This is a genomic window from Clostridium sp. YIM B02506, assembly GCF_022324845.1.
Lineage (GTDB): Bacteria > Bacillota > Clostridia > Clostridiales > Clostridiaceae > Clostridium_T > Clostridium_T intestinale.
In genome coordinates this window covers 1-57,671 of the sequence record NZ_JAKGTG010000026.1, presented here as the reverse complement: position 1 = coordinate 57,671, position 57,671 = coordinate 1, and the positions used below count along the sequence as shown (strand labels likewise).

68 protein-coding genes, 1 tRNA gene and 1 riboswitch (1 of these 70 running past the window's edge) are annotated in these 57,671 nt (G+C 30.9%); of the genes, 61 read left to right on the top strand and 8 right to left on the bottom strand.

Annotated elements, in window-relative coordinates:
- The 23 genes from L1S49_RS17285 to L1S49_RS17175 form a co-directional block, all read left to right on the top strand.
- Positions 1–118: the 3' portion of a phage antirepressor KilAC domain-containing protein gene (locus L1S49_RS17285; RefSeq protein ID WP_238906660.1), read on the top strand. It extends 617 nt beyond the left edge of the window; only the last 118 of its 735 coding nucleotides appear in the window; its start codon lies beyond the left edge, outside the window; its stop codon occupies positions 116–118.
- A 336-nt stretch (positions 119–454) separates the two neighbouring features.
- On the top strand, positions 455–739 hold the full coding sequence (locus tag L1S49_RS17280) for a hypothetical protein (RefSeq protein ID WP_238906659.1): 285 nt from the start codon (positions 455–457) through the stop codon (positions 737–739).
- Positions 740–2,686, top strand: coding sequence for an ATP-binding protein (locus tag L1S49_RS17275; protein WP_238906658.1), 1,947 nt, complete (start codon positions 740–742; stop codon positions 2,684–2,686). It begins immediately after the preceding gene.
- A gap of 2 nt (positions 2,687–2,688) precedes the next feature.
- Positions 2,689–3,597, top strand: a complete 909-nt coding sequence (locus L1S49_RS17270) for a RecT family recombinase (protein ID WP_238906657.1) — start codon at positions 2,689–2,691, stop codon at positions 3,595–3,597.
- A 1-nt stretch (position 3,598) separates the two neighbouring features.
- Positions 3,599–4,348 carry an MBL fold metallo-hydrolase gene (locus tag L1S49_RS17265; RefSeq protein ID WP_238906656.1) on the top strand — a complete coding sequence of 250 codons (750 nt, stop codon included), beginning with the start codon at positions 3,599–3,601 and terminating at the stop codon, positions 4,346–4,348.
- Between the two features lies 1 nt (position 4,349).
- Positions 4,350–5,081 (top strand): DnaA N-terminal domain-containing protein, encoded by a 732-nt coding sequence (locus tag L1S49_RS17260; protein WP_238906655.1) that lies wholly within the window; start codon positions 4,350–4,352, stop codon positions 5,079–5,081.
- Positions 5,082–5,375: a hypothetical protein gene (locus tag L1S49_RS17255; protein ID WP_238906654.1), complete on the top strand. Its 294-nt coding sequence runs from the start codon at positions 5,082–5,084 to the stop codon at positions 5,373–5,375.
- A 94-nt stretch (positions 5,376–5,469) separates the two neighbouring features.
- A complete protein-coding gene (locus tag L1S49_RS17250) occupies positions 5,470–5,865 on the top strand; it encodes a replication terminator protein (protein ID WP_238906653.1) in 396 nt (131 codons plus the stop codon).
- Between the two features lie 68 nt (positions 5,866–5,933).
- On the top strand, positions 5,934–6,647 hold the full coding sequence (locus tag L1S49_RS17245; RefSeq protein ID WP_238906652.1) for a hypothetical protein: 714 nt from the start codon (positions 5,934–5,936) through the stop codon (positions 6,645–6,647).
- A 47-nt stretch (positions 6,648–6,694) separates the two neighbouring features.
- Positions 6,695–7,117 carry a DUF1064 domain-containing protein gene (locus L1S49_RS17240; protein WP_238906651.1) on the top strand — a complete coding sequence of 141 codons (423 nt, stop codon included), beginning with the start codon at positions 6,695–6,697 and terminating at the stop codon, positions 7,115–7,117.
- A 111-nt stretch (positions 7,118–7,228) separates the two neighbouring features.
- Positions 7,229–7,450 (top strand): hypothetical protein, encoded by a 222-nt coding sequence (locus L1S49_RS17235; RefSeq protein WP_238906650.1) that lies wholly within the window; start codon positions 7,229–7,231, stop codon positions 7,448–7,450.
- A 90-nt stretch (positions 7,451–7,540) separates the two neighbouring features.
- The gene (locus L1S49_RS17230) at positions 7,541–8,107 is read left to right on the top strand and encodes a helix-turn-helix domain-containing protein (protein WP_238906649.1); all 567 of its coding nucleotides are present in this window, start codon (positions 7,541–7,543) and stop codon (positions 8,105–8,107) included.
- A 123-nt stretch (positions 8,108–8,230) separates the two neighbouring features.
- Positions 8,231–9,154, top strand: coding sequence for a hypothetical protein (locus L1S49_RS17225; RefSeq protein WP_238906648.1), 924 nt, complete (start codon positions 8,231–8,233; stop codon positions 9,152–9,154).
- A gap of 210 nt (positions 9,155–9,364) precedes the next feature.
- On the top strand, positions 9,365–9,646 hold the full coding sequence (locus L1S49_RS17220) for a hypothetical protein (RefSeq protein WP_238906647.1): 282 nt from the start codon (positions 9,365–9,367) through the stop codon (positions 9,644–9,646).
- Positions 9,647–9,707: 61 nt separating this feature from the next.
- Entirely contained in the window at positions 9,708–9,944 is a 237-nt protein-coding gene (locus L1S49_RS17215) for a hypothetical protein (RefSeq protein WP_238906646.1), read from the top strand.
- Positions 9,945–10,046: 102 nt separating this feature from the next.
- Entirely contained in the window at positions 10,047–10,250 is a 204-nt protein-coding gene (locus L1S49_RS17210; protein WP_238906645.1) for a hypothetical protein, read from the top strand.
- A 125-nt stretch (positions 10,251–10,375) separates the two neighbouring features.
- Positions 10,376–10,612 carry a hypothetical protein gene (locus L1S49_RS17205; RefSeq protein ID WP_238906644.1) on the top strand — a complete coding sequence of 79 codons (237 nt, stop codon included), beginning with the start codon at positions 10,376–10,378 and terminating at the stop codon, positions 10,610–10,612.
- A gap of 66 nt (positions 10,613–10,678) precedes the next feature.
- The gene (locus tag L1S49_RS17200) at positions 10,679–11,353 is read left to right on the top strand and encodes a hypothetical protein (RefSeq protein WP_238906643.1); all 675 of its coding nucleotides are present in this window, start codon (positions 10,679–10,681) and stop codon (positions 11,351–11,353) included.
- Between the two features lie 72 nt (positions 11,354–11,425).
- Positions 11,426–11,947, top strand: coding sequence for a terminase small subunit (locus tag L1S49_RS17195; RefSeq protein WP_238906642.1), 522 nt, complete (start codon positions 11,426–11,428; stop codon positions 11,945–11,947).
- Positions 11,940–13,289 carry a terminase gene (locus L1S49_RS17190; protein ID WP_238906641.1) on the top strand — a complete coding sequence of 450 codons (1,350 nt, stop codon included), beginning with the start codon at positions 11,940–11,942 and terminating at the stop codon, positions 13,287–13,289. The genes L1S49_RS17195 and L1S49_RS17190 overlap by 8 nt, the downstream gene beginning before the upstream one ends.
- A gap of 3 nt (positions 13,290–13,292) precedes the next feature.
- Entirely contained in the window at positions 13,293–14,813 is a 1,521-nt protein-coding gene (locus L1S49_RS17185; protein ID WP_238906640.1) for a capsid protein, read from the top strand.
- Positions 14,797–16,443: a phage minor capsid protein gene (locus tag L1S49_RS17180; protein ID WP_238906639.1), complete on the top strand. Its 1,647-nt coding sequence runs from the start codon at positions 14,797–14,799 to the stop codon at positions 16,441–16,443. The genes L1S49_RS17185 and L1S49_RS17180 overlap by 17 nt, the downstream gene beginning before the upstream one ends.
- 4 nt (positions 16,444–16,447) lie before the next feature.
- Positions 16,448–16,615: a CPCC family cysteine-rich protein gene (locus L1S49_RS17175; protein ID WP_238906638.1), complete on the top strand. Its 168-nt coding sequence runs from the start codon at positions 16,448–16,450 to the stop codon at positions 16,613–16,615.
- Positions 16,616–16,676: 61 nt separating this feature from the next.
- On the opposite strand, the gene L1S49_RS17170 is transcribed toward L1S49_RS17175, so the two are convergent.
- Entirely contained in the window at positions 16,677–17,000 is a 324-nt protein-coding gene (locus L1S49_RS17170) for a hypothetical protein (RefSeq protein WP_238906637.1), read from the bottom strand.
- A 157-nt stretch (positions 17,001–17,157) separates the two neighbouring features.
- On the opposite strand from L1S49_RS17170, the gene L1S49_RS17165 reads away from it, so the two are divergent.
- From L1S49_RS17165 to L1S49_RS17005, 33 genes are all read left to right on the top strand, one after another.
- Positions 17,158–17,751, top strand: coding sequence for a hypothetical protein (locus tag L1S49_RS17165; RefSeq protein WP_238906636.1), 594 nt, complete (start codon positions 17,158–17,160; stop codon positions 17,749–17,751).
- A gap of 23 nt (positions 17,752–17,774) precedes the next feature.
- Positions 17,775–18,659, top strand: a complete 885-nt coding sequence (locus tag L1S49_RS17160; protein WP_238906635.1) for a capsid protein — start codon at positions 17,775–17,777, stop codon at positions 18,657–18,659.
- A 12-nt stretch (positions 18,660–18,671) separates the two neighbouring features.
- Positions 18,672–18,905: a hypothetical protein gene (locus L1S49_RS17155; protein ID WP_181601402.1), complete on the top strand. Its 234-nt coding sequence runs from the start codon at positions 18,672–18,674 to the stop codon at positions 18,903–18,905.
- 34 nt (positions 18,906–18,939) lie between these two features.
- A complete protein-coding gene (locus L1S49_RS17150) occupies positions 18,940–19,290 on the top strand; it encodes a hypothetical protein (RefSeq protein WP_238906634.1) in 351 nt (116 codons plus the stop codon).
- 2 nt (positions 19,291–19,292) lie between these two features.
- The gene (locus L1S49_RS17145; RefSeq protein WP_238906633.1) at positions 19,293–19,619 is read left to right on the top strand and encodes a hypothetical protein; all 327 of its coding nucleotides are present in this window, start codon (positions 19,293–19,295) and stop codon (positions 19,617–19,619) included.
- A complete protein-coding gene (locus L1S49_RS17140) occupies positions 19,616–19,999 on the top strand; it encodes a minor capsid protein (RefSeq protein ID WP_238906632.1) in 384 nt (127 codons plus the stop codon). The genes L1S49_RS17145 and L1S49_RS17140 overlap by 4 nt, the downstream gene beginning before the upstream one ends.
- Complete coding sequence (locus L1S49_RS17135; RefSeq protein WP_238906631.1) at positions 19,999–20,385, top strand: minor capsid protein; 387 nt, start codon at positions 19,999–20,001, stop codon at positions 20,383–20,385. Before L1S49_RS17140 ends, L1S49_RS17135 begins: the two co-directional genes overlap by 1 nt.
- Before the next feature lie 10 nt (positions 20,386–20,395).
- On the top strand, positions 20,396–20,851 hold the full coding sequence (locus tag L1S49_RS17130) for a hypothetical protein (protein WP_238906630.1): 456 nt from the start codon (positions 20,396–20,398) through the stop codon (positions 20,849–20,851).
- A 13-nt stretch (positions 20,852–20,864) separates the two neighbouring features.
- On the top strand, positions 20,865–21,227 hold the full coding sequence (locus L1S49_RS17125; RefSeq protein WP_238906629.1) for a hypothetical protein: 363 nt from the start codon (positions 20,865–20,867) through the stop codon (positions 21,225–21,227).
- Between the two features lie 10 nt (positions 21,228–21,237).
- Positions 21,238–21,546 carry a Gp15 family bacteriophage protein gene (locus L1S49_RS17120; RefSeq protein ID WP_238906669.1) on the top strand — a complete coding sequence of 103 codons (309 nt, stop codon included), beginning with the start codon at positions 21,238–21,240 and terminating at the stop codon, positions 21,544–21,546.
- 52 nt (positions 21,547–21,598) lie between these two features.
- A complete protein-coding gene (locus L1S49_RS17115) occupies positions 21,599–24,421 on the top strand; it encodes a hypothetical protein (RefSeq protein WP_238906628.1) in 2,823 nt (940 codons plus the stop codon).
- 10 nt (positions 24,422–24,431) lie between these two features.
- On the top strand, positions 24,432–24,782 hold the full coding sequence (locus tag L1S49_RS17110; protein WP_021801072.1) for a DUF6711 family protein: 351 nt from the start codon (positions 24,432–24,434) through the stop codon (positions 24,780–24,782).
- Positions 24,783–24,796: 14 nt separating this feature from the next.
- On the top strand, positions 24,797–25,039 hold the full coding sequence (locus tag L1S49_RS17105) for a hypothetical protein (RefSeq protein ID WP_238906627.1): 243 nt from the start codon (positions 24,797–24,799) through the stop codon (positions 25,037–25,039).
- Positions 25,032–25,421 (top strand): hypothetical protein, encoded by a 390-nt coding sequence (locus tag L1S49_RS17100; protein WP_238906626.1) that lies wholly within the window; start codon positions 25,032–25,034, stop codon positions 25,419–25,421. Before L1S49_RS17105 ends, L1S49_RS17100 begins: the two co-directional genes overlap by 8 nt.
- Positions 25,422–25,452: 31 nt before the next feature.
- Positions 25,453–29,544 carry a hypothetical protein gene (locus L1S49_RS17095; protein WP_238906625.1) on the top strand — a complete coding sequence of 1,364 codons (4,092 nt, stop codon included), beginning with the start codon at positions 25,453–25,455 and terminating at the stop codon, positions 29,542–29,544.
- Between the two features lie 2 nt (positions 29,545–29,546).
- A complete protein-coding gene (locus tag L1S49_RS17090) occupies positions 29,547–29,747 on the top strand; it encodes a hypothetical protein (protein ID WP_238906624.1) in 201 nt (66 codons plus the stop codon).
- 172 nt (positions 29,748–29,919) lie between these two features.
- A complete protein-coding gene (locus L1S49_RS17085; protein WP_238906623.1) occupies positions 29,920–30,183 on the top strand; it encodes a hypothetical protein in 264 nt (87 codons plus the stop codon).
- 61 nt (positions 30,184–30,244) lie between these two features.
- A complete protein-coding gene (locus tag L1S49_RS17080; RefSeq protein WP_181600500.1) occupies positions 30,245–30,448 on the top strand; it encodes a BhlA/UviB family holin-like peptide in 204 nt (67 codons plus the stop codon).
- Positions 30,449–30,465: 17 nt separating this feature from the next.
- Complete coding sequence (locus L1S49_RS17075) at positions 30,466–30,798, top strand: hypothetical protein (protein WP_238906622.1); 333 nt, start codon at positions 30,466–30,468, stop codon at positions 30,796–30,798.
- A 59-nt stretch (positions 30,799–30,857) separates the two neighbouring features.
- The gene (locus tag L1S49_RS17070) at positions 30,858–31,781 is read left to right on the top strand and encodes a GH25 family lysozyme (protein WP_238906621.1); all 924 of its coding nucleotides are present in this window, start codon (positions 30,858–30,860) and stop codon (positions 31,779–31,781) included.
- Between the two features lie 151 nt (positions 31,782–31,932).
- A complete protein-coding gene (locus L1S49_RS17065; RefSeq protein ID WP_238906620.1) occupies positions 31,933–32,532 on the top strand; it encodes a hypothetical protein in 600 nt (199 codons plus the stop codon).
- A 16-nt stretch (positions 32,533–32,548) separates the two neighbouring features.
- A complete protein-coding gene (locus tag L1S49_RS17060; RefSeq protein WP_238906619.1) occupies positions 32,549–32,725 on the top strand; it encodes a hypothetical protein in 177 nt (58 codons plus the stop codon).
- Complete coding sequence (locus L1S49_RS17055; protein ID WP_238906618.1) at positions 32,722–33,384, top strand: PIN domain-containing protein; 663 nt, start codon at positions 32,722–32,724, stop codon at positions 33,382–33,384. Before L1S49_RS17060 ends, L1S49_RS17055 begins: the two co-directional genes overlap by 4 nt.
- 228 nt (positions 33,385–33,612) lie before the next feature.
- Positions 33,613–34,188 carry an SHOCT domain-containing protein gene (locus tag L1S49_RS17050; protein WP_238906617.1) on the top strand — a complete coding sequence of 192 codons (576 nt, stop codon included), beginning with the start codon at positions 33,613–33,615 and terminating at the stop codon, positions 34,186–34,188.
- 566 nt (positions 34,189–34,754) lie between these two features.
- A complete protein-coding gene (gene raiA, locus L1S49_RS17045; RefSeq protein WP_238906616.1) occupies positions 34,755–35,297 on the top strand; it encodes a ribosome-associated translation inhibitor RaiA in 543 nt (180 codons plus the stop codon).
- A 125-nt stretch (positions 35,298–35,422) separates the two neighbouring features.
- Positions 35,423–36,271: a DegV family protein gene (locus L1S49_RS17040; RefSeq protein ID WP_238906615.1), complete on the top strand. Its 849-nt coding sequence runs from the start codon at positions 35,423–35,425 to the stop codon at positions 36,269–36,271.
- A 156-nt stretch (positions 36,272–36,427) separates the two neighbouring features.
- Positions 36,428–38,944: a preprotein translocase subunit SecA gene (secA, locus tag L1S49_RS17035; RefSeq protein ID WP_238906614.1), complete on the top strand. Its 2,517-nt coding sequence runs from the start codon at positions 36,428–36,430 to the stop codon at positions 38,942–38,944.
- An 82-nt stretch (positions 38,945–39,026) separates the two neighbouring features.
- Positions 39,027–40,134 (top strand): peptide chain release factor 2 gene (prfB, locus tag L1S49_RS17030; protein ID WP_238906613.1). Its coding sequence is split into 2 segments (ribosomal slippage): positions 39,027–39,098 and positions 39,100–40,134, totalling 1,107 coding nucleotides; the frame shifts between segments, so codons are not numbered across the junction.
- A 98-nt stretch (positions 40,135–40,232) separates the two neighbouring features.
- On the top strand, positions 40,233–40,919 hold the full coding sequence (locus L1S49_RS17025; RefSeq protein ID WP_238906612.1) for a FadR/GntR family transcriptional regulator: 687 nt from the start codon (positions 40,233–40,235) through the stop codon (positions 40,917–40,919).
- 245 nt (positions 40,920–41,164) lie between these two features.
- On the top strand, positions 41,165–42,688 hold the full coding sequence (locus L1S49_RS17020) for an L-lactate permease (RefSeq protein WP_238906611.1): 1,524 nt from the start codon (positions 41,165–41,167) through the stop codon (positions 42,686–42,688).
- Between the two features lie 53 nt (positions 42,689–42,741).
- The gene (locus tag L1S49_RS17015; protein ID WP_238906610.1) at positions 42,742–43,530 is read left to right on the top strand and encodes an electron transfer flavoprotein subunit beta/FixA family protein; all 789 of its coding nucleotides are present in this window, start codon (positions 42,742–42,744) and stop codon (positions 43,528–43,530) included.
- Positions 43,531–43,543: 13 nt separating this feature from the next.
- Complete coding sequence (locus L1S49_RS17010) at positions 43,544–44,737, top strand: electron transfer flavoprotein subunit alpha/FixB family protein (RefSeq protein ID WP_238906609.1); 1,194 nt, start codon at positions 43,544–43,546, stop codon at positions 44,735–44,737.
- Between the two features lie 4 nt (positions 44,738–44,741).
- A complete protein-coding gene (locus L1S49_RS17005; protein WP_073022612.1) occupies positions 44,742–46,139 on the top strand; it encodes an FAD-binding oxidoreductase in 1,398 nt (465 codons plus the stop codon).
- A gap of 193 nt (positions 46,140–46,332) precedes the next feature.
- Here the strand turns inward: L1S49_RS17005 and L1S49_RS17000 are convergent, their stop codons facing one another.
- The gene (locus L1S49_RS17000) at positions 46,333–47,415 is read right to left on the bottom strand and encodes an IS1 family transposase (RefSeq protein WP_238906608.1); all 1,083 of its coding nucleotides are present in this window, start codon (positions 47,413–47,415) and stop codon (positions 46,333–46,335) included.
- 253 nt (positions 47,416–47,668) lie between these two features.
- Positions 47,669–49,039: a M28 family metallopeptidase gene (locus tag L1S49_RS16995; protein WP_238906607.1), complete on the bottom strand. Its 1,371-nt coding sequence runs from the start codon at positions 49,037–49,039 to the stop codon at positions 47,669–47,671.
- A gap of 129 nt (positions 49,040–49,168) precedes the next feature.
- On the opposite strand from L1S49_RS16995, the gene L1S49_RS16990 reads away from it, so the two are divergent.
- The gene (locus L1S49_RS16990) at positions 49,169–51,337 is read left to right on the top strand and encodes a Tex family protein (RefSeq protein ID WP_238906606.1); all 2,169 of its coding nucleotides are present in this window, start codon (positions 49,169–49,171) and stop codon (positions 51,335–51,337) included.
- Between the two features lie 59 nt (positions 51,338–51,396).
- A riboswitch (FMN riboswitch) is annotated at positions 51,397–51,516 on the top strand.
- Between the two features lie 110 nt (positions 51,517–51,626).
- Positions 51,627–52,202 carry an ECF transporter S component gene (locus tag L1S49_RS16985; RefSeq protein ID WP_073022608.1) on the top strand — a complete coding sequence of 192 codons (576 nt, stop codon included), beginning with the start codon at positions 51,627–51,629 and terminating at the stop codon, positions 52,200–52,202.
- Positions 52,203–52,295: 93 nt separating this feature from the next.
- On the opposite strand, the gene rimI is transcribed toward L1S49_RS16985, so the two are convergent.
- Genes rimI through tsaE form a run of 3 tightly spaced genes read right to left on the bottom strand, consistent with a single transcriptional unit; the run spans position 52,296 to position 53,913 of the window.
- On the bottom strand, positions 52,296–52,751 hold the full coding sequence (gene rimI, locus L1S49_RS16980; RefSeq protein WP_238906605.1) for a ribosomal protein S18-alanine N-acetyltransferase: 456 nt from the start codon (positions 52,749–52,751) through the stop codon (positions 52,296–52,298).
- Complete coding sequence (gene tsaB / locus L1S49_RS16975) at positions 52,751–53,455, bottom strand: tRNA (adenosine(37)-N6)-threonylcarbamoyltransferase complex dimerization subunit type 1 TsaB (protein ID WP_238906604.1); 705 nt, start codon at positions 53,453–53,455, stop codon at positions 52,751–52,753. The genes rimI and tsaB overlap by 1 nt, the downstream gene beginning before the upstream one ends.
- A complete protein-coding gene (tsaE, locus tag L1S49_RS16970; protein WP_238906603.1) occupies positions 53,452–53,913 on the bottom strand; it encodes a tRNA (adenosine(37)-N6)-threonylcarbamoyltransferase complex ATPase subunit type 1 TsaE in 462 nt (153 codons plus the stop codon). Before tsaE ends, tsaB begins: the two co-directional genes overlap by 4 nt.
- A gap of 176 nt (positions 53,914–54,089) precedes the next feature.
- Here tsaE and L1S49_RS16965 point away from each other — a divergent pair, with 176 nt between their 5' ends.
- Together L1S49_RS16965 and L1S49_RS16960 are read left to right on the top strand one after the other, a co-directional pair.
- Positions 54,090–54,983, top strand: coding sequence for a zinc ABC transporter substrate-binding protein (locus L1S49_RS16965; protein WP_238906602.1), 894 nt, complete (start codon positions 54,090–54,092; stop codon positions 54,981–54,983).
- A 63-nt stretch (positions 54,984–55,046) separates the two neighbouring features.
- Positions 55,047–55,121 (top strand) — tRNA-Trp (locus tag L1S49_RS16960).
- A 107-nt stretch (positions 55,122–55,228) separates the two neighbouring features.
- Here L1S49_RS16960 and L1S49_RS16955 read toward each other — a convergent pair.
- Both L1S49_RS16955 and L1S49_RS16950 read right to left on the bottom strand, forming a co-directional pair.
- Complete coding sequence (locus tag L1S49_RS16955; protein WP_021800516.1) at positions 55,229–55,414, bottom strand: Spo0E family sporulation regulatory protein-aspartic acid phosphatase; 186 nt, start codon at positions 55,412–55,414, stop codon at positions 55,229–55,231.
- Between the two features lie 29 nt (positions 55,415–55,443).
- Positions 55,444–55,851, bottom strand: a complete 408-nt coding sequence (locus L1S49_RS16950) for a hypothetical protein (RefSeq protein WP_238906601.1) — start codon at positions 55,849–55,851, stop codon at positions 55,444–55,446.
- 177 nt (positions 55,852–56,028) lie between these two features.
- Here L1S49_RS16950 and L1S49_RS16945 point away from each other — a divergent pair, with 177 nt between their 5' ends.
- Positions 56,029–57,513 carry a diguanylate cyclase gene (locus L1S49_RS16945; RefSeq protein ID WP_238906600.1) on the top strand — a complete coding sequence of 495 codons (1,485 nt, stop codon included), beginning with the start codon at positions 56,029–56,031 and terminating at the stop codon, positions 57,511–57,513.
- The last annotated feature ends 158 nt before the right edge of the window (positions 57,514–57,671 follow it).

Sequence of the window (57,671 nt, the reverse complement as noted above, 5' to 3'; positions counted from 1 at the left end):
AATAAATCATAGCGATGGACATATAAGCATATCCAAGACACCTAAAGTAACAGGTAAAGGGCAAATATACTTTATTAATAAGTTTAAAGTGAGCTTGGTAGGTGAGAAAACTGTATGAAGGAGTTAAAAGAAAAGTTAAACGAATATGAATTAAGTATGGACCATTAGATTCAAGAACATTAGAAGTAAGTGAGCAGGTTGATATTTTAGTGGTACAAGCTATGAAGGGAGAAAAAGATGAAGTACAAGACAACTAATGCCGATTTCTTTATATGTTTTGCAGCTATATTACTAATGTTCTATTTCTTTTATGAAGTAACTATAAGGTAGGAGTTGAGACAATGCCAGTACAAATTCTAAATGAGTATATAATGCAATGTCAAAAATACAGTATTAAACCAAGCTTTAAAGGATTAAAGATTTTTAATAATTTTCATAAGGTTAGGAGGGAGTTATGGGTAATATTCTAAGACTATATTTAGAGGTTGCTAAAGAAGCAGCAAGATTAAAGCTAGAAGGTATGGAAAAAGAAGAAGCTTTAGAAAAAGCTAAAGAGATTTTTGGCATAAAAAAAGAAGTTGCCGAAGCAACAACAAATAAATCATTCAATAACAATATAACAGATATAGAGAAAAGTTTCAAATATAACATTCAAGATGGACAAGTTTATAAACAAGCTACTGGAGAAAATATAGAGATAGATCCAGAGCTAATAAGAGATAAATTGGAGGAAATATAGATGATTATAGTTTTAAAGAGTCTTAAATTAAAGAACTTTAAAGGAATAACAGCCTTAAGTATAAACTTCTCAAAGGTTACTAATATCTTTGGAGAAAATGCTACAGGAAAGACTACTATTTTTGATAGCTTCACATGGTTACTTTTTGATAAAGATAGCCAAGATAGAAGTAAGTTTGATATTCAGCCTTTAGATGAAGATAACAACGTGGTTCACATGCTAGAAACAGAAGTGGAAGCTCTATTAAGTATAGATGGTAGAGAAATAAAGCTAAATAAGCTTTTAAAAGAGAAGTGGGTAAAGCAACGTGGTGATATAGAAAGTGAGCTCAAGGGGACAGTTACAAATTACTACATTGATGAAGTACCTACTAAGATGGGTGAATATAAGAAGAAAATCAATGAAATCATAGATGAAAACATCTTTAAATTAATAACTAATCCTTTGTACTTTAGTACTAATATGAAGTGGCAAGATAGGCGTGGAATTATTCTCAAAATTGTAGGTGATATAACCAATGAGAGAATAATTGCATCAAAGGCTGAATTAGCAGGACTTAAGAATTTCTCAAATTCAGATAATATAGATGAACTTAAGAAAGTTACTGCAGCTAAAAAGAAAAAGTTAGTTGAAGATAAAAAATCAATCCCTTATAGAGTAGATGAACTTAATAACTCTATATCAGAACATGATTTTGAAGCTTTAGAGTTTCAAAAAAGAAGTGTATCAAGTGCAATTAACTCTATTGAAAATAAGCTTATGGATGGAAGTAAAGTGAATGAAGAAAAGCTTCAACACCAAGACAAGCTATATAAATTAAAGACAAAACTTAAGGATATTGAGTTTTCTGAAAAGAGAAAAGCTGAGAAACCTAAATTAGACTTACACAATAAATTAGAGTGGGAAGTTAAGAGCAACCTTATAAATCTTGAAAGAGACTTAGATACAGCTAAGAGAGAACTTGAGAACAATACTCTTATTTCAGATAGGATAGGAAAAGAATTAAATGAGTTAAGAGAAAAGTTTGTTAATGTTCAAAATACTCCTTTTGAAATTGATGAAAGTAAATTTGTATGTCCAACATGTAAAAGACCATTAGATCCTGAAAATATAGAAGCACTAAGTCAAGAACTTGCAGAAAATCATAATCAAAATATATCAAGGCAGTTAGCTAGCATTAATCTTGAAGGTAAAAGGAAGAAAGAAGAACTGGAAAAATATCAAGAAAGAGTGGTTAAGAATAATAACTTAATCAAAGCTATTGAAAAAGATATAGAAGAAAATAAAGCTTTAAAACTTGAACTTGAAGAACAACTCAGCAACTTCTCTATAGTTATAGATTTAGATCTTAATGAAGAGTATCAAGAGATAATAAAAGAGATTCAGGAACTAGAAAATAAGATCAGTGAACCTACAGAAGTTAATCAAGATATTCATGAACTTAAGAATAAAAAGATATCATTACAGGCTGATTTAGAGAAAATAAATAAGGAATTAGCAGCTAAAGAAAGCAATGAAAAAATAAAAACTAGAATAGCAGAGCTTTTGGGTGAAGAAAAGAAACTAGCTCAACTGATAGCAGATTTAGAGAAAACAGAGTATTTATGTGAGGAATTTATAAAGACTAAAGTTAATCTTCTTGAAAGTAGTATTAATGAAAAATTTAAGTATGTGAAGTTTAAGCTATTTGAAACTCAAGTTAATGGAGGAATCAATGAGTGCTGTGAAGCTCTTATAGATGGAGTACCTTTCAGTAATGCAAATACAGCAAGTCAATATAATGCAGGACTAGATATAATAAACGCTTTATCAAGTTTCTATGATGTACAAGCTCCTATATTCATTGATAATAGAGAGTCTGTAAATAACCTTATAGATACTGATAGTCAGATTGTCAATCTTATTGTAAGTACAGATAAGCCATTACGAATTGAAAGTGAGGTATAAATATGTCAGATAAAAATACAGCTGCAGTAGCTGTCCAAGAGAAGAATGTAACTGATGAAGTCTTAGCAAGAGTACAAGATTTAAATAAGAAAGGTGATTTAGTAATACCACCTGGATATAGTGCAGAAAATGCTATTAAAAGTGCATGGTTAATATTACAGGAAACAGTAGATAGAGAAAAGAAACCTGCATTACAAGTTTGCACTAAGACAAGCATAGCAAATTCATTATTGGATATGGTTATTCAAGGCTTAAGCCCCTCTAAAAAACAATGTTACTTTGTAGTATACGGAAATAAGCTACAGCTTATGAAAAGCTATATGGGAACTGTAGCAGTTACTAAAAGGCTTAAGGATGTAAAAGATGTTAAAGCTTATTGCATCTATGAGGGTGATGAATTTGAACAAGAATTTAACTTGGATACTGCAACACTTAAAATAACTAAGTTTAATCCTAAGTTTGAAAATATAGATATCAATAAAATTAAAGGTGCTTTTGCAATAGTGTTAGGTGAAGATGGTCCGATTCACACTGAGGTTATGAATATAAATCAAATTAAAAATTCATGGAACCAAGGATATGCTAAAGGCAAATCAGGAGCTCATAGTAACTTCACTGATGAAATGGCAAAGAAAACAGTAATTAATAGAGCTTGTAAGATGTTTGTTAATACCTCAGATGATAGTGATATCTTAGTTGAAGCATTTAACAATACAGATAAAGAACCATATGAGGAAAAAGACATAGTAAGTGTTGATTATGAAGTTAAGCAAGAAATTACTGAAAAAGCTAACACAAAAGAAATTGATATTAAAGATAATGAAGAAAAGGTTATTGATGTAGATCCTACACCTGCAGATAAAGAAAAGGAACAACCTCAACAAGTCAAATTACAAGGTCCAGGATTCTAACATGAAACTTACGGTACTAGGGAGTGGTAGTAGTGGTAACTGCTACTTACTCCAAAATGAAAATGAAGCATTGATTATAGAGTGTGGACTACCATATAAAACTATTCTAAAAGGCTTGGATTTTAAGTTGGAGAATGTAGTTGGATGTTTAGTCTCACATGAGCATAAAGATCACTCTAAAGCTATAAGAGAATTATTAAAGAACGGAATAGATGTTTATTCAAGTGTAGGGACATGTAGAGCTTTAGCTGATGAATCAAGTTATATTGAAACCTATTATAGATTGACTTTCATTGAATCTGAGAAACAACTTAAAGTTGGTAATTTTACAATACTACCTTTTGCAGCTGAACATGATGCAACAGAACCACTAGGATTTTTAATACAGCATAAGGACATAGGAAAGCTTTTGTTTATAACAGATAGCTACTACTGCAAATACAAGTTTAAAGGTGTAAATCACATTATGATTGAGTGTAACTATAGTGAGGATATTCTAAGAGAAAACCTAGAGAATGAAGTTATTCATCCAGTACTAAGAGATAGATTAATTAAATCTCACTTTAGTTTGGAGAATGTAAAAGAATTTCTAAAAGCTAATGATTTAAGCAAAGTTAGAAATTTAATGCTTATACATTTATCTAGTAGCAATAGTAATGCTAATGAATTCAAAAGTCAGATTGAAAGATTAACAGGTAAACCAGTATATATTGCAAGCAAAGGATTGGAGATAGAATTGGAGGGATTATAGAATGGAAGGCTTTATAGGATTGTATAGATCTTTATTAGATAAACCAATATGGAAACAATCCACTCCCGAGCAAAAAACAATCTTAATTACAATTCTATTAATGGTTAACCATAAAGAAGCAGAGTGGGAGTGGAAAGGTCAAAAATTTAGTGTAAAACCTGGTCAAACAGTAACAAGTTTAGAAAATATAGTTTTGAATTGTGGCAAAGGTGTAACCACACAGAATGTTAGAACTGCTTTAAAGCGTTTTGAAAAACTCGGATTTTTAACAAATGAATCAACAAAGACAGGAAGGCTTTTAAGTGTTGTGAATTGGGAGGTTTACCAAGTTGAACAAAAGCAACCTAACAAAGATATCAACAAAGACCTAACAAAGAGCCAACAAAGGACTAACAAAGACCTAACAAACGACCAACAAAGACCTAACAAAGACCTAACACCTAACAAAAATGATAATAATAATAACAATGATAATAATGATAAAAAGAAAGAAGAAGAACCTCCAATTCTTCCACCCCTATCTAATCTAACTCAATTTGAAGAAGTGTTTTTAAAACAATATGGAGAAACATCATATAGAACTTGGTTAGAGCCATGTGAGGTTAAAGATACAGTCAAAGAAGTTCTTATAGTAGCTCCAAGTGATTTTACTAAATCCATATTAGAGAGCAGATACAAGGATGGTATGGAGCTTTTATGTAAGAAGAAAATTGAAATAAAGGGAAGTGCATAGATGGACATTACACAGGATATAAAGCTATGCAAGGAGATAGTTGAACAATATAACAACTTAACCTCTGAGGATTGCGTAGGAGCCTTTAGACTAAGCAAGATAGCATTGATAATGTATGACAGGTTAAGTGAGTTGAGGTTATATGCAGATAAGATAGAACTTCAAGGATTAAATAAAACTGAGAAAAAAGAGTTTTTAAGAGCAAAGATGAAAGTTATGGACTATATTCATGTATCAAGCAGAGTTATTTTTACAGCTGCTAATAATGATGGTAATAAGTTTAAGAGAGTGTAGGAGGGGTATAACCTCTAGTTCACGTATAGTTATACCATTGTATTATCATTTGATAGTCAATTAATAATAAATTTAAAGTGAAAGGATGAGGAAAATGGAAAACATGATAAACCTAGAACAATTCGCAGATGGAGCATTTGCGGAAAAAGTAAATATAGGATTAAAGGAGGTTTTAGCAAACATAACAGATCCTAATACAGACTGGAAGAAGAAAAGAAAGTTAACTATTGAGCTTACGTTTTCAGCTAGAGAAGATAGAGAGTTAACAGCAGTAGATATAATTGCAAAACCTAAGTTAGAGCCTGCAAAACCATTAAGCACAACTATAGTTATGGGTACAGATGGCAAGGGTGGAATTATGGCAAGTGAATTTAAGAAGCAGATACCTGGACAATCTGTTATGAGGGTTGATGAAGAAACAGGAGAAGTTTTAACCACAGCAGAAGAAAGAGAACCAATAAACTTAGAAGGTATTAAGTTAGTTAAATAATTAAAAAGTTAATATAGCCATGGCAAGGGGCTTAAACCTTGCACATTAAATAAAAGGTGGAATTTAAAATGGAAAACAGAGAAGCTTTAGAGTATTTAGTAGGATTAGGAGAAAAGAAAGAACCAATAATTGAATTAGAACAAGGTACATTTTCAAAGGTTAGCTTAACAAGAGTTACGGATCCAGTAGCATCAAAATTAACGGTATCAACATTAACTGGTTTAGTGGATTATATTAAAACAAACGTAGATGAGTTAGAAGGAAAGCTATTAATTCAAGTTAAGTCGCCAAGTGAAGTTGCTTTATATAGCCCTCTAAATGTGGATAAAGACAGAGAAAAGTATGTATCAGCAGAAGCTATACTTCCTAACAATGTGGTATATGAGAGATTCTTAGATACAGAAAGGTTTAATATTATGCTGCAGAGTTCCTTTGTAGATGCACATGATAAGAAAGTGTTGCTTAAATACACTGGTCTAGTTCAAGATGATGCGGTTAAAAGTATTGGTGATAATGGAGTAAGCCAAGCTGTAACAATTAAAACTGGCGTTGCAAGTTTAGGACAAGCAGAAGTACCAAACCCTGTAACATTAGCACCATTTAGAACATTCCCTGAGATAGAGCAGCCTGAAAGTAAGTTTATTTTCAGAATGAAAGAAGGTCCAAGTGCTGCATTGTTTGAAGCTGATGGTGGAGCTTGGAGAAATAAAGCAATCTTAGGTATCAAGGAATACTTGAAAGAAGCTTTAAAAGAAAATGAGAATATCGAAATAATTGCATAAGAAAGTGGAGGGGTAAAACCCTCCATGTAAAAAAAGAAGGTGGATCCATGAGTAAGTATTTAAGTCATAAAACTGTAGTAGATGGAATTACATTTGATTCTAAAGATGAATCTAAATACTATGAAGCACTAAAGATAAGGAAATATCGTGGTGAAATAATTAATTTTGAGTTACAACCTAAGTTTGTACTAAGAGAAGGATTTAAGAAGTTTGGTAAGACTTATAGGCCTTTAACATATACACCTGATTTTACTGTATATCACAATGATGGAAGTGTGGAGTATGTAGATGTGAAAGGGCAATCTACCCAACAAGGCGAAATGAGAATAAAGCTATTTAATGATTTCTATAGAGAATTGAAACTAACCATAGTCGCTAGAAATATAACACATGGTGATGAATATGGATTTATAGATTTTTATGAACTAAAGAAGATTAGGAGTAAAAATAGAAGAAATAAAGCTAAATAAGCCCCTTACCCACAGAGCAAATAAAAAATAATAATAAAAAGGAAGGTGTAGAAAACCTTCGGTACACTTAATCTTGTAGCTCTGTGGGATTTTTTATAAGGATGTGAAAATATGAAAATAGGTTTGAATCTAGATGATCTAGAAAAATATATAGGGAGAAAGGCAACTGTAGTAACTCTAAAAGGCGAGAAGAAAATTAAATCTAGAGTACAGGTGGTAGAAGTTATTAACGATAGACAGTTTCTTTGTAATGTGTTAGGCAATAACAATAAAGTTAGATATAAAGAATGTTTCTTTGTAGAAGATCTAATAGATAAATTAGAGGTGAATTAAATGAAATAGTACTAGCTGTTATTGCGATTATAGGGATTCTATTGACGTTAGGGTTATGCAAGGCAGCAGGAAAGAATAGGAGGTATTAAGATGAGTAAGGCGAAGATAAACATTGATGAGATGATACTTGAAGAAGTAGTTAAAAAGGTGCTTAATGAAAGTGAAAAGCAGCAAAAGGAACGTGCTAAGAAAAAGAGGGATAGAAGATTAAGAAATACAGATTTATTACTTAGGAACTATGATAATTTAATTACTCATATAGATTATGCTGTGGAAGATGAAAAGAAACTTGAGGAAGAAGATCCAGAGGAAGTATTAGATGAAATTGAGGAGGAAATAGATTTAGATAATGATGATGAATATGAAGGCATATATATTAATGCTATAAAGAGAACTAGGACAAGAACTAAGATTATAGTAAAACATATTGAGGTTGCTATTGAATTTTATAAGCAGAAGGTTAAGATATCAAATAATTACAATGATAAAAGGAGATATGAAGTAATATATAAATACTATTTTGAGAAAAAGAAGATTCCAGTTATTGCAGAAGAATTAGGGTGTAGTGATAAAACGATTAGTAGAGATAAAAAAAGAGCTGTTGAGGAATTAAGCGTTTTATTTTTCGGGATTGATGGGATGAAATTTAGTTTATAATATCGAAAATTAAATAATTGATAACTTGGAGAATATGTTTTTGCTTAAACTGTGATATAATAAAAGAAGATTTGTATAACTAAAATTTTACACAATTAAATGGTTTTAAGGAGGCATATTTATATGTCAAAAGTAGTAAGAGATTCTTTAATAAGTGCACTTATGGTAGCGATTGTTTCAGGATTAATTAATATCTTAGTAGCATTTTGGACTAGTGAACAAGGAATAGTAAGAGTTAACGATACTATGAAAATTGAAGATAATAAATATCAATTGAATATAGATATAGTAAGTTTGGGAGATTATGATTTAAACAAATTAAGAATAAGCATACCTAAAAAAATAGATTTAAAAGAAGTAAAAGTAAATCAACCAGTAAGATTAACGCCAATAACTACAAATATTAATGGAAATTATGGAGATATATTAGAAGTAGACAAAGTAGCTGCAAAACAGAGGATACATATTATTTTTTCACTTAATGAATATGTAAATTTACATGATATAGTAATAGATAAAAATGATAATAAAGTAAAAGTAGAATATGCAGATGAAATTGGAAATACTTTTAATATTAAAATAGTACAAATACTAATTCAGTCACTTATGTTTGGTATTTTAATATTTATAATAGGATATATGTTTGAAAGAAGGCGCTTAAGATACTTAGAAGATGCACAAGAAAAGGTAGATGAGCAATCAAAGCAAATAAATGATCTTAAAGAAAATGTTAAAAGACAAAGTGAAAACATAGATAAAGTGGATGATAGATATGAAAAAATAGTTGAGAAATATAATAAATATGAAGCTGATTCAAAAAAGAAACAAATAATATTGCTATCTAGGTTAAATGAATATAAGAAAGAGTTAAGTTTCTGGAGAGATACCATACGTAAAATTTTATATAGAAATGGTGTAAATAAAGAAAATACTGAAGATATAATAGATTCTATAACAACTAATTTAAAAACATATCAGACTAATTCCAAAAACGAAATTGATTTTGATACAGTAAACCACTTAGCTAAAATGTTAAATAAAGAATAAGTAAAAGTAGATTAAAATGTCCTTTTTATGTCCTTGTAAGTACTTTATTAAAGATTTAAAATGATAGTAGGTAAAATTATATTTAGCAGTAGTTAGGGACTTACAAACGTGGTTACTGTGGGAAGACACTCGAAAGGGTGTCTTTTTAAATTATTATTAGAGGAACTTCTTCCTTTTTATAGAAATTAATCTATGAAAGGAGAGGATAATATGAGTTTAGAAGAATTAATAAATAAAGAAGATTTTACCATAAAAGATTTTACTGATTATATAAACGAATGTGGAGGGGTTGGTAAATTAAAGAAAACTGATTTAGATAAAATATTAAAGAAGCATGATTATATTTTGATTAGTAATGAGTTTTTCTTTAGTATATATAAAATGGTATCAGAAAATGATTATGGGAAAACTATTAAAGTATGGACATGGATTGTTGGTATATCAACGATTGCAAGTACAATATATACTATAATTAGTTTTTATGTTAAGTAGTGATAAATAAAGGAATTACTCACCTTTTATAGAAATATCTATTTAAGGGGAGGTGAAGGGTATGAGAATAGGTGGAGAACACACATGCAAGGTATGCAAAAGGGGTTTTGAATGGTATTATGTAGTTCCGCAAAGAATAAATTCAAATAAATTTGATGTAGAAACCATTACTAAAGATAAGATGAGACTTTATGAAGTTTATGAGAGCGTTGAAAGAGACGGATATAAATTTCCTAAGAAAGCATCAGTTTACTGTAAGTTCTGTGATAATTTAAATCATATAGAAATAGAAGAATAAGAGCTCTTAATAGAGCTCTTTTTAATACCTAAAATTAAGGAGCATTAAGTTAAAAGGAAATATCACTAAAATGTTGAATTAATAGACATTGAGGTGATTTTTTTGTTTAAAGAAAGGTTAATTAAGTTTCACTATAAAAGGACGCTAAAGGCTTATAATAAGCTTATTGTAAGCGATTTTGGAGAGAGTGCAAAGTTTAATACTAATAATATTGATAAAAGTAAATTCGAAGAGCAACTTTACAACAATATTTGTGAAAAGTACAAGAAGATATTAAATAACAAAGAAGATTTTGAAAAAAAATAATAATCCTTGAAGCAAATCTATATGGAAGCGAAAAAAGAAATTATAATTTTACAATCCCAATTACGTTATCTATATTTTCATTAATGAGTGCATTCTATAGTTCGCAAATAAAAATATATGAAAATATGGAAAGTGTATTTATATTTATAACGGTTGTAGTTTGGATATATATGTATTTTATGAGGATGGAGCATAGAATTTATTGTAATATTGTTGCTTATTATAAGTTAAGTCTAGAGATCGTTAAAAAGCTTTATAGTGAATATAATGAAAGAGTAGATAAAGAAAAAGAACTAACTAAAATTGAAAACAAAGAAACTGGATTAATAAAAAGAATTTTGGGATTTAAAAGTAAATGGTAATAATTTAGTATACATATTAGAGGATTTCTATCTTAAATAAGGAATTATCTTATTGAGGTGATAGATTTGTTTGGAAAGAAAAAGAAAAGTGAAGAAAATAAAGAAAGCGCAATTGAAGAATGCGAAAGACTTTTTGATGAAGAAATAAAAAGTGATAAAAACGAATATAATGAAGTGAAAAAAGATATTGAGCAAACAAGAAAACTATATGAGAATATCAAAAACTATTATTATAAGAAAATAAAAAGTGACTATAGATACCTTGTGTTTGAAAAGATAAGATTAGAAAGAAAATTAGGTAAATACAATCATAAAATTATTGAGTTCAGTGTTAACTATTTCATTGGTATATTCTCAGCAGTATTTGCTTTGTTCTTACAAAGTGTAAATCTGTTTGATGTTATAAAAATAACTGTATTTTCTAATGATATAAATTCAATCTTAAACAATATGGTTAAAATGATAACTTTTTTTATATTGCTGTTTGGATTTATGAGAATGTTTGATGATAAAGGATCTAAAGAACAACAGTATATCAATGTGTTAAATAATATTAAATTAAAGGTAATAGAGGAAATTGAAAAAGAAATAGAAGAAGGCAAAAAATTGAAAGAGGTTGAAATTCAAAACCAAAATAGAAACAATGATCTCTTAAAGGAGATTGTTATAGCTGTGGGGAATGGTTTTGCTTCAGGTATTCTCGGTAGTGGAATAATAGGAAAGATATTTAAGAAAAAATAGAATGTATAGAAGATTTAAAGATGTGAGTTTGTCACATCTTTTTTATTTACTAAAATTAAGGAGGTGGCATTAATGGCTAAACTAACACCGAAACAACAAAGATTTGTAGAAGAATACTTAGTGGACTTAAATGCCACTCAAGCAGCAATTAGAGCAGGATATAGCGCTAAGACAGCAAAAGAAATAGGATGTGAGAACTTAACGAAACCTAATATTCGCGCGTGCGTAGATGAAGCACTAGCAGAGAGATCTAGGAGAACTGGTATTAATGCAGATAGAGTATTAATGGAGTTAGCTAGATTAGGATTTGTTAATGCTATAGATGTTATAAATATGAATGAGGCTACTGTAAGAGAAGAAGCAAGTAGAGATGATACTGCAGCAATTGCTTCTGTGAAGGTCAAGACTATTCCAACTGAGGATGGTGGAGAGATAACTGAAAGAGAAATTAAACTTTACGATAAGACAAAGAACTTAGAGCTCTTAGGAAAGCACTTAGGATTATTCACAGATAAGCTTGAGGTAAAGGCAAGTATAAATTCAACGGCTAAGTTAGATTCTTTACTTAATGAATTAGGTGAAGATAATGAGTAATGAATATAAGCTATCTAAGAAGTACAAAGACTTTCTCAAACATAATGCACCAGTAGAGTTCTTAGAAGGGACTACAGCAGCGGGAAAGACTACAGTTGGTATTGTTAAGTTCATACTAAAGGTTGCAAAGTCTAAAAAGAAGATGCATGTTATAGCAGGTAAGACTACAGGGGTTGTAGAAAAGAACATCATTCAAAAAGAGTATGGACTTTTAGATGTGTTTGGGGATCTAGTAGAGTATAAAGGGAATGGAGATAAGAATAATAAGATACCTCACATAATCCTCCATACGGCCACTGAGGACAAGATTATTTATATCTTAGGGTATGATAATGTAAGTAAGTGGGAAATGGTTCTAGGTTCTCAATTCGGATGCGTTTTGATTGATGAAATTAACACTGCATCAATTGATTTTGTAAGAGAGGTTAGTACAAGAAATGATTATCTTATGGCAACACTTAATCCAGATGATCCTAACTTGCCTATCTACTCGGAATTTATAAACTGCAGTAGACCACTAGAAAAATACAAGAAGGATGTACCTAAAGAAATATTAAAGCAATTAACCAGTGAAGCCAAGAAAGATTGGACTTACTGGTTTTTTAGTTTTTATGATAATGCATCCTTGACTGATGAAGATATAGAGAAAAAGAAACTAGCAGCTCCTAAGGGTACTAAACTATACAAGAATAAAATCTTGGGGTTAAGGGGTAGAGCAACAGGATTGATATTCCCTAACTTTGAAAGAAAGCACAATGTAATAAGCAAAGATAAAGCTAAGAAAATGAAGTTTATACAGTTCACAGCAGGGCTTGATACTTCCTATAGCCAAGAAAGCCCTGATACTTTTGCATTTATATTTCAAGGCATTACAGCTAATAAAGAATGTGTGGTCCTGGATGAAGAAATTTATAATAACAAAGATTTAACTATACCGTTAGCTCCAAGTGATATAGCTCCTAAATATGTAAAGTTTTTAGAGAAGAATAGAAAAGAATGGGGTTTTGCTAGAGATGTATTTATAGATTCAGCAGACCAGGCTACAATCATGGAGCTTAAGAAGTATAAGAGAACTAATCCAAACATGTATAACTTTATTAATGCCTATAAGAAGATAACTATTATAGACAGAATACACCTAATGCTTGGATGGATTAATACAAATAATAAAATCTATTACTATGTCATGGACACGTGCATAAATCACATTAGAGAGTTAGAAGTTTATTCATGGAAGGATGATAAGTACGAGCCTGAGGACGCTAATGACCATACAATTAACTCAAGTCAATATGCATGGATACCATTTAAAAAGATGATAGGAGACTATAAGGAGGAATAGAGAATGGGGTTGATAGGAGGGATAAAGAATATGCTAACTAAAGCAGCTTTAAAATATTTGAATGTGCAGCCAGCTATGCAGATGCAAGTTACAATACAGGAGCCTTACACATTTGAAAGTAATTTAATGAGAAATAGATTATGGTATAGAGGCGAGCCATATGAACTAGACCAATTCTTCAAGAATATATCAAGTGATCCAGTAAATAAAGCTAGGTTTTGGTGTGCGGTGCCAAGTGCAGATTTAAGTATAAGAAAGATTCATAGCGGATTACCTGGAATAATAGTTGATAGGCTAACAGATATAGTATTATATGACCTTGATAAGCTAGAGGTTGCAGGAAAAGAAGATAATACAGTATGGGAAGAAATAAGTGATGATAATAAATTCAATAGCATTATTCAAGATGCAATAACAGATACATTAGTTGAAGGTGATGGAGCTTTCAAAATATCAATAGATAGCGAAATATCTGAGTATCCAATAATAGAGTTTTATGATGCTGAGAAAGTTGATTATGTATACACTAGGGGCAGATTAAAAGAAATAAAGTTTGCTAACTTCTATGATAAAGATAGAAAGACATATAAGCTAATTGAAACTTATGGAATAGGCTATGTTAAATATAATTTGTATGATGATTATGGCAAAGAAGTTTCTTTGGATACTCTAGACGAAGCAAGAGAACTTGAAGATGTTGTTTTTAATGGCGATTTCATAATGGGGTTGCCATTAATGTTTTTTAAATCTCCTAAGTTTGAGGGCAGGGGGAAAAGTATATTTGATAATAAATCAGATTCCTTTGATGCATTAGACGAAGTAATAAGCCAATGGATAGATGCAATTCGTACTGGTAGAGTAATGAAATATATACCTGAGGATTTAATACCTCAAGATATAAATACAGGACAGTTAATGAAACCTAATCCTTTTGATAATCAGTTTATAAAGGTTGGATCAAGCCTTGCCGAAGAGGCTAAAAATCAAATTGATATGAAGCAGGCTGATATTAAATACCAGGCATATGTAGAAAGTTATTCCAATGCTTTAGACATGTGCCTACAGGGAATTATTAGCCCTAGTACGTTAGGTATTGATTTAAAGAAAACAGATAACGCCACTGCTCAAAGAGAGAAGGAGAAAACAACTTTATATACTAGAGGTAAACTTGTTGATGTTCTTACAGAGACTATACCAGAGCTTATAAGTTTAGTTCTAAAAACAAATGATGTATTAAGCAAGAAAACTCCTAAAGATTATGAGGTCACTATAAGTTTTGGTGAGTATGCAAGTCCAAGTTTTGACACTGTAGTTGAGACTGTAGGAAAAGCTAAGAGTTATGGCATCATGAGTATAGAAAAAGTTGTTAATGAGCTATATGGTGATACCATGACAGATGATGAAAAGAAGGAAGAAGTCCAAAGGATTAAGGAACAAAATGGATATTTAGAAGCTGATGAACCTAAGGTACCTGATGATGAAGAAATAGATCCAGGAGCTGATGCAGATGGCGAAGAAGAATAAACCTTCAAAGATAGGAGATGTACTTAAGAATATTAATAAGCAAACAATTAAAGATGCATCAGAAAAAGAGAGACAGAAGTCTTATGATATTAGAGAGATATTTCAGCAAATGGAGCTTGATTTAATTACTAGTATGCGTAAGGCTTTTTATTTTCATAAAAGAGAAGAAGCAAAGGAAGGGTTCTCATGGGAACAATGGCAGCTAAGTAAGTTAAGGGCTATCGAAGAGTATAGGAAAAGGAACAGAGGTATTGTAGATTCATATAGTAAGCCTATACAAAAAGCTATTAATGAAGAATTAAAGGGTAATTTCAGAAAAGGTGAAAATAGATTTGTTGCTTTCAGTAAGAGATTGCTTGAAAAAGTAAAAAGATTATTTGGGATTAAAGAAGATATAAAGTTAGATGCAGAATTGGGATTGCCAAACGATATAGCAAAACATCAAATGACTGTAAGTTATATAGATAAAGTGCTAGGTAGAGAAAGAAAGCCTCCTGCGGATAATGACTTTTTTGGAGTTAATGAAAAGAAGCTTGAGGCACTTCAAAAGGTAGTAGAACAGGACCTACAGAAAGCTCAATACTCTGTACTTAGAAAAATGGATGATGCATATAGGCAAACAATATACAAAAGTCAAGTCTATATGCAGGGTGGAGTTAAGAGTTTAGATAATGCTATTGATATGGCTACTAAGGACTTCTTAGACAAAGGAATTAATAGTATTACTTATAAAGATGGTAAGAAAGTAAATATAGTCTCATATGCAGAGATGTGCTTAAGAACTGCATCACAAAGAGCGACATTTTTAGGTGAATCTAAAAAGAGAGATGAGTGGGGAATATATCTAGTAGTTGTTTCTGCACATGCTAATACATGTAAGATGTGTATGCCATGGCAAGGGAAAGTGCTAATTGATGATATATTTAGTCATCCAAGCAAAGAATTTATAGAAGCAAATGAACAGTATGCATTACTTAGCGAAGCTATAAAAGCAGGATTGCTTCATCCTAACTGCAGACATAGTTTAATAACTTATTTTCCAGGTGTAACTCAAATTCCTACAATTCCTGATGGAGAGAAAGCCGTAGAGTTATATGAAATTGAACAAGAACAAAGGAGCTTAGAAAGGCAACTTAGAAAGTGGAAAAGGGTTGAAGCTGGTTCAGTTGATGCAAAGAATGTTAATGATGCAGCTAAGAGAATTAAATTATTAGAAGGAAAATTAAAAGAGCTCCTAGATAAAAATAGACAGTTAAGAAGAGCTCCAGAAAGAGAAGTCGATAGAACTATTATTGAAAATACTGGTAGAAGTGATATACTTAGTAATAGGAAGTGGTTAAAAGCTAGCTTCTCAACTCAAAAGAAGTTTGATAAACATATAGAGAAACATATTAATGAGTATGGAAATATAGCAGCAGAAGAATATCTTAATATATCTAGAAATTTATTAGCAGCTCCATTAAGTAAAGATGTAGAAGGATTTGTTAGTAAAGAAGGTTTTATATTTAAATATAGAAACAGTACTAATGATTTCGCTATAGGCAGATTAGATGGGAAGATTTCAACCTTGTATAAGCCTAAAGAAGGCTATGAGTATTGGTTGGGACAAATAAGAGATTATAAGGAGTGATAGCATGAAATGTCCAGTATGTGGTGAAGAAGTTGAGTCATTTGAGATTTGTGACAAATGCGATTGGGAAAATAGTGGTCCAAAAGAAGATGAAAATAGTCTACAAGGACCTAATAAAATGACATTGAAACAGGCAAGAGAGGCATATAAAAAAGGTGAAAAGGTAATGTAAAAGCACTTACTATGATTAAATAGTAGGTGCTTTTTTATGTCCATTAACAAGAATATTCGTTTTAAAGTCCTAACTTCTTTGTTATATAAATTTCGGTGGCCTTGCTAAACATGTCCTCCCACTTAGAGAAATGAGTAGAAGCCTTAACATGAATATCCATATCTTCGTCTGGAATAGCATCAAAATCAGATTGTGAATTTACTTGAAAGTTTCCTGATTCTAGGAATTCATCAAAAGATTTAAATTTAGTATAGCGAGCCATAAATGAACCGTTAAATAAGTCAGTTAGTGGTACAGAATTATTTTTTTCTAACTGTTGAGCAGATTTAGCCATCTTGTCAAGGTCTTTTTGAAGTTTGTCCAATCCTTTTACTTTGAAACCCATACATACACCTCCTTTCACTATAATTTTACCATATATGAGGAAAATAGAAAAATATTTACTTAAATACTTACTTTCTTAAAAGATGTCCAAAACGTGCTTATGACTTTAAAAGATGCATGGAATTAACAGCCGACAGGCTATAAATGGAGGTATATTTATGTATTTAATGAATCTAAGAAGAAACCTATTAAAAGGAAAAATGCGTGAAGCAGACAATGGTGGTTCTGGCGGAAATGGAGGTGGAACAGAAGAAACAAAAGAAGGTGAAGAAGATAAAGGCGAGGAAGAAGTAAAAACTTTTACGCAGGATGAAGTTGATAAGCTTATTAAAGATAGGGTTGCGAGAGAAAAGAAAGGTCAATTATCTAAAGAAGAATTACAGGCTTATCAAACTTGGAAAGATAGTCAAAAAACAGATGCTGAAAAGAAAGATGAAGCAGTAACTAATGCCGATAAAGCGAGAATTGCAGCAGAAGAAAGAGCAACAGCCCTTGAAGCAAAGGTTACATGTTTATCTAAAGGAGTTAAGAGTGATTTTACAGATGATGTTGTTATTTTAGCTAAAGCTATGGTTTCAGATGAAGTTACTATGGAACAAGCTATAGAGAATGTATTAAAGAAATATCCTCACTTTACTGGATCCAGTGAAGGTGAAGAAGAAACCAATGGATTTAAAAAAGTTGGTGGAGGAAAAGGTGAACAAAAAAAGAGTTCTGAAGAAGTTTTAAAGGCTGCATTTGGAATAAAATAAACAAAAATTAAGGAGATGATAAAATGGCAGTATATAATTACGCTGAACAATTCACAAGAATATTACAACAAAAGTACTCAACAGAATTAAAGTCATACGCTTTAACTCAATCTAATCCAGGAATAAAGTTTTTAAACGCTCAAACAATTAAGCTACCTACATTAACATTAAGTGGTTATAAAGACCATACAAGAACTAGAGGATTTAATGCAGGCTCAGCTGCTAATGATTGGATACCTAAGAAACTAGAACACGATAGAGATATAGAATTTTGGTTTGACCCAATGGACATTGATGAAACTAATTTAGTTCTAGAAGCTGCTAATGTAACTAATACCTTTGAAGATGAACATGCTATACCTGAAAAGGATAGTTATAGATTTTCGAAACTATTTTCTGAGGTAAATACCTTTAGTGGAGTAGTAGATCATACAGTACTAGATGCAGCTAACTTCTTAGAAATATTTGATGAGCATATGGCTAAAATGGATGATGCAGGAGTACCAGAAGAAGGTAGAATAATGTATATTACACCTTCAACAAAGAAAATAGTCAAGGTTGCAGAAGGAATAGAAAGATCTATAATTGTTTCTACTCCAAACACTATCAATAGAAAGGTTCATAGCTTGGATGATGTAACATTTATTACAGTACCAGCAGCAAGAATGAAAACATTATATGATTTTACAGATGGTTGTGTTGCGGATCCTACAGCAAAGCAAATTAATTTCATATTAATTCATCCTTCATGTGTAGTATGTCGTGATAAGTATGAGTATATCAAGTGGTACACTCCAGGACATGATTCATATGTTGGGGATGGTCACTTATACCAAAATAGAAACTATGGTGATATCTTCTTACTAGAAAAGAAAATAGAGGGTATAACAATAAACGCACAAGCTTAGGAGGTGTGATAATTGAAAGCAGTAAAAGGTAATAAAATTTATACAATAGATGAAACTCAAAAGAACTTTTATATTAAGAGTGGTTTTGATATAAAAGATGACGATGGAAAGATAATCAATTATGGAGCTGGTAAAACAATATCCTATGATAAGTTCAAAGAGATTGAAGATAAAAATTCAAAATTAGAGAAAGAAAACAAAAAGTTAAAAGAAGAATTGAAAAAAGTTACAGAGAAGGGTGCTTAATAGGTATCCTTCTTTAATTTAAGGATGTGATCTAATGTATGTAGATGAAGCATATTACACTGATTTTAGTGGACAAATAGAAGAAAAGCTTAATAGCAAATTAGAGAGAGCATCAGATCAAATAGATGCTCTTACTTTTAATAGGATAGTTGGAATAGGGTTTGATAATCTAACAGAATTTCAAAAGGATAAGGTTAAGAAAGCAGTATGTTTACATGCTAATTTCATGGATCAGTATGGGGAGTATATTGATATGCCTTTAAGTGGTTTTGCTGCAGGAAGTACCTCGGTTAGTTTCAATGCTAATAAGGTTAATGGAGTTACAACTACGCAAGAAGTACTTAACTATCTTAAACAAACTGGATTAACTTGTAGGAGGTTATAGTTATGGGACTTAAATTACCATTTCCAAAGTTCTTGGCCAAGACTCCTGTAAAAGTATTTGACACTGAGATTAATGAAGATGGAGAGCCGGAAGAAACAATACTTTTTGATGGGAAATGTATCTATACAGATAAATCTAAAACAATTGTAGATGCAGAAAAAAGGCTTATAACTCTTACTGGTAAAGTGACTATTGAAGGTGACATTAATCCAGGTGAAATAATTAAAGGGCATGTGAAAATAGGTAATAATAAAAAGATTATCTATAGTTCAGAAAGACCACTTAATCCTGATGGAACAGTATTCTCAACAGAGATTAATCTAACATGAGTGTAAAAGTAACTATTAAGCTAGATAAAACTAAGATTAGTAATCTAGAAAAGGCAAGTCAAAGAGCTTTTGAAATGACAGTAGAAGCGGTACTCAGTGATATTAAAACAAGCGCTGTAGTTCCTAAGGATACTGGAGAATTAGAACGTTCAGGATTTGTAGATACTTCTCAGATTAAGAATATGATTGCATCTATAGTATTTGATACTCCTTATGCACGTAGGCTTTATTGGCATCCTGAATTTAATTTTAGGACAGATAAAAATATAAATGCACAAGGTAAATGGATGCAAATGTATCTTGATGGAGATAAGCAGAAATTCATAAAAGAAACTTATATGTATTTTCTAAAAATGCTTAGTAAGGGGTTGATTAAGTAATGCTACTAAGTGAAGTTAGAGACTTCTTAAAGACTAAAATAGACTGTCCTCAATGGTATAGTGGGAAGATTGATGCATCTAAAGAACAATGTATAGGGCTATATAGTGTACAAGGTCCAAAACCTAATATAGCTTTAGGAGGGTTAGCTAATACAAGCTACTCAACGAAGGTTATCTCTATTTTAGTACATTGGGGAAACAACTCTAATATAGCAGAACAAAAGGCACAGGAAGTATTTGATGCATTGTTTGGACAAGATGCTGTTATAGGTGGCAAGAGGGTTATTAATTTTGCTATGAGGACTTCTGAGCCAATTTCAGTCGGTACAGATAGTAATGGAATATATGAATATGTAATAGAAACAGTAATTTATTATGAAAGGTAGGTAGTGTTAAATGAGTTTTGAAACCGGAGTATTCCCAGTTTATGATATTGAATTCAAAGTTGGGACAAAAGGACGTTTAAGCGTAGAAGAAGACTTGAAAACAGTAGCTGATATGGAAACATTCAGTATAGCTATTGATGGAAAAATAGAAAAGTGGACTAGTATGACAACTGCAGGATGGGAAAGAGCATTAATGACTGGCAAAGCTCTTTCGATTTCCTTAAAAGGAAAAAGAAATGTTGGTGATCCAGGTAATGACTATATAGCAGATACTGCATGGAAAGATGGGCTTGCATGTTCATCAATAGCTCAGGTTAAGTTTCCAAATGGAGCTAAACTTGATTTTGACTGTATAGTAGATGTTAAAAGCGTTGGTGGTGGAGATAGTACAAATGTAGCTCCATTAGAGTTTGACTTAGTAGGTGATGGTAAACCTGATTGGACACCAGCACCAGTAACACCTTAGGAGGGATGTATAAATGGCAATGGGAAAAGTTTATGATATTATGAGCAGGCTTACTAATAATAAGCCTATTGTAAAGATTGATGAAGAGCACAAATACGAGGTAAGCAATAGTAAGAACCAGGCTATCTTCATCAAGCAACTTATGGAAGATGATAAGATAGATGATTTTGAAAAGATGGATAAAATTATAGAAGCAGGTCTTGGAAAAGAAGCTTTAGATTATATCAACAGTCTTAATTTATCTTTAGTTGCTAGTAGCACCATTATAAATGTTATAATGGCAGCATTGAATGAAATGGACTTAGAAGAAATGGATGCATTAGCGGAGGAAGAAAAGAAAAAGTCTCGATTTCACAAAAAGGGAAAAAGCAAATAAATGGTATGATCTGATAGAAGATTGGGACCTAATAGAAGCTTCTTTTGCAATGCAATATAATATAAGGCTTAGAAGTGAAACTGAAATGTCATGGGGAGAGTTTTGTACTCTATTAAAAGGAATAATGCCAGAAACACCACTAGGTCAGATAGTTTCTATTAGAGCAGAAGAAAACAAAGATATGCTTCAAAACTTTACTCAGGAACAACATAAAATAAGAAATGAGTGGAGAGAAAAGCAATTAGAAGATATGACAATTGAAGATACAGAGGAACAAATGCAAGAGCTACAAGAACTCTTTGCGAAAATGTTTGGATAAGCACTTAGAATAATCTAGGTGCTTTTTATTATTTATAAAGTGAGGTGAGAATATGTCGGATAGTGTAGGAAAGATAAGTTTAGACTTAGAGATTAAGAGTGACTTAGGAAAACAGATTCAGGACGCTTCTAACAAAGTTGGGAAGGAATTAAAAGATTCACTTCAAGGAATAGAGACTTTAGACTTTAGTAAATTAAATGAAAATATAAGCGCATCTCTTAAGGTTGCTATGGATAGAGCTTTTAGTGGTATGGATGTGATAATTGACAGTACTTTAAAGATAGTTCAAACAAGGATAGATGCAGTTATAGAAGCAACAAAACAAAATATGCTTAAGGCTATAGCAGAAGTTAACGCGGCTGCTACAGCATCACTTGAAAGTTTTAAGGCTTTAGCTGCAGGAATAAAAATGCCAAGTATGAATTTCCCAACAGCTCCTACAAATCAGCTTCCCCCAAGCGTAAGTCCATCAACTTCTCCTATACAACCTAGGGCACCATCCATTTCTTCAATTAACACTGGGAATATAGATGTATTAAAAGCTCAAATAGATAATTTAACAGCTAGTTTAGATAATACTAACGCAAGAATAGATCAACAGAAAGATAAGCTTAAGAACTTAAAGGAACAATATAGCAATACTTTTAATCCTAATTCTAAGAATAAGCTTCAAGATCAGATTCTTAAAACAGAAGCTAATATTATTAAGCTTACAGCGACTTCGGATAGGTTAGGATTTGCTTTAGCTGATTTAGATGTTAAATACAGTATGCTTTCACAAGCAAGTTCTCAAGCAATGAATAAAGTCACTGTGGCAACAAATCAAAATACTGCTTCAGTAAATAAAAAAGGTATGGCTTTAGATGAAGCTTCTAAGGGGATAGGATTATTTGCTAAAGAAAAAGAAGTCATGGAAGCAGGGGCAATAGCAACTGGCAAAAATACTAAGGCTGTAAATACTAAAGGAAATGCTCTTAAAAATGCAGCAGGACATGCGAGTAATCTTGGGAAAAAGGGTAATAGTGCTTTTAACATATTTGGAAATGCTGTTAAAAATACAAATAAGCATATGAGCGGATCACACAATCAATTTAATATGATGATGAGGTCAATAGTTACTTGGGGATTAATATTCCCTGCAATTATAAAAGGGATAACAGCAACAGGAAGATTCTTAGGTCAAGCTATGATGACTAATCAGCAGTTTACAAACTCCTTAGTACAGATAAAGAGTGATTTATATACTGCATTTATGCCAATATACCAAGCTGTACTTCCTGCCATAAATACTTTGATGAGTGCTTTAAGTACTGCAACAGCTTACTTGGCTAGTTTTATGAATACGCTCTTTGGAAAGACATTTAAGCAGGGGATGCAATCAGCTAAAGGGCTAGTTGCTGCTAAGGTAGCTATGGGAGCTTATGGAGAAGCAGCAAAGAAAGCTGGAAAAGATGCAAAGGGAGCTCTGGCTGGGTTTGATGAATTAAACATCTTAAATACTAGTAATGATGATGAAGCAGGAGCAGGAGCAGGAGGTTCAAAAGTTCCAGAGATAGTTACACCTAATCTTGATACTTCAGCTTTAGATAAGAGTACTAGTGTATGGGCTCAGAGATTCAAACAAATTCTTGGCACTATTTTTACTCCTTTTAAAAATGCATGGGCTAAAGATGGGGCAGGAGTTATGGCTGAATTTAGGAATGCTGTAGATGGAACAAAAGGAACTCTTAGTAACTTCTTTAATATGTTAGCAACTCCACCAGTGCAGTTATTTTTAGAGAACGTGGGGAGATTGATACTAGCAATTATAAAGCTGGGATTGAGAATATATGATAGTTTTATACTTCCTATAGTTAATTGGTTTATTAGTATATTACCAGGAGCAGCACAAGGCTTAAATCCTATTATTGAAATAGTAACTAGACTAGTTAACTATCTTGCAGGAGATGGATTTACAGGGGTTCAAGTATTTCTTGCTATAGTAATTGGACTTGTGGCTGGAATAAAAACTTTCATAGTAATACTTGAAGTAATTGCATGGGCTAAAAATTTAATTGTAGTTTTAAAAGGTGTATGGGCTGTAATGATGGCTAATCCAATAGTGTTGGTTATCTCAATAATAGTCGCATTAGTAGTTGCGTTTATGACTTTATGGGCCACGAATGAAAACTTTAGAAATGCAATGAAAGCCATATGGGAAAATATAAAAAACATATTTGCAAGTGTTATGACTTGGTTAAAAGATGCCTTTGTTAAGGATTGGTCTACTGTATTTGGTATCTTTGGTGATCCAATGAATGCCTTCTTTGTAAGTGCGAGAGATATATTTAACTCTGTAAAGCAGATATTTAGAGGATTAATAGACTTTATTGCAGGAGTATTTACAGGTGACTGGGATAGAGCGTGGCGTGGAGTAGTCAATATATTCGGAGGCATATTTAATGGAATATCAGCTATTGCTAAGGCTCCACTAAATGGATTGATAGGGCTTGTTAATGGAGTTATTAGTGGACTTAATAGAATTTCACTCCCTTCATGGGTTCCAGGAGGACTAGGAGGAATGGGAGTAAATATTCCAAAGATTCCTTACTTGGCCAAAGGGGGAATTATAGACAGTCCAACATTAGCAATGGTTGGTGAAGCAGGAAAAGAAGCTGTAATGCCTTTAGAGAATAACACTGGATGGATTGATTTACTAGCAGACAAGCTAACTCAAAGACTTGGAGGATTAAATACTGGTGGCGGTGGAAATACATCTGCTGATAGAGCTGTAGAAATAGTAATTCAATTAGGTGGATATGAGTTTGCAAGGTTCATTATAGACAGTATAAATAAGCTACAAAGACAATCTGGAAGAACATTATTAGAGGTTTAGGGGGTAGAGTATGGATATTGAGAAATTATTAATAAATGGAATTGAAATGCCTGCCCCTAAAGATTTTGATGTGGGAATTTTAGATTTAGATAGTGAAAAATCCAAGAGAAATCTTAGAGGGCGAATGCACAGGGATGTAATAGCTACAAAAAGGAAAATAAAATGTGAATGGGGACCACTTACAAGCGCTGAAATTCTTACTATACTTCGAGAAGTTATAAAAAAAGAGTTTGATGTTACTTATTTGGATCCATTAGGAAGTATTACTTTAAGTATGCATACCAGTGAAAGAAATACACCTAAGCAGTCTTTTGGCTCAGGTATGTGGAAGGGCTTAAGTTTTAATTTAATTGAAAATTAGAAAGGATGATATGAATGTTAAAAACAAATAAAAATATAACTGTAACAGGAGAAAGCATAGTAAACAATGTACAGGTTGTATATATGCAAGCAACTATAAAAACGGATGGAACTAATAATGCTTCTATTTCTAAAAACATAACCAATCAGGAACTTTATAATAAAAATAGAACTGAGGTAAGATCTGATATGGAAGCTTTTGAGGAAGAAGTTTATAAAGTTGAGGATGAATTAATTGGAGGTACTGCAAATGAGTAAAGTAAAACTAAGTAATGAACAAATAATAAATGATGCAAATAAATTGAGAGCTATATCGGAAAAGCAATTACCTGTAAAGGTGTCTTATGCTCTAGCTAAAAATATAGGTAAAATAGAAAGTGAGCTTAAGGTTTATAATAAAGAAAGAAATAAACTTTTAGATCAATACGCCACTAAAGATGAAAAAGGGGAATTTAAATTTGATAAAGAGGGTCAGGTTATCTTTAAAGATGGATGTAAAGAAAAATGGGATAAAGATATCAATGAACTTTTAGAGATAGAGAATGAAATAGATATTCATAAGTTTAATATTAATGAGCTTGAAGGATATAGTATTTCTCCAAGTGAATTAATGGTGATTGATTACATGATACAGGAGTAACCTCTATCTATTCTAGGAAAGGAGGTAGACTATGTATAATGTGACACAAACATTTTTAGATAAAATAAAGTCATACAGTAGGAGTTTTGATAGCTCTATAACTATACGAGATGTTACTTTTACAGAAGATGATATTATTAGTATTTCTTTAAGTGAAGATGTCAACTCAGTAGATAGTTTTATGCTTGGATCAGTAGCTAGTAATGTACTTGAAATTGAGATTATGAATGTTCCTGAAAGCTTAATTTTAGATGGTGCTAAAGTTACAGCTAAGATAGGAGTTAATACTGGAAGTACTTTTGAATATGTACCATTAGGAGTGTTCTGGATAGATGAAATTAAGAAAGACAGTTACTCAGTAAAGTTTACATGTGTAGATAATATGATTAAGCTTGAAAAGGCTTATTTCTCTAATCTTAGTTATCCTGCAAGCATAAATTCAGTAGCTCAAGAGATTTGTACTAAGGTTGGAATAGAGTTAGCTACAACGCTTCCAAGTACTCAGATTAATAAAATAGAAGGATATACCTACAGAGAAGCTATTAGTTTTATAGCTTCTTTTTTAGGTGGCTTTGCTAGATTTAATAGACTTGGAAAGTTAGAAATAGTTTCTTATGCTACAACTAATATTAGGGTAGAAAATCAATTTAGTTTTACAACTAATGAGAAGCCTTTTACTATAGGTAAAATATCATGCCAGGTAGGAGAAAATATTTTAACTTCAGGTAGTAGCGGTAATGAAATACAGCTTGAAAATCCTATCATGACACAAACTCAGCTTAATAACATCTACAATACTTTAAAAACTCTTAATTATATGCCTTATGATATGGAGTATGAGGGTAATCCAGCTCTCATGGCAGGGGATAAAATAACAATAGTAGGTCCAGATGATGTTACTTATAACACTTTATTAATGAGACATAAAATATCCTATACTGGTGGGTTAAATGCGACTGCTAGTGCTGTAGGAAAAACAGAGCAAGGGCAAGAGTTTAGCTCTGGTGGAAGTCTTAAAAATAGTGTTAGCAGAATGGTTATTGAACAGGCGAATATAAAGATTTTGCTTGCAGAAAAAGCTACTATAGAGGATTTAACCGCTACTAATGCATTTATAGAAAATCTCTATGCAACTAAAGCAACAATACAAGATCTTACTGCAGCTAATGCGAGAATAGATAACCTGGTAACTACTAAGGCAACAGTTGCGGACCTAACTGCAGCAGTAGCAAGAATAGGAGTACTTGAAGCTGGAAGTGCAACAGTAACTCAGCTTAACGCTGCTAATGCAAAGATATCTACATTAGAAACTAGAGCTGCATCTATAGACACACTTTTAGCAGGTAACTTAACAGCTGATAACATGAAAGCTAATCTAATAACTGCAGGTACTACACTAATTGCGGATGGATCTATAGCAAGTGCAAAGATTATAAGTTTATCAGCTGACAAAATAAATGCTGGAAAGATAAATACTAATTTAGTTAGTATTCAATCATCTAGCGGAAATATGCTTATTTCAGATAACACTATTAAAATAAAAGATAGTACAAGAGTTAGAGTTCAGATAGGTAAGGATGCAAGTAGTGACTATAACATGTATGTATGGGATAGTTCAGGAAATTTGATGTTTGATGCAACTGGACTAAAAGCTTCAGGGATTAAATCAAAAATTATTCGTGATGATATGGTAAGTGATACTGCTAATATTAATGCTACTAAGATAGAGAAGGAAAGTTTAGTAACTCGTATCAATGGAGCTACAACATTGCTATTAGCTTCTAAAGTAAAACTAGATACTGAAAATCAAACATTAGAAGTCGCTTTTAATAGTTTAAAGAGCACTGTTACAACTACGGCTAGTACAGTTACTAGTCAAGGTACTTCAATTTCAACTATTCAAGGACAGATTCAAGCTAGGATATGGCAGCAGGATATAGATACTTTAGAGGATAGTTTAGATACAAGGATAAGTTCTACAGAAACATCTATAACCGCTATGAATAATGCTATTAACTTGAAGGTTAGTACAAGTGATTTTAATACCTATAAAACCAGTAATGATAATGCAGTAGCTTCTAAAGCTTCTCAAAGTGCGTTAAATATAACCAATGGAAATATCAATAGCTTGACTACTAGAGTGAGTACAGCAGAAAGCTCTATAGCTGTATTGCAAAGTCAAATTAGTTTAAAGGTAGAGCAATCTGATATTGTTACAGCTATTGAAGAAGCTATTGATGAGATAGATACTAAAATATCTACTACCAAGGCTGAGATTAAATTAACTACAGATAGTATAATATCTACAGTTTCTAGTGTACAAAGTTCGGTTACTACTCTAGGAAATAGAGTTACAAGTGCAGAGAGTAGTATATCAAGTTTAAATAATTCTATAACTCTTAAAGTTAATACAAGTGATTTTAATAGCTATAAAACTACTAATGATAGTACTTTAAGTATTTTAACAAGTAGAATAAGTTCTGCAGAACTCAAGATAACAGACAGTGCTATAGTGGCTACTGTTAGAACTAGCACAGCATACACTAATGACTTATCAGCAAAGGCTAATCAATCAGCTTTAAATACTACTAATAGTACAGTAGCTCAATTAAGCTCTGAGATAAGTTCCAGAGTGAAAAGTAGTGATTTTGAAACTTATAAAACTCAAACAGCTACTCTAATATCATCTAAAGTTAATACTGGAGATTTTGGAACACTTATTACTCAAAATGTTAGCAGTGTGAAATTTGCTGTAGGTCAAATAGGTGGTACTAACTATATAAAAGATAGTAGTTTCGAATTTGGATCAATTATTATGGGCTCTATTAATGGCGCAACAATTTCAAGAGAAGGGACAAATGGAACGTATCCATATATTAAAGATGGCTATTATAGATATAAAGCAATTACAACAATAAATAAAGATGCAGGTTTATATACTGATGTATCAAATCTTATAGTAGGTTCAAAATATACATTTTCAGCATGGGTTAGACCAGGTGCTGCATCATTAAATATAAAACTAAAGATATATACTACCGGTTGGGCAATTGTTAATATGACAGATAATACTGCTCCAACAGTTGGCAGCTGGTATAGATTTTCGTGCACATTTACAGCAAGTGAAACAACTCAAAGATTATGTGTGGTAAGTTATAATCCTTATGAGGCTACGTTTTTTACGGATTGTTGGCAACTTATTGACGGAGAAAATGTTACAGAATGGAGTCCTAATCCAAATGAAACAAGTAATATAAGTGTAGATATATCTGATAGTGGGCTAACCGTAAGGAATGGAGCAATAAGCATACTTAATAATGCAGGAACTCAGGTTTTAAAAGGAGATACAAGTGGAAATTTAACTATCAGAGGGGACTTTACAACTTATGATGATACTACAGGTAATATGGCAATGAGACTTAGTAAAAGAACTATGTATTTCCATGACTATGATAGTAACAATGTATGTGGTGAGGTCTTTGCAGGTAAAGTAGTCGGAAGTGTAACTACTAGAGGTATGGTTTTTGGTGCATATAGAAATAAGTTTCTATATTTAGCATGCCAGGATACTAATAACAATATGTCACCTGTAATAACGGTAGACAATGGAGCTTTTGGAAGTGCTGGAACAGTAACAATTACAGGTGGTAAGCAAATAAATACTCAAAATCTTTATGTTAGTGGATCTAAAAACTGTATTCAAAGAACACAGAATTATGGAGATCGTCTGTTATATGCCTATGAAACCACAGAGAATTATTTTGGAGACTTAGGTTTTGGAAAGATAAATGAAGATGGTGAATGTATAGTAAGTACAGATGAAATATTTGGAGAGTGCGTGAATACAAATATTGAATATCATGTATTTACACAAATTTATCAAGGAGCTATAGCTAAAATAGAAAGATATCCTAACTACTTTATTGTAAAAGGTGAAATAGGAACTGAATTCTCATGGGAATTAAAAGCTAAGAGAGCAGGATTTGAACATGTAAGATTAGAGCAAAAGTTTGTAGAAGAGCATGGTGTCGAGAGCATAGAAGATGAATTAAAGCAAGTAATAAGTACTGATATAGCGGAGGAACTATATGAGGATTTAACAGATGAATTATTGGAGGTGTGAGAATGTTAATGTTAACTGGTGTGGCAATAGTCACTACAGCAGAAGGTAAAAGAGTAACCTACAGTTATTCTGAGGTAGATGAGAATGGAACAATAGTTAAATCTAATATTAAGAGAAGTTTTGTTGCTGTAGATCAGGAGTTGAAAAATATTATAGATCAATTAGAAAGTAAAGTTTCTACTCATATGAATATAAATGAATAAAAAGAAGATGCTCCTTGTGTACAAAGCATCTTCATTTTAATGAATTTTATTAATGTAGAATATCTTTATTATTATCAAGTTCAAGAAATTTATACATTAAAAATAATCCCTTTACACGAGAACGAATGTTCGATATAATGTTAATATTAATTTCTTGAGGAGTTGGTATTCAATGAAAGCTATAGCTAAACCTATTGATGTTATAGCGTGGTTTACCGAAGATGGTACGCCTAGTCCTATTAGATTTAGAGTAAAAAATACAGATGAATCTAAACAAGTTATAAAAGTTGACAGGGTTGTTTTCATGCAAAGAGAAAAATTAGCAGGAAATCCAATGATAGTATTTAGATGTCAGAGTCTAATAAATGATGTAGATAAAGTTTATGAAATAAAATATGAAATTAATACTTGTAGATGGTTGTTATGGAAGATATAAAGGGAGTTGAAAAAATCAGCTCTCTTTTTATATTGAAAAATATTGTTTAAGAGGTGAAGAAATGGAAAGTGAAATAGTTAAATATGTGATAACTCAAGGGATATTCTGTGTACTGTTTGTATGGTTATTAATGGACACAAGAAAAGATTCAAAGGAAAGGGAAGTAAAGTATCAGGAAACTATTGATAAACTTGCAAGCTCAATAGGGACTATTGAGGATATCAAGGAAGATGTAGAAGATATAAAAGAAATAATTTTAAAATAAAAAGGAGAGATTTTATTATGGAAAGTTTATTAACTTTAATTTGGGAATGGAGATATGTAGTTTTATATGTATTAGGTGTTATTACTTTTGCAGTATTTCAAGGTAAGCAATGGGTTAAATCTCAGGCGTATGCGTTTATGTTGCTAGCTAAAAGTAAGGCCAAGGATGGAATTTTAAACTCTGGACAAGCACAAGAAGATTGGGTGGTAGAAGCATTATATATCTTATTAAAGAAACTAAAGATACCATTTTTAACTGAAGAGAATGTTAGAACTATAGTTAAGAAGTTATATGTAGTAGCTAAAGATTATTTAGATGATGGAAAAATAAATAGAAGCGTATCAGAGTAATATATGGGGCCTTATGTCTCCTTTTAAATTAAAAAAATAAATAATTGGAGGAATGCAAAATGATAAAAGGAATAGATATATCAAATCACCAACCAAGTGTGGATTTTAACGCACTTAAAAACTCAGTACAAGTGGTAATTATGAAAGCTACTGAAGGAGTAACATATAAAGATTTATTGCTAGAATCTCATTATCAAAAAGCTAAAGCAGCAGGTTTTCCATTAGGATTTTATCACTTTATGAGTGAGGGTTCTTCACCTTCAGAACAGGCAGTAGCTTTTTATAATGCTATAAAAGATAAGCAATATGAAATATTACCTTGCTTAGATATAGAAACTAATAACCAAAACAGAAGTGCTTCACAAATAACTGATAGGTGCTTAGAGTTTTTAAGCAAGTTCAAGGAGTTATCAGGAATAGATTGTATGATCTATACAGGTGGTTATTTTGGAAGAGATAATTTAGATAGTAGGATTAAAGAATATAAAGCATGGATAGCACATTATGGAGTTAGTTCTCCTATGTCTACAGGTTTTAGAGAGGTAGTTGGACACCAATATACAGATGTAGGAAAAGTTCAAGGTATTAATGGGAATGTTGATTTAAATAACTTTACTGAGGGCGTATTCTTAAGTGGTCAGCATACTAATATAGATCAATCAAGACGAGAAATAGATGTTAATGGATGGGTTGCTAGATTACAAGATGAGTGTAATACTCAAGGTTTTTCTAATCAAAAAGTTGATAATGCACCTGGTCCAATAACATTGTCAGGGTGTCCACTTCTAAAAATAGGAGCAAAGGGTAATATAACTAGACTAGTACAAGAAAAGTTGAATGCATTAGGATTTAATTGTGGAGAAACAGACGGAATATTTGGAGAAAAGACAAGAGCTGCAGTTATTAACTATCAAAGATCAAAGGGATTATCAGCAGATGGTATCGTGGGACAGAATACTTGGAGAAAACTTTTAGGATTATAAAACAAAGTCCCTGTATGTTAAGTGATACAGGGGCTAAATTAGATATTTCCACAATAAAACAGATATTTACATTTATTTAATTTAAATATATACTTATATTAATATAAGTTAATTATACATAAATATTTTTAAATTTAAGGAGGGGGAGAAAATGAGTAACATAGGAATAAATCAAATTAATTTGGTAATCCCAACAGCATTTGGTGAAGTTACTGAGAGAAAACAAAACGTAGCCTTCGATATATTAAAGGAAAAAAAATTCAATGGAATTATTAGAGATCAAAACGGAACTGTAGTTATTCTTAGCGATTTAAATGAAAATGTAAGTATAAGCTTAGATAGAATATCATACTCTAAGCAAGGAAACAATATAGATGTTGAAAGGGTAAGAGATGTACTAAGTTCTTTAATAGATGCATTCATGTTAGACTTTGATATGTTTGGGTTTCTAGATATTCAAGGAACATCTAGGACAGAGAACTCGCATAATGAATCAGTTAGTTTATTCAATAAAAAATATAACGCTAAGTTAGATGGATTAAATGTTTACGGCGTTGGATATAGATTCTTGATATCTGATGAGTTAGGGGAAGGTGAATTTAAGGTAGAGCCTCTTATAAACAATAAGCTTTATAATTTTCATCAAGTAATATTTCATATTAATAAAAGAAAAGTAAGCTTAGATGAATTATTTTCAAAGTTGGAGGGAATAATTGCAAATATAGATCAATACAATATAAACATAGAATAATTTAAAGGTGGGTATTATGAAAAGAGGTTTGGATGATTTAAAAAAGAAAGCTCAGAAACACCCCTTTTATAATTTAGATATTGACAAGAGAGCTGAAGTAGTAGCAAAAGAATTTGAGGATTACGATGACAAAAAAGCGCCATATAAATTAAGAAGGGAAGCCCTTTTGGATATGAGGGGGGAGACTTGGTGAATAAAGCTTCTATTTTTTTACTTGAGAAAAAAGCTGATAAATATAAGTTTAATAAGATTCCTGAGGCTATATATGTAGACACATGCTTTTGGAATGAGGCTTATGGTCATAATTCAACATATGGAAAAGATTGTAGAGACTTTATAGAACATTGTGCTAATAACGGAACTATACTATGCACATCTGGCGTAGTTTTTGGAGAAATACAACATATAACAAAAAAAGCCTTTTTAGAGGAATATGCTAAAAGGGAAAAAATTATAGTTCCTAAATATAGAAACGGCACATACAATATGAAACTCTTCTATGAAAATTTAATTGAAACTAATGCAAATATTGCAGAACAAATAGATGTAGAAATAGATAAAATAAATAATTCTATAAAGAAGTATTCAATGGAATTAGACTATGACGGCAATGAGTCCTTTACAAGACAAATAAGGGATATTCAAAGGAATACTAAATATATCATAGGGGAAAGAGACGCTACTCATGTAGCGATTTATCATAATAATGAAATAAATAGCGTTGCGACAATAGATGGAGATTTTTGGTCATTAGATAATCAAAATATATATACAGTGCCGAATCCGAATTATAGGACTAAAATTTTAGATAGGGCCAATGTATTTTTGGATTATAAAGAAAATAAATACTAAAGAAGTACAAGCTAGCAACATAGAAATAAATTACAGGCTCTCTTATGAGAGTCTATTTTTAGGTTAAGATTAAAGTTAATATAAAGATAGCCATAGAGCATAAAATAAATTTAATAGAAAAATCAATTCTTATGTAACTTTTCTTTTTAGAAAATCTCAACATACTCTATACAAAAACTTACTATATTATGGTATATTTTTCTTATACATATTTTATGGGAGAGAGTTATGAGAAAAGATATTGAGGATCTAATTAAAAGTTTAAAATTGCCTACTTTTGGGATGAAAAAAGACTATAAATGTGCAGAAGAATATTTGGAAGCTGATGAGAGAGTTTTGTTCATATATCCAGGTAATGCATCTATAAATAAGTCAGGGAATAAATTGGAATCTAATCCATTAGATATTAAGAATAAAATAGCTGGAATATTTGTAATTACGGCTAAAAGAGTTTTTCACGCAAATAATATTTTAGGAACACATTTTGAACAAATACCTATAAGCGAAGTATCTTCTTATAGAGTAAGTAAAATGCCTTTAGTAAGTGGAGTTATCCAGGTAATTTCTAATAACTATATAATAGAAGTAGATTTATCATCTAAAAAACAAATAGTTGAAGCAGCTAAAATTGCTATAGAAAAAGCATTAAAAAATAAGAATGTTATAAAATTAGAAAATCAATCTAATAACACTTCTATAGATATCCCTGAACAAATCAAAAAACTAGCAGATTTAAGGGATGTAGGAATACTATCAGAACAAGAGTTTACTCAGAAGAAAAAAGAGTTGCTTGAGAGAATGTAAATTTGAGTTTCTACATTAATAATGATGTTTAGAATATGAATTAATATGCATTGAATATATAAAGGTGAGATCTTTAAGTTAGAATCTCACCATATTTTATTTTAGCCACTAATTAGCCACTTAGTAAGAATATAATAAAACTAATTAACGTTAAGCTATATAGGGTTAATCCTTGAAAACACTCGCTTTATCTAAAGTTAGCAAAATCTATAAAATCATTTTAGACAAAAGGCGAGTGTGGGGTCAAAGACCAGGTCAGCTAGTCTCAATACAATGTATCATGCGGTATAACAGTCTTTTAGGACTGTTTTTTTGTTTTTTTAAATATAAAAATATTAAATATATATTTTGATAATAAATTATAATTAAAAAGCCAATGAAAACATATACATAAAGATGTAATATAGGGAATAACTAAGTATGAAGAAGATTGAAGAAGAAAAACTCTCTTAATATTCTGTAAATTCAGAAAAAACGAGTTGAAATTATGTAGAATAAGCTGTAAAATGTTTATAACAAACAGGTTCTTAACTAATTAATAGTTAAGGGTGGAAGGGGTTGACTTTATGAAAGTAACTGTAATAGCAAAAAATATTGAATTAACAAAGGCCTTGAAGGAAACAGTAGAAAAAAAGATATCAAAGCTTGGAAAATACTTTAACCCAGAAGTAGAGGCAAGGGCAACCTTAAGTGTACAAAAAAATAGACAAATAATAGAAGTTACTATTCCTTTTAATGGAGTTATATTAAGAGGAGAAGAAGCAACAGATGATTTATATAAATCTATAGATTTAGTAGAAGAAAAGTTAGAAAGACAAATAAGAAAACAAAGAACAAAGCTTTCTAGAAGAAATCATGGAGCTGATTCATTAAGATATGCATCATTTAGTGAAGTAGCAGCAGAAAATGATGATAATGAAGAAGAGTTTAATGTAGTTAAAACTAAAAGATTTAGTGTTAAACCAATGTCAACTGAAGAAGCAATTCTACAAATGGAACTTTTAGGGCATAACTTCTTTGTATTCCAAGATTCTGAATCAAACGATATGAATGTTGTATATAAGAGAAAAGACGGACAATATGGTCTGATTGAACCAGAAATGTATTAAAAAGAGCTGAAAAGCTCTTTTTTTATGTCTAAAAATATTTTATTTTTCTTAAAAAAACTATATAGCTATTGATAAGGTTATCAATAATGATATAATTGTAGCATAAACATTTTAGGAGGAAACCAATGGAGAAAATTGCATTAATAACAGATACAACTAGTGATTTGCCTCAAGATATTATAGAAAAGTACAATATAAAAATTCTACCGTTTAGAATTATATATAAGGATCGTGAGTATAAAGATAAATATGAAATTACTCCGAAAGAAGTTTATGATAACTTTGAAAAAGAAATTCCAACATCCTCATTACCATTAGCTCAAGATATGGAAGACCTATATGATGAGTTAGAGAAGGAAGGATATACCCATGCGATAGCTATAACATTATCAAGTGGATTATCTGGAATTAGTAATGCTTTAAGACTTGTAAGTGAAAACCATGATAATATTGAATCTTTTGTGTATGATTCTAAGACTATATCTTGGGGAGAAGGAATACTTGTAAAAAAATGTGCAGAACTTATAGAACAAGGAAAAGACTTCAACTATATAAAAAATATATTGCCTGAATTAAGGAAAAAGGTTAAATTATTTTTTGTAGTTGGAACATTAGAATATTTAAGAAAGGGTGGAAGAATCGGTAGAATATCCGGAACCATAGGAGATTTATTGAATTTAAAGCCAATTGTAGCCGTGGATGATGAGGGAAGATACTTCACTCATAGTAAGGTAAGAGGTAGAAAACAATCCTTAAATAAAATGGTTAATATAGTTAAAGAGATTGTTAACGACAAAGAGCATGATATAATTGTATTAAATGGTTGCTCAGATGAGGATTGCCAATATATGATAGATCAATTTGAAAAAATAGATAATGTAAGCTCTGTTAATTATGGTGGAGATATCAGCCCTGTATCAGGAGTTCATAGTGGACCAGGACTCGTAGGGGTTGTTTTAGTAGAAAAAGAATAGAAAATAAGACCTTCTTATATTAGGAGGTTTTATTTTTTTACCAAAAACCTCTAAAAATACTATACTTAAAGGTTTTTGGTTGATTATTATAATAAATAAGTGATATAATTTATAAAGTGTATCGGTAAATAAAATATAGATTGCGAGGATCGATTAATGGGATTACTAAATAAGTTATTTGGAAATTATAGTGAGAGAGAAGTAAAAAGGATAAGACCTATTGTAGATAAGATAGATTCATTGGGAGCGGCTATGGAAGCTTTAAGTGATGATGAACTTAGAGGAAAAACAGATGAGTTTAAGGAAAGAGTACAAAATGGGGAATCTTTAGATCATATACTTCCAGAAGCCTTTGCTGTTGTTAGAGAAGCTGCTTCTAGAACACTTGGAATGAAACATTATAGAGAACAATTAATTGGTGGTATAGTTTTACATCAAGGTAGAATTTCAGAAATGAAAACTGGAGAAGGTAAAACTCTTGTTGCTACACTTCCTGCTTATCTAAATGCTTTATCAGGAAATGGAGTTCATATTGTAACAGTAAATGACTACCTAGCAAAAAGAGATAGAGATTGGATGGGAAAAGTTTACGAATTTTTAGGATTAACTACTGGTGTAATAGTTCATGGATTAAACAATGATCAAAGAAGAACTGCTTATGCAGCTGACATAACTTATGGAACAAATAATGAATATGGATTTGATTACCTAAGAGATAACATGGTAATTTATAAAGAAGAAAGAGTTCAAAGAAAGTTAAACTTTGCCATAGTGGATGAAGTTGACTCAATTTTAATAGATGAGGCTAGAACTCCGCTTATAATTTCTGGAGCAGGGGAAAAGTCTACAGAGTTTTATAAAATAGCAGATTATTTTGTAAAAAGATTAAATAAAGAAGAGCATTTTACAATAGATGAAAAAGCTAATGCAGCAATGCTTACAGAAGCAGGTGTTGAAATGGCTGAAGGTGCTTTCAAAGTTGATAACTATGCAGATGCAGGTAATATTGAACTTCAACATTACATAACTCAAGCTCTTAAAGCTAATTATGTAATGAAAAGAGATAAAGATTACATGGTTAAAGATGGCGAAGTTATAATAGTTGATGAATTTACAGGAAGACTTATGGAAGGAAGAAGATATTCAGATGGTCTTCACCAAGCTATAGAAGCAAAAGAAGGCGTTAAAGTTGAGAGGGAATCAAAAACTTTAGCAACTATTACCTTCCAAAATTACTTTAGAATGTATGACAAATTATCAGGTATGACAGGTACAGCTTTAACAGAAGAATTGGAATTCAGAGAAATATATAACTTAGACGTTATTGTAATACCTACACATATGCCTATAGCAAGACAAGATTTACCAGATGTAGTATATAAAACAGAAAAAGGTAAGTTCTTAGCTGTAGTAGAAGAAATAACAGAAACTTACCAAACAGGTCAACCTGTTCTAGTAGGTACAGTAAGTATAGAAAAGTCAGAAGTTTTATCTGAACTTTTAAAGAGAAAAGGAATTCCTCATAGAGTATTAAATGCGAAATACCATGAGCAAGAAGCTGAAATAGTTTCTCATGCAGGTGAAAGAGGTACAGTAACAATAGCTACTAATATGGCTGGTAGAGGTACTGATATTAAACTTGGAGAAGGTGTTACAGACGTAGGTGGATTAAAGATAATAGGTACTGAAAGACATGAGTCTAGAAGAATAGATAATCAGCTTAGAGGACGTGCAGGAAGACAAGGAGATCCAGGGTCATCAAGATTCTATATTTCATTAGAAGATGACTTAATGAGAATATTTGGTGCAGAAAAAATAACACCAATGATAGAGAAGTTTGGATTTACTGATGATGAAGCTATTGAGAGTAAAATGGTTTCAAAATCTATTGAAAATGCACAAAAGAAAGTTGAAGGAAATAACTTTGATATAAGAAAAACTTTACTTGGCTATGATGATGTTATGAATATGCAAAGAGAAGTTATCTACAAACAAAGATCAGAAGTTTTAGAAGGTGAAAATCTTAAGGATCAAGTTCAAGATATGTTAAAAGAACTTATAGATGGATCTGTAGATGCTCACTTAGAAAATGCAACTGATAATATTGATGAAGAAATCAAGAAATTGCTTGCTTATTTAGAAGAAATATTCTTGCCACATGGAAGCTTTGAGGTAAATGAGTTAGCTAAACTTTCAAATGATGAAATAAAAGAAGCTATACTTAAAAAAGCTAAAGAAATATATGAGGGCAAAGAACTAGAATTTGGTGAAGAGCAAATCAGAGAAATTGAAAGAGTAGTTCTTCTAAGAGTAGTTGATACTAAGTGGATGGATCATATAGATAGTATGGATCACCTAAAACAAGGTATAGGACTTAGAGCATATAAACAACAAAACCCAACTCAAGCATATCAATTTGAGGGTTCTGCAATGTTTGAAGAAATGATAGAAAACATAAAGGTAGAAACTATAAAGTTATTATTCCATGTTAGAGTTGAAAAGAAACCAGAAAGAGAAAGAGTAATCAAAGAAACTGGAGCATCTCATGGAGAACAGCCAGAAGATCTTAAACAAGAACCAGTAAAAAAAGATAAAAAAGTAGGAAGAAACGATCCTTGCCCATGTGGATCAGGTAAAAAATATAAAAACTGTCATGGAAGAACTTCTATATAATATAAAGCAACATCTAGGAAAAATTCAGCGTGTCTGAATTTTTTCCTTTATCAAAAAAAATGAAGAAAGTGGTGATTTTTTTATGATATTAGAGTTAGAAAATTCTATAAGCAGACTAAAACTAATAAAAGAAAATTTAAAAGAAATGGGGGCTTCACTTTGACCTAGGTGGGTTAAAGAAAAAGCTTGAAGAACTAGAATTTAAAATGCAAGAAACATCTTTTTGGGAGGACATTAATAAGGCAGGGGAAATAACTCAAGAAGCTAAGAGAATAAAGGATAAACTAGATTATTTCAGTTCTTTAAATACTAGAGTTGAAGATGTTGAGATATTATTTGAACTGTTAGAAGAGGATGATGAAGAAACTCCTAAAGAGATAATAGGGGAAGTTAAAGGGATATTTAAGGAAATAGAAAATCTCAAGATTCAAATACTTCTTTCAGGAGAGTATGATAGAAATAATGCTATATTAACTCTTCATACAGGTGTTGGTGGAACGGATGCAAATGATTGGACAGAAATGCTCCTTAGAATGTATACACGTTATTGTGATAAGATGGGATATAAACTTCAAACACTAGAGTACTTAGAAGGTGATGAAGCAGGAATAAAAAGTGTAACTCTAAGAGTTGAGGGAGAATATGCTTACGGATACTTAAAAGCAGAAAAAGGAATCCATAGACTAGTTAGAATATCACCATTTAATGCTAATGGCAAAAGGCAAACTTCATTTTCTTCAGTAGAAATATTACCAGAACTTACAAAAGAGCAAGACATAGAAATAAATCCAGTAGATTTAAAGATTGATACTTACAGAGCTAGTGGTGCAGGTGGACAGCATGTTAATACAACAGACTCGGCAGTAAGAATAACACATATTCCTACAGGTGTAGTGGTACAATGTCAAAATGAACGAAGCCAGATACAAAATAGAGAAACTGCAATGAGTATGCTTAAAGCTAAGTTGGTTGAACTTAAAGAAAGAGCTCATAAAGATAAGATAGAAGACTTAACAGGTGAGCTTAAGGATATGGGATGGGGAAGCCAAATAAGATCCTATGTATTTCATCCTTATTCTATGGTTAAGGATCATAGAACAAACTATGAAACCTCAAATGTAAATGGTGTAATGGATGGAGATATTCAGGAATTCATAAACACATTTTTGGCACAATTAAGCGAAAATTAAATTAATAAATACTTAAAAGGTGTTGAAGGATTTTTAATCTTTTCCAGCACCTTTTAGTATATAATAGATTATATAAAGTATGAAATGAGGGAAAAAGTATGGAAGTAAAAAATACAAAAGCATATAAAATAGTTATTGATTATATAAAAGATAAAGTATTCAGAAAAGAATTAAAAACAGGAGACAAACTTCCAACGGAAAGAGAACTTGCAGAGAATTTAAAAGTATCAAGAACATCTGTAAGAGAAGCTATAAGAGCATTAGAGGTTATAGGACTTATAGAAAGCAAGCAAGGGGCTGGAAACTATATAAAAAATGATTTTGAAAAGTCTTTATTTGAGCCATTATCAGTTATGTTTATGCTTCAGGAAAGCAGCCCTAAGGATATATTTAATTTAAGAGAAATTTTAGAAATGGAATGTTGTAAGCTTGCTGTAAAAAATGTAAAAGACTATGAATTAGATAAATTAGGTGCAATTATAAGTGAGATGAAAGAAACTGATGATGAAGAAAGGAATAGTGTATTAGATAAAGAATTACATAGCTTAGTAGCAACTATAAGTGGAAATAAATTAATAATAAATGTGTTGAATGTTATATCCGTATTGATAGAAGCATCTATAAAAGAATATAGAAGTCAGATAATTAATCTGTTTAAAAGCAATGATGAACTTATGGAAATACATGAAGGTATATATTTAGCACTTAGAAATAGAAGTGAAGAAGAGATAGTTGATGTTATGAATAAACATTATGAACTCATAAAAAAAGCAGTTAAGATGTAATTATAGGAAAAATAGTTATAATTTTAACAATAAATTTTAAGTATATTTAAAAATAAACTATATTTTTTGCAACTATTGATAGCATATCCTAAAAAAACAAGCCTATTTAATAAAAATATTAAATAGGCTTGTTTTTTTTTAGATTTAGCTTTCATTCCGTTAAGAAAATGTTTACAATGTAAATAGAGATATTGGTAATACCAATTTTAATATTGGTGATACCAATATCGAAAGGGGGAGAAAAAATGAATAGTTATTTGTTATTTGTGTTGGCGCTTTTGCCGATAATTTGGCTAATGGTATCATTAGGTGTATTGAAAATACCAGGATACAAAGCAATCCCTGTAGCTTTAGTTATAACAATATTTTTAGCAGTTTTAGTTTGGAAAGTTTCAGTACCACATGCATTAGGAGCAACACTAGAAGGTTTTGCGATGGGATTATGGCCCATAATGATAGTAATCATTGCAGCTGTATTTACCTACAATTTAACCCTTCATACAGGCGGAATGGAAACAATTAAAAAAATGATGACAGGTATTACAACAGATAAGAGAATTTTAGTTTTAATACTTGCTTGGGGGTTTGGAGGATTCTTAGAGGCAATAGCTGGATTTGGAACAGCAGTTGCTATACCAGCAAGTATAATGGTTGCCTTAGGCTTTGAACCAATATTTGCTGCAGTAATATGCCTTATGGCAAATACTACGCCCACAGCATTTGGAGCTATTGGACTACCTGTATCAACATTAGCAAATGTTACAGGAATAGATGTAGCACCTCTATCATACACAGTTTCATTGCAATTATTTGTACTTATTGTGGTTGTGCCTATAGCACTTGTTATGATAACAGGAAAAAGTGTTAAGGCAATAAAAGGAGTATTAGGAATTTCATTAATATCAGGATTATCATTTGCATTACCACAAATATTCATAGCTAAATACTTAGGAGCTGAATTGCCAGCTATTTTAGGATCAGTTGTTTCTATGGGAGTAACAATTCTTTGGGCAAAAATGTTCCATAAAGATAAAGCAAAAGAAGATGCAGAAAAAGTTACTTTAAAAGAAGGAATTATGGCGTGGTTACCATTTATATTAGTGTTTACATTTATATTAGTAACTTCACCTTTAATCCCAGCAATAAATGGACCATTATCATCAATAAAAACATCTGTACATTTGTATACAGGTGAAGGTGGAAAAGCATATACTTTCCAATGGCTTTCAGCACCAGGAACTTTAATTATTATAGCTACTTATATAGCTGGATTTATTCAAGGATTATCATTTGGAGGAATTACAAAAGTTTTAGGACAAACCATAAAACAAATGAGCAAATCATTTATAACTATATTAGCCATCGTAGCACTAGCTAAGGTAATGCAGTATAGCGGAATGATTAAATCTATAGCTGTAGTTTTAGTTGCAGTTACAGGTCCATTCTATCCAATAATATCTCCAATAATAGGTGCATTAGGAACTTTTGTAACAGGTTCTGATACATCTGCAAACGTTTTATTTGGAGGGCTTCAGGTAGAAGCAGCAAATGGATTAGGTTTAAGTCCTTATTGGCTTGCAGCAGCTAATACAGTAGGAGCAACAGCAGGAAAGATGATATCGCCACAAAGCATAGCAGTAGCAACAGCAGCTACTGGATTAAGTGGTAAAGAAGGAACTATATTAAATACAACATTAAAGTTTTGTTTAGTTTATGTAATAATACTAGGAATAATAGTTTTCTTTGGAAGAGGGCTATTAGGAGTTTGATGAATCTAGGGTAAAACCTATTATAAATATATTAGTAAATGGAGGAGTTATAAATGAATATAGTTGTTTGTATTAAACAAGTGCCAGGAACATCAAAGGTTGAAGTTGATCCTGTTACTGGAGTTTTAAAAAGAGATGGAATAGACACAAAGATGAATCCTTATGACTTATATGCCTTAGAAACAGCCGTAAGACTTAAGGAAAAGTTAGGTGGTACAATAAAAGTTATTACTATGGGACCTCCTCAAGCCAAAGACGTAATAATGGAAGCTTATTCTATGGGAGCAGATGAGGGGACAATAATATCAGATAGAAAATTTGCTGGAGCTGATGTTTTAGCAACCTCTTATACAATTTCTCAAGGAGTAAGAAAATTAGGTGACTTTGACTTAATCCTTTGTGGTAAACAAACTACAGACGGAGATACAGCTCAAGTTGGACCTGAAATGGCAGAGTACTTAAATATACCTCATATATCTAACGTAAGAAATATAAAAGAAACTAAAGACAATGCTTTAGTTGTAGAAATGGATATGCCAAACACAATTGAAGTTGCAGAAATAAAATTCCCTTGTTTAATAACAGTAGAAAAGGATATAAATCAGCCAAGATTACCTTCCTTTAAAAAGAAAATGGCAACAAAAAATAGAGAAATCAGAATGATATCTTTAAATGAATTCGAAGATAAAGATGAAATGAAATATGGACTTAATGGATCACCAACTCAAGTTGAAAGAATTTTTCCACCTGAAGTAAATAGTCATAGAGAAATGTGGAAAGAAGATAGTGAGAAAATAGTAGAAAAGATGTCACATACTCTTAAGGAATTAAGATTTATATAGGAGGGGAAATATTATGGCAAAGTTAGTAGTTCATAACGAAAAAATTGATAATAAAAGTGAAGCGATAAAATTATGTCCTTTTGGAGCAATGGATATAGTTAATAATAATATAGAGATAAACGCAAGCTGCAAAATGTGTAGACTTTGTGTAAGAAAAGGACCAGAAGGCGCATTTGAATATGTAGAAGGAGAAAAGAAACCTTCAGTAGATAAGAGTTTATGGAAGGGCGTAGGAGTATATGTTGACCATGTAGAGGGAGATATACATCCTGTAACATTTGAACTTATAGGTAAAGCAAGAGAGCTTGCAGCTAAGGTTAATCAAGAAGTTTATTGCGTATTTGTAGGACATGATATAGAGGATAAAGCTGAAGAATTACTTCATTATGGAGTAGACAAAGTTTATGTATATGATAGTGAAAAGTTAAAAGAATTCAGAATTGAACCTTATGCAGCTGCTTTTGAAGATTTTATAAATAAAGTAAAACCAACGGCTATATTAGTAGGTGCAACTACAGTAGGTAGAAGTTTAGCTCCTAGAATTGCAGCTAGATTTAGAACAGGATTAACAGCAGATTGTACAGTGCTAGATATAAAAGAAAATACTGATTTAGTTCAAATAAGACCAGCCTTTGGTGGAAATATTATGGCTCAAATTATTACACCTAATTCTAGACCACAGCTTGCAACTGTTAGATATAAGGTTATGTTAGCGCCTGAGAGAAGTGAAGATGTAAATGGACAAATCATAAGATGTACTATAGAAGATGAAAAATTAGCTTCAAACATAGATGTATTAGAGGTATTTAAAAAGGAAGCTGAAACTGGAATATCTGATGCTGAGGTTCTAGTAGTAGCTGGTAGAGGAGTTAAAACAGAAAAAGATTTAGCTATGGTAGAAGAACTAGCAAAACTATTAGGAGGAGAAGTTGCTGTTACAAGACCTCTTATAGAGTCAGGATGGGCAGATGCTAAGAGACAAGTAGGCTTAAGTGGAAGAACAGTTAGACCAAAACTAATCATAACCTTAGGAGTTTCTGGAGCAGTTCAGTTTACAGCAGGAATGAATAAATCAGATGTTATATTCTCAATAAATAAGGATGAAAAAGCTCCAATATTCCAAGTTGCTCACTATGGAATAGTAGGAGATATGTATGAAATAATACCACAATTAATTGAGAATATAAAGTTATCAAAGGAGGCTTAATATCATGGAATATAAAAATATCGAATTAAATGATTATGAAGCAATAAAAGCATTGATTAATGACGATGAAAGAGTTTTATATAAAGAAGCAATAGGAGAAGACTATTCTCATGATGAGCTTGGAGCAGTTAAAAAAATGCCTGATTTGGTAGTTCAAGCTGCATGTACTGAAGATGTATCAAAGGTTATGAAATACGCTTACGATAATAATATTGTAGTTACTCCTAGAGGTTCGGGGACTGGACTAGTTGGAGCTGCCGTTCCAATATACGGTGGAATAGTAATTGATTTATCAAGAATGAACAAAATTCTTGAAATAGATGAAGAAAACCTAACATTAACATTAGAACCAGGTGTACTTCTTATGGAGATAGGTAAATATGTTGAGGAATTTGACTTATTTTACCCACCAGATCCAGGTGAAAAAACAGCTACAATAGGGGGTAATATAAGCACAAATGCAGGTGGTATGAGAGCTGTTAAATACGGTGTTACAAGAGACTTTGTTAGGGGTTTAGAAGTTGTTCTTCCTAATGGAGAAGTAACAAATCTTGGAGGAAAAGTAGTTAAAAATAGTTCTGGTTATGCCCTTAAAGATCTAATTATAGGAGCAGAAGGCACACTAGGAATAGTAACAAAAGCTATACTTAAGTTATTACCATTGCCTAAGAAAGCTATATCACTACTTATTCCATTCCCAGATTTAGATAGAGCAATTGAAACTGTACCTAAGATAATAAAATCAAAAACTATACCAACAGCTATAGAATTCATGCAAAGAGCTGCAATAGTAGCAGCAGAAGAGTTTTTAGGAAAGAAATTCCCTGATTCACAATCAGATGCATATATTTTATTAACCTTCGATGGAAATTCCAAAGAAGAAATAGAAGCAAGTTATGAAAAAGTAGCTAATATTTGTTTAGAAAATGGAGCTTTAGATGTACTTATATCAGATACAGAAGAAAGACAAGAATCTATTTGGTCAGCTAGAGGAGCTTTCCTTGAAGCAATAAAAGCATCAACAACTGAAATGGATGAAGTTGACGTTGTAGTTCCAAGAAATAAGGTTGCAGAATTTATTAAATATACACATCAATTAGAAGAAAAACATGAAATAAGAATAAGAAGTTTTGGGCATGCTGGAGATGGTAACTTACACATTTACATCTTAAAAGATGCCTTAGACGAAGAAACTTGGAATAAAAAACTTCTTGAAGTAATGGAAGACATGTATGCAAAAGGAAGAGAATTAAAAGGACAAGTCTCAGGAGAACATGGTATAGGTTTAGCTAAGAGACCATATCTTAAAAAAGCTGTACCAGAAGAAAACTTAATTATAATGAAAGGCATAAAGAAAGCCTTTGACCCAAGCAATATTCTAAACCCTGGTAAGGTTATATAGTGATAGAAATGTAAGAGAAGGACATTGTGATGGCTATGTTAATAGTTACTCATGATGTCCTTTTCTTGTATTACTGTAAATAGTATGTTAATTAGCGATTTTTTGTCGTTTTATGGCTAATGAGATTTTATATACTTACTTCAACTTCTTATAACATTGTTGGAAATAAAAGTTGGTAAAATTTGTGCAGATGTTAAAACTCACAAACAGCCTCATGACAGAAGTTTGTATCTCTCAAAAGTTCTCCTCTATAATTCACAATTTTAAAATCTTCTGCCCTTAGCTGCTTCTTCCCTGTAATAAATTTTTTCAGCAGCCCAAGGGATATATTAGTTTCCTCCAAAGTTATAACAAACCAATTAATATAAAAACTTAAATATTTACTTGCTACATTATGAAAACTCTTAAGAAATTTCTTAAATTCTCTGCCTCTTTTTATAATTTCCTTATTATGCATACCACATGTATTTAAAATTACAAGTTTTTCAAAATATTTTGTATTAAAACCCATTGAACCATCTACAATAACTTTCATGTTATTGTCCTTTGCAAAATAGAAATATGTCCAGTTTCTTGGAGTAGCTATATAGCGGCTTTTTTCATCAATAATTGGTTTTAAAATTGTATGTAGTATTTCTCCATTAATAAGTGATTTGCTAGACGGCTTAATAAACTTATTATCTTCTATATCTTTACAGTTTAGTATTATTATATTTTCCCTTTTAAGAATTTGTCCATTCAACATATATCTTTCCTTATCTAGCCTGGTCATTGAGAAATTCTTGTTAATACTGTGATTTCCTTTAAAACTCTCCTTTAGTCTAATTTCATCTACTTCTATATTAAAAAGCTTTTTATTCATTATCCTAGTACCAATAACACTTAAAATTTTATGCCTCCAGTGAAAGGAAGTTTTTAAGTCAATATTTAGAATTTCAGCTATCTTCCTAAGCGTAAGCTTTTCCTTTATACAGAACATGTACTTAATCCACATATCTATTGGTTTTTTGCTGTAACTTAATGGGGAGCCGGTTATATCTGAAAAGTTCTTACAACACTTTTTGCATCTATACCTCTGTATTCCTTTTTTACTTTTGCCATATTTAATTACGTTCTCGCTATTTTTACAAACAGGACAATCTTTATTAACTTCTACTTTAAATACATTTTCAGCATTTTTAATATCTTCCTTCGAATATATATATTCTTCTTTTATTTCAATAGATTTGTTATAAAAATATTTATCAATTATCTCTAAAATTTTATCATGGTTCAAAGAATTCATCTCCCTAAAAAGATTGTTTCTTTGAATTATTGCCTTTTAAACTCATATTAAATCACTAAATATAAGTCTAAATTCTCAATTGTCCTAAATATCTCTACCAACTTTTTGTTCCAACAATGTCCTATGCATTTAAAGTATCTGTACAGAATCCTTGCAGACAAAAATCGACAGTTATCAAAATCTATAAATAAAAGAAGTACCACTAATGTTTAAAAGTTGTTTTTAGTAGTACTTCTTCCTGTAGCTATTTATTTAAGTTTTTAGTTTTTAAATCTTTATAAATTAAATATATAGATAAGAATGAAAAAATCAAAAATCCCCCTAAAGATCCGTAGAAAAGTCTGGAGTCATAAATTGTGAAAGTAAAACTACCATAATAGTTAGACAGTATATATTTATATACAAGATCATAGGTTAAATTAATCCCATGTGAACTAGTATATTCATAAGTATCATTAGGAGTATGAATGTTAGAATAATCCTCAAAGCCTAAAGTAACTCCATCGATACCTAAAGAGTTAAAAGGGGCATGATCTGAAACATCTTCAAATTTTTTTACATAGTAGACTTTATTATTTTCTAAAATATTTGATAAGTCTTCTATAAGTTCAGAATTACGCACATATTTACCTGAAATTATAGATAAAGAAGTATCCTTAGTTGAAGCCACCATATCAAAGTTTATTAATTTGGAGTCCTTAATAGAATCTAAATTGTTTGTAGAGAAATCTTGAGAACCTAGTAAACCAAATTCCTCTCCGTTTAAGGCTAAAATAATTATATCTCTATCAGGTTTAGGTAAAGAAGCAAGATTTTTAGATAATTCTAATAAAAAAGAAATTCCTGAGGCGTTATCTAAAGCACCTGAATATAGGTTTCCACCTAAATCAATTCCTAAGTGATCAAAGTGAGCAGATAATATAAGAGGAGGCAAAGTAGAATCTCTTCCTTTAATTTTTCCAACTATATTTGGTATATTTGTATCAACAACTTCCATAGGTATGAAGCAATCTAAAGTATAATCTTCTCCAAGTTTATCTAAGATTTCATCGTAGACCTCTTTAGTGATAGAAATATACATGCTGCAAGGAGAGTTATATAAAAATGAACTTCTAAAATCACTAGAATTGTCAGAAACATATAACATAAAGGAACCTTGCGAATTTTGGATTACTATACTTTGAGTAAAAATATATAATTTACTATCTCTAAATTTTTCACCAAATGAGAAGGTATTTTCCTTAAAATTCAATAAATCTTCTTTAAAATCTACACCATATTTAAACTCTTTATATACATTTCCACCTGGGGATTTAAGGATTAAACTTGGTGAACCATTTATGAGCTTAGGTGCCTTAACTTTAAACATTTCTCTATAATCATCATTATAGCTATTGATAGAACTATTCCTAAGTTCATTTATTATATATTCTGAGGTTTTAATATTTCCCTCACTTCCAGCAAGCCTTCCTTCGTATGTAGAAGAAGAGAGCTCTTTTATATTATTTAATACATTATCAGTATCAAAAGGTTTGTATGTAAGTTTAAAATAGAGTGAGATTGAAAATAATGTTAAGAAAAGGAGACTTATAAAAGCCCAAATATATTTTTTCATGTTAAACCCCTTATGTAAAAACTATATAAATACATATGATATTTAACCAAAATCTATGACAAGGGGAAACTTGATTATATGAGGATTATTATTATAATAATATATGGAGTAAATTTTTAGGAGGAGAAAATGAATAACATTAATGAAGTATTAAGTAAAGAATTAAATATAAGTTTAAAGCAGGTAGAAAGTGTAATAGAGCTAATAGATGGAGGAAACACTGTACCTTTTATAGCTAGATATAGAAAAGAAGTTACTGGTGGGTTAACGGATGAAGTTTTAAGAAAATTTTCTGAAAGATTAACATATTTAAGGAATCTTAATGAAAGAAAAGAAAATGTAATAAGGATTATAGAAGAAACAGGAAATTTAACTGAAGAAATAAAAGAAAAAGTATTAAAAGCAGAAACTCAATCAGAAGTTGAAGATATATATAGGCCATTTAAGCCTAAGAAAAGAACTAGGGCAACAATAGCTCTAGAAAAAGGGCTAAAGCCATTAGCTGACCTTATATTCACAGGTGAATTTAAGGGGAATCTACTAGATAAGGCTAAAGAGTTTGTTGATGAAGAGAAGGCTGTTTTAAATGAAGAAGAAGCATTAGCAGGGGCTATGGATATAGTAGCAGAACAAATTTCAGACAATGCGGATTATAGAAAATGGCTTAGAGAATTCTTATTTAAAGAGGGTGTACTTGAAACAAAGGGGGGTTCAGAAGAACCAACTCCTTATGAAATGTATTATGACTATTCAGAGCCTGTAAGATTTTTACCTTCACATAGAATATTAGCTATAAATAGAGGGGAAAAAGAGAAAATATTAAATGTAAAAGTAGTAGCTAATGAAGAAAAAATAATTACTTACCTAAAAAATAGAATACTTAAAGGTAATAGTGAAACAGATAAGTATTTAGAAGAAGCCATAAAAGATTCCTTAAAAAGACTTATATATCCTTCTATTGAAAGAGAAATAAGAAGTGAATTAACAGAAAAAGGTGAAGAGGGAGCTATAAGAATATTTAATGAAAATCTTAAATCCCTACTTATGCAATCCCCTATAAAAGGAAAAGTAGTTATGGGATATGACCCAGGCTTTAGAACAGGATGTAAAGTAGCTGTTTTAGATGATACTGGTAAATTTTTAGAGAAGGCTACAGTTTATCCAACAGTACCTAAAAAGGATGTAAAAGGAACTATAAAGGTTTTAAAAGAGTTAATAAATAAATATGGCGTTGACGTAATATCATTAGGAAATGGTACAGCATCTAGAGAATCAGAAGAAGTGCTTGCAGAAATGATTACTGAAATCAAAAAAGAAACAGGTAGAGATGTATATTACTGCATAGTTTCAGAAGCAGGTGCATCAGTTTATTCCGCATCAGAACTTGCTCAAAAGGAATACCCTGATTTAGATGTAACAATAAGAGGTGCTATATCAATAGGAAGAAGACTTCAAGACCCTCTAGCAGAACTTGTTAAGATAGACACTAAATCCATTGGAGTAGGTCAATACCAACATGATGTGGCAGTTAAAAAACTTGATGAATCTCTAAAAGGAGTAGTAGAAGATTGCGTAAATAAGGTTGGCGTAGACTTAAACGTTGCGACCCCATCTTTACTTAGTTATATATCAGGAATAAATACCTCCATTGCAGCTAATATAGTAGCATATAGAGAAGAAAATGGAAAATTCAAAAATAGAAAAGAACTTTTAAAAGTTAAAAGATTAGGACAAAAAGCATATGAGCAGTGTGCAGGGTTCTTAAGGGTAATGGAAAGCAGCGAGCCTCTAGATAATACAGCTGTACATCCAGAGTCATACGTAACAGCTAACAATCTTATAAAAGAATTAGGATATTCGAAAGGTGAACTTAAAAAAGATTCTTTAACAGATATTGAAGGAAGAGTTCAAGAAATAGGAATAAAAGAACTTGCAGCAAGACTTAATGTAGGAGAGCCTACACTAAAAGATATAGTAGGAGAACTTAAGAAACCAGGAAGAGATCCAAGAGAAGAACTTCCAAAGCCAATATTTAAATCAGGAGTAATTGATTTAAAAGATTTAAAACCTGGAATGGAATTAATGGGAACTGTTAGAAATGTATCAGACTTTGGAGCTTTTGTAGATATAGGAGTTCACCAAGATGGATTAGTTCATAAATCTCAAATGGCTAATAGAAGAGTAAATCACCCCCTAGACATCGTTAAATTAGGAGATATAATTAAAGTTAAGATTCTAGAGGTTGATGAAAAAAGAAAAAGAATATCCCTGTCCATGAAGGATGTTTCACAAGAATAAAAAATATCTTGTCAAAAATTAAACTTGGATATATAATAAAGACAAGAAGAAAAAAATTAAATTATCTTCAGGGCGGGGCGTAATTCCCCACCGGCGGTATAGCCCGCGAGCTAAGTTTTTTAGCATGATTCGGTGAAACTCCGAGGCCGACAGTATAGTCTGGATGAAAGAAGGTAGTAATTAGGATTACTTAGTTATTATGCCCTGAATCTTATGATTCAGGGTTTTTGTTATTTTTTATTATCCTAATATTGCCCAGGAAGATATATCTTTAGGAGGCGTATTATAAATGAACGATTCAAGATTAAACAAACAAATTAGGATTGCACTATTATCAGGAATAGCTTTTGTACTAATGTATTTTGATTTTCCACTACCATTTTTTCCACCATTTTTGAAAATTGATGTATCTGATATTCCAGCTTTAATAGGAGCTTTTTCTCTAGGACCAGTAGCAGGTATAGTTATAGAACTTATTAAAAATATTCTTTATACCTTAATTAAAGGATCATCTTCAATGTTTATAGGAGAGTTTGCGAACTTTGCTATAGGAGCTACTTGGGTGTTTGTAGCAGGATTTATATATAATAGAAATAGAACTTTCAAGACAGCAATAATAGGTTTAGTTTCATCAGTATTAGCAATGACTGTAATGGCAGTATTATTAAACTACTTTGTATTACTACCTATGTATGTTAATGTTTTTAAAGTTGATTTAGGTGGAAGCATAGGAAGTTTTATTGCAGTAGCAACAGTACCATTTAACATTTTAAAAGGAGCTATTTCATCAACTGCAACAGTATTACTATATAAACCAGTGATTGCAGTAATAAACAGACAGTCTATAAGAACAGTAAAATATTAGATTAAAAATAAAAAACCTCGGATATTCCGGGGTTTTTATATTTGTCCTAATATTATAATGTCCTAATATTATAATATTAGGACATTAGGACATTTATCTTTTCCACATTATAAGAGCATCTTCTTTATTATCTTCATAGTAGTTTTTTCTAATTCCTTCTTCAGAAAAACCTAATTTTTTGTATAACCACTGAGCAGGAAGATTAGATACTCTTACCTCTAAAGTTATTTCTTTTGCACCTCTAGCATAAGCCTTATCTAAAAGCGCATTTAATAAAGTTTCACCTATACCTTTACATCTATAATCTGGATGAACCGCTATATTAGTAATATGAGCTTCTTCCAATATCACCCATATACCTCCATAAGCTATTACTCTGTTGTCCATAATAACAACTAAATAAGAAGCTAATTTATTTTTTAGCTCTCTTTTAAAAGAATCATAGCTCCAAGGAATGGGAAATGAAAAAATAGAAATCTCACATATATCAACAAGATGTTCAGAAGTCATGTCTACAATTGTGAATTGTTTAGAATTAAATTCATCCATTACTCTAATCCTAATTTCCTTTCATACTCTCTTTCAGCTTGGGATTTCCTTAAATAAAGAGGTATTGAATTATTAATATCATCTTTTTCACCATTTAAAAGTCTAGCAAGACCTAATTCTCCTAAAGAAGAAGCTCTTGTGTAATTAAGATGAAGAGGAGGAAAAACCGCTTCCTTTTTTAAATCCTTAAGCTCCACCTTATATTTTATTGTTCCATCACCTATAAAAAGAACCTGTTCATTATATTCATTTAATATTTCAGAAAGTTCTTTAAGAGAAATAATAAGGTAATCAGAAAGCCTTGAAAGCTTACCATCTATATTCTTATATAAAGCTGTATAGACATTACCCCTTAAAGCATCCATAACAGGACATATAATACCAGTAAAGTTAAATACGTTATAAGCTAAGCCATCTAGGTTTGAAATAGAAACAAAAGGTTTATTTATACCTAATGACATACCTTTTATGGTAGCAAGACCTATTCTAAGTCCAGTAAAGGAACCAGGCCCTTCAGAAATAACAAAACCATCTATATCCTTTATCTTTAAATTATTATTTTTAAGTAAAGTTTCAATCATAGGTAAAAGCAATACAGAATGTTGCTTTTGATAATTTAAATTATATTCACCCAAAACTCCATTTTCATTTAAAAGTGCAACAGTTGCAACAGCTGTTGAAGAATCTACACTTAATATATTCATAGTTTTAACTCCTTTATGTACGAATAACCTTCCCCATAAGGCCTGATAGCTATTTTTCTATATTCATCTCCTAAGTGTGGAAGTTTTTTAATGCTTATGTGGACAAAATTTTCTGGAAGGATATCCTCTATGTAGTTAGCCCATTCAATTAGACTCACACCATTACCAAAAATATATTCATCAAAACCTATAGCCATAATTTCATCAGAATCATTTACTCTATAAACATCAAAGTGGTAAAGCGGAAGTCGTCCGCTATTATATTCATTAACAATTGTAAAGGTTGGGGAAGTAATATGCTCAGATATACCTAGACCCTTAGCAAATCCTTTAGAAATATGGGTCTTACCCGTTCCTAAATCTCCAGTTAAACAAAATACATCACCAGCCTTAGCTAATTCACCTAGCATATAGCCAATGTGCATAGTTTTTTCTACAGAATCAACAATAAATTCCATAAGTAAACTCCTTTTCTTTAAAGTATCTTCTTACTATTCTATCCAACTTCGTAAAAAAAGAAAAGAAGTAAAGAGTGAAATAATTAAGAATTTATTAAATGTTAGGAATATCCTTTGAATATAATAATACTATGTAATACAATAAGAAATGTAAGTAAATAAGTCGGAGGAAAATTATGAAAAAGATTACCTTTGGGATGTTAATTATAAATCTTATAGCATTTATAGTTTTATCCATATATCCAAAGATGACTTTATCTAGTAAAGCAAATGAGTCTACTAAGCTTAGAGAACCTTTTTTTAATATAATGACATCTAATAAGTCAGTGTATTTAATGGTTAATGAGCTAGTTAAAGATAAACATAACGTAGAATATTTGGCGAAAGACCAAGAAGAAATAAAAAGCTTTACTTTTGATGAAGATGTGATAAACAATATTTCCAATATGGATTTATTTATATATACAGGCAAAAATTTTGAACCTTGGGCTACTGATTTAATATCAGAATTAAAAAAAGATAAGGTATCAGTTGTAGATATTTCAAGAGGTACTAAGGCATTAACTGTCGAAGGTGGAAATGAAAATCCATATTATTGGATGGACTTTGAAAACTATAAGATAGCTTTATTTAATATTAAAAATGAGCTTCAAGCTTATGATCCTAACAATAAAGAATACTATGAGACTAATTATAATGATGTTATAAAGGGCTTTGAAGAAGCATACCTAGATAAGCTAACTGTATTTAAGAATTTAGAAAGTACAGACTTCTATTATGCTGACTATTCCTTAGAGTATTTTAGTAAATATATAAACAGTAAAGTACAAGCATTAGATAATAATAAGATAGATAAGCTTATAAAATCTAAAGCTCATAATAAGATAGTGTTATATAGTGATGATAAACAAATTGATAAATATAGAGAAACTCTAGAGTTAAATAATGTTCACTTAATAAAAGTGAAGTATTATAGTGAAGATAAGGATTACGCCCATACTTTAGAAGAGGCTATAGATGAGCTGTTTAAAAGTTTAAACCTAACTTTAGGCACTAAAAAGCTAGAATGAAAAAATATTTAATAAATATCTTGCAAATAAATTAGGATTATGATATTATAACTATTGTGTCTTAGGGGTATGGCTCAACGGTAGAGTAGTGGTCTCCAAAACCATTGGTTGTGGGTTCAAATCCTACTGCCCCTGCCATATATGTCCAGCAGAATTATTCTGTTGGATTTTTTGTTTTAAAAAAGCATAGGGATATAAATTTAATATAATAAAACCCAAAAAAGCTGGATGAAAATCCAGCTTGTTTATTTTTCTATCTTATTCATTTTTAATTTCATATATTCTACTATAAGCTCATCTAAGTATTGACTTAACTGAAGGCGAGGAGCTTCCTCATCGCAAGTAACGCTAATTTCGTTAAGGGTATCTCTAACTTCTGATATATACTTATCTAGCTCAAATAGATTTTTTTCTATTTTATCCATATCCATATACACCTCCATGGGTATGCATAGTTGTATTAAAGCGAGTTATTATTACCAAAGACTCCATTAACAGTTGTATCATTTAGTTTATCCACTATACTTTTAAAGTTAGGCAATTTATTAGACATATCTCTATTTAAACTTTTAAATATTTCCACAATATAAATGCTATCATCTATATTTATTGGACATGATAGTATAAGTAAAACCTCTTTACCCTTATTCTCTAACTTCGCGAAAAGATTATTGTTAGTAAAAGCTTTGCTGCAAACACAATTTTTACATGGAGATTCATTTTCAAAATGCTTGTAGCAAGGTATATTAGAGTATTCCAATGAATCTGAATCAAAGACTAATTTATTTATGGGGTCAACAATTCTTATATAATCATAAAAGCCTTCTATAATGGACAATTTTTTAAAAATTTCTTTTAAAATGTTCATATAAACAATCGAGCCTCCATAAGATAATAAATAGTACTATAATAATATTATATATGTAAACTAGCTGATTTACAATATATCCTAGAAATATAAGATTTTTTTAATGGATTATAGGATATTACTAATAATATAGTACTATGTTATAATCTAGTTACTTGGATAGATAGGATTGATTTTATGGAATGGATAAAGAGTTTTTTTAGCTACAATATAAGAAATATTGACTATAACTTAGATGAAAATAAAAATAGAGTCAATAAGGAATTTGAAAAAGAAAATAACAACTTGATTTTACTTAGAATAAAATTTGTATGTATAGCTATAATTATTTTGAGTGCTTATTATGTCTATATAGATTTTGTAACCTTTAAAGAGCTGGAGGATACATATTATCTTAGAAATCTTAGAGTTATGCATTTTATAATAATTTTAGGGTGTTTTTTATATTTAGGTATTTATGAGTTTTATTTAAAAAAGAATAGGAATGTTAAGGATAAACATATATCTTTTGTTATTAAAATATACTTAATTTCAACTTTATTGGTTGGGATGTTATCATCTTTAAATAGTCAATATCTTACAGGGAATATAGATTCATACATTATAGTTTGTGTCCTTGTTGCAGCAGCACTTCCTTTGGAACCAATATTTATGTTTTGTACTTTTTTTATAAATCACGCTATATTTATAGTAGGTTTAAGTTTAATTGTGCAAGATAAATATGAATTGGCAACAAAAGAAATTAATTCAACTATTATGGTCATAATGACGTACATATTAGTAGTTATTTCATATAGATTCAGAAAAGATGATTATTACAATAAAAGTAACTTAGAAAAATTATTTGAAATAAATCCTTATCCATTAATTATAGAAAGATTTAAGGATGGAAAAATCATAAAGGTTAATAAAAAAATACTAGAATTTTATGATATATCTTTAGAAGAAAGTAAAAATTTAACTGAAGAAGACCTTTATTCTAACAATGAAGAGAGAAATAATATTATAAAAAGGTTAGAAAATGAAGGTAATATATATAATTACATATTAGAACATAAAACCAAAGATGGCTTAAGTAAATGGGTTATTGCTAATTATGAGGTTATTAACTATAGAGGAGAAAAATGTATTCTCTGTGGAATGACTGACATAACAGAACTAAAAAAGATGGAAGCTGAATTAATAAAAAATGCAGCTACAGACATTTTAACCGGAGTATACAATAGAAGAACAGGGATGGAGATATTACAGAAAAAACTTATCTCAGATTCAAAAGAATTTTTAGAATTAACCATATGCTTTATAGATATAAATAAGTTAAAGTATGTAAATGATAATTATGGACATTCAGAAGGGGATTACTATATATCAACAGTTTGTAAAGTATTGAAAAGTGAAATAAACAAAGATGATATTCTCTTTAGATTTGGTGGAGATGAATTTATAATTGCCTTTATAGATAAGTCCTCAGAAGAAGTTGAAAAGATATGGACAGATATAAATCTTAAGTTTAAAAATATAAATAATTCAAACCACAAACCTTATGATATAACAGTAAGTCATGGAGTATATCAATATAATTCAAATATGCAAATCACATTAGAAGAGATTATACATTTGGCTGATGAAGAGATGTATAAAGATAAATATTGTAAGATATAATAGAAAAAATTGTTTTGAAGAGCTACCTAGATTGGTAGCTCTTTTTGTTTAATACTTTTAAAAAATAGCTTGCTAAAAAATAGTAGAAAAGCCAAAATGCCTATTGAAGAATTGAAGAATTGAAGAATTGAAGAATTGAAGAATTGAAGAATTGAAGA

Bases quoted from the DNA above. Each gene is read 5' to 3' on its own strand.
- L1S49_RS16985 (WP_073022608.1), top strand. From the start codon at position 51,627: ATGAACGATTCAAGATTAAACAAACAAATTAGGATTGCACTATTATCA.
- L1S49_RS16995 (WP_238906607.1), bottom strand. From the start codon at position 49,039: ATGAAAAAATATATTTGGGCTTTTATAAGTCTCCTTTTCTTAACATTA.
- L1S49_RS17065 (WP_238906620.1), top strand. From the start codon at position 31,933: ATGAGTAACATAGGAATAAATCAAATTAATTTGGTAATCCCAACAGCA.
- L1S49_RS17080 (WP_181600500.1), top strand. From the start codon at position 30,245: ATGGAAAGTGAAATAGTTAAATATGTGATAACTCAAGGGATATTCTGT.
- L1S49_RS16945 (WP_238906600.1), top strand. From the start codon at position 56,029: ATGGAATGGATAAAGAGTTTTTTTAGCTACAATATAAGAAATATTGAC.
- L1S49_RS17270 (WP_238906657.1), top strand. From the start codon at position 2,689: ATGTCAGATAAAAATACAGCTGCAGTAGCTGTCCAAGAGAAGAATGTA.
- L1S49_RS17175 (WP_238906638.1), top strand. From the start codon at position 16,448: ATGAAATGTCCAGTATGTGGTGAAGAAGTTGAGTCATTTGAGATTTGT.
- L1S49_RS17190 (WP_238906641.1), top strand. From the start codon at position 11,940: ATGAGTAATGAATATAAGCTATCTAAGAAGTACAAAGACTTTCTCAAA.
- L1S49_RS17195 (WP_238906642.1), top strand. From the start codon at position 11,426: ATGGCTAAACTAACACCGAAACAACAAAGATTTGTAGAAGAATACTTA.
- tsaB (WP_238906604.1), bottom strand. From the start codon at position 53,455: ATGAATATATTAAGTGTAGATTCTTCAACAGCTGTTGCAACTGTTGCA.
- L1S49_RS17225 (WP_238906648.1), top strand. From the start codon at position 8,231: ATGTCAAAAGTAGTAAGAGATTCTTTAATAAGTGCACTTATGGTAGCG.
- L1S49_RS17070 (WP_238906621.1), top strand. From the start codon at position 30,858: ATGATAAAAGGAATAGATATATCAAATCACCAACCAAGTGTGGATTTT.
- secA (WP_238906614.1), top strand. From the start codon at position 36,428: ATGGGATTACTAAATAAGTTATTTGGAAATTATAGTGAGAGAGAAGTA.
- L1S49_RS17100 (WP_238906626.1), top strand. From the start codon at position 25,032: ATGAGTAAAGTAAAACTAAGTAATGAACAAATAATAAATGATGCAAAT.
- L1S49_RS17090 (WP_238906624.1), top strand. From the start codon at position 29,547: ATGTTAATGTTAACTGGTGTGGCAATAGTCACTACAGCAGAAGGTAAA.
- L1S49_RS17005 (WP_073022612.1), top strand. From the start codon at position 44,742: ATGGAATATAAAAATATCGAATTAAATGATTATGAAGCAATAAAAGCA.
- L1S49_RS17025 (WP_238906612.1), top strand. From the start codon at position 40,233: ATGGAAGTAAAAAATACAAAAGCATATAAAATAGTTATTGATTATATA.
- L1S49_RS17265 (WP_238906656.1), top strand. From the start codon at position 3,599: ATGAAACTTACGGTACTAGGGAGTGGTAGTAGTGGTAACTGCTACTTA.
- L1S49_RS17115 (WP_238906628.1), top strand. From the start codon at position 21,599: ATGTCGGATAGTGTAGGAAAGATAAGTTTAGACTTAGAGATTAAGAGT.
- L1S49_RS17220 (WP_238906647.1), top strand. From the start codon at position 9,365: ATGAGTTTAGAAGAATTAATAAATAAAGAAGATTTTACCATAAAAGAT.
- L1S49_RS17275 (WP_238906658.1), top strand. From the start codon at position 740: ATGATTATAGTTTTAAAGAGTCTTAAATTAAAGAACTTTAAAGGAATA.
- raiA (WP_238906616.1), top strand. From the start codon at position 34,755: ATGAAAGTAACTGTAATAGCAAAAAATATTGAATTAACAAAGGCCTTG.
- tsaE (WP_238906603.1), bottom strand. From the start codon at position 53,913: ATGGAATTTATTGTTGATTCTGTAGAAAAAACTATGCACATTGGCTAT.
- L1S49_RS17095 (WP_238906625.1), top strand. From the start codon at position 25,453: ATGTATAATGTGACACAAACATTTTTAGATAAAATAAAGTCATACAGT.
- L1S49_RS16955 (WP_021800516.1), bottom strand. From the start codon at position 55,414: ATGGATATGGATAAAATAGAAAAAAATCTATTTGAGCTAGATAAGTAT.
- L1S49_RS17125 (WP_238906629.1), top strand. From the start codon at position 20,865: ATGGCAATGGGAAAAGTTTATGATATTATGAGCAGGCTTACTAATAAT.
- L1S49_RS17185 (WP_238906640.1), top strand. From the start codon at position 13,293: ATGGGGTTGATAGGAGGGATAAAGAATATGCTAACTAAAGCAGCTTTA.
- L1S49_RS17075 (WP_238906622.1), top strand. From the start codon at position 30,466: ATGGAAAGTTTATTAACTTTAATTTGGGAATGGAGATATGTAGTTTTA.
- L1S49_RS17280 (WP_238906659.1), top strand. From the start codon at position 455: ATGGGTAATATTCTAAGACTATATTTAGAGGTTGCTAAAGAAGCAGCA.
- L1S49_RS17255 (WP_238906654.1), top strand. From the start codon at position 5,082: ATGGACATTACACAGGATATAAAGCTATGCAAGGAGATAGTTGAACAA.
- L1S49_RS17015 (WP_238906610.1), top strand. From the start codon at position 42,742: ATGAATATAGTTGTTTGTATTAAACAAGTGCCAGGAACATCAAAGGTT.
- L1S49_RS17040 (WP_238906615.1), top strand. From the start codon at position 35,423: ATGGAGAAAATTGCATTAATAACAGATACAACTAGTGATTTGCCTCAA.
- L1S49_RS17050 (WP_238906617.1), top strand. From the start codon at position 33,613: ATGAGAAAAGATATTGAGGATCTAATTAAAAGTTTAAAATTGCCTACT.
- L1S49_RS17235 (WP_238906650.1), top strand. From the start codon at position 7,229: ATGAAAATAGGTTTGAATCTAGATGATCTAGAAAAATATATAGGGAGA.
- rimI (WP_238906605.1), bottom strand. From the start codon at position 52,751: ATGGATGAATTTAATTCTAAACAATTCACAATTGTAGACATGACTTCT.
- L1S49_RS17245 (WP_238906652.1), top strand. From the start codon at position 5,934: ATGGAAAACAGAGAAGCTTTAGAGTATTTAGTAGGATTAGGAGAAAAG.
- L1S49_RS17060 (WP_238906619.1), top strand. From the start codon at position 32,549: ATGAAAAGAGGTTTGGATGATTTAAAAAAGAAAGCTCAGAAACACCCC.
- L1S49_RS17020 (WP_238906611.1), top strand. From the start codon at position 41,165: ATGAATAGTTATTTGTTATTTGTGTTGGCGCTTTTGCCGATAATTTGG.
- L1S49_RS17205 (WP_238906644.1), top strand. From the start codon at position 10,376: ATGGAAAGTGTATTTATATTTATAACGGTTGTAGTTTGGATATATATG.
- L1S49_RS16965 (WP_238906602.1), top strand. From the start codon at position 54,090: ATGAAAAAGATTACCTTTGGGATGTTAATTATAAATCTTATAGCATTT.
- L1S49_RS17170 (WP_238906637.1), bottom strand. From the start codon at position 17,000: ATGGGTTTCAAAGTAAAAGGATTGGACAAACTTCAAAAAGACCTTGAC.
- L1S49_RS16950 (WP_238906601.1), bottom strand. From the start codon at position 55,851: ATGAACATTTTAAAAGAAATTTTTAAAAAATTGTCCATTATAGAAGGC.
- L1S49_RS17230 (WP_238906649.1), top strand. From the start codon at position 7,541: ATGAGTAAGGCGAAGATAAACATTGATGAGATGATACTTGAAGAAGTA.
- L1S49_RS17165 (WP_238906636.1), top strand. From the start codon at position 17,158: ATGTATTTAATGAATCTAAGAAGAAACCTATTAAAAGGAAAAATGCGT.
- L1S49_RS17130 (WP_238906630.1), top strand. From the start codon at position 20,396: ATGAGTTTTGAAACCGGAGTATTCCCAGTTTATGATATTGAATTCAAA.
- L1S49_RS17135 (WP_238906631.1), top strand. From the start codon at position 19,999: ATGCTACTAAGTGAAGTTAGAGACTTCTTAAAGACTAAAATAGACTGT.
- L1S49_RS17145 (WP_238906633.1), top strand. From the start codon at position 19,293: ATGGGACTTAAATTACCATTTCCAAAGTTCTTGGCCAAGACTCCTGTA.
- L1S49_RS17105 (WP_238906627.1), top strand. From the start codon at position 24,797: ATGTTAAAAACAAATAAAAATATAACTGTAACAGGAGAAAGCATAGTA.
- L1S49_RS17250 (WP_238906653.1), top strand. From the start codon at position 5,470: ATGGAAAACATGATAAACCTAGAACAATTCGCAGATGGAGCATTTGCG.
- L1S49_RS17150 (WP_238906634.1), top strand. From the start codon at position 18,940: ATGTATGTAGATGAAGCATATTACACTGATTTTAGTGGACAAATAGAA.
- L1S49_RS17010 (WP_238906609.1), top strand. From the start codon at position 43,544: ATGGCAAAGTTAGTAGTTCATAACGAAAAAATTGATAATAAAAGTGAA.
- L1S49_RS17240 (WP_238906651.1), top strand. From the start codon at position 6,695: ATGAGTAAGTATTTAAGTCATAAAACTGTAGTAGATGGAATTACATTT.
- L1S49_RS17085 (WP_238906623.1), top strand. From the start codon at position 29,920: ATGAAAGCTATAGCTAAACCTATTGATGTTATAGCGTGGTTTACCGAA.
- L1S49_RS17160 (WP_238906635.1), top strand. From the start codon at position 17,775: ATGGCAGTATATAATTACGCTGAACAATTCACAAGAATATTACAACAA.
- L1S49_RS17180 (WP_238906639.1), top strand. From the start codon at position 14,797: ATGGCGAAGAAGAATAAACCTTCAAAGATAGGAGATGTACTTAAGAAT.
- L1S49_RS16990 (WP_238906606.1), top strand. From the start codon at position 49,169: ATGAATAACATTAATGAAGTATTAAGTAAAGAATTAAATATAAGTTTA.
- L1S49_RS17110 (WP_021801072.1), top strand. From the start codon at position 24,432: ATGGATATTGAGAAATTATTAATAAATGGAATTGAAATGCCTGCCCCT.
- L1S49_RS17260 (WP_238906655.1), top strand. From the start codon at position 4,350: ATGGAAGGCTTTATAGGATTGTATAGATCTTTATTAGATAAACCAATA.
- L1S49_RS17215 (WP_238906646.1), top strand. From the start codon at position 9,708: ATGAGAATAGGTGGAGAACACACATGCAAGGTATGCAAAAGGGGTTTT.
- L1S49_RS17140 (WP_238906632.1), top strand. From the start codon at position 19,616: ATGAGTGTAAAAGTAACTATTAAGCTAGATAAAACTAAGATTAGTAAT.